This is a genomic window from Paenibacillus pabuli NBRC 13638 (assembly GCF_001514495.1).
GTDB lineage: Bacteria > Bacillota > Bacilli > Paenibacillales > Paenibacillaceae > Paenibacillus > Paenibacillus pabuli.
The window spans coordinates 1-57,671 of the sequence record NZ_BCNM01000015.1 but is presented as its reverse complement, the minus strand read 5'-3'; the positions used below and the strand labels follow the sequence as shown (position 1 = coordinate 57,671).

General features: G+C 46.1%; 53 protein-coding genes (1 of these 53 running past the window's edge). 17 read left to right on the top strand and 36 right to left on the bottom strand.

Going from position 1 to position 57,671, the window contains the following annotated elements; all coding sequences use genetic code 11:
• The 3 genes from PPA03S_RS20110 to PPA03S_RS20100 all read right to left on the bottom strand — a co-directional run.
• Nucleotides 1-378: the 5' end (the start) of a serine hydrolase domain-containing protein gene (locus tag PPA03S_RS20110; protein ID WP_062325600.1), read on the bottom strand. It extends 1,560 nt beyond the left edge of the window; only the first 378 of its 1,938 coding nucleotides appear in the window; the start codon lies at nt 376-378; its stop codon lies off the left edge, out of view.
• Between the two features lie 44 nt (nt 379-422).
• Entirely contained in the window at nt 423-1,409 is a 987-nt protein-coding gene (locus tag PPA03S_RS20105; RefSeq protein ID WP_245683678.1) for an alpha/beta fold hydrolase, read from the bottom strand.
• A gap of 263 nt (nt 1,410-1,672) precedes the next feature.
• On the bottom strand, nt 1,673-2,428 hold the full coding sequence (locus PPA03S_RS20100; protein ID WP_062325596.1) for an exodeoxyribonuclease III: 756 nt from the start codon (nt 2,426-2,428) through the stop codon (nt 1,673-1,675).
• A gap of 347 nt (nt 2,429-2,775) precedes the next feature.
• On the opposite strand from PPA03S_RS20100, the gene PPA03S_RS20095 reads away from it, so the two are divergent.
• Complete coding sequence (locus tag PPA03S_RS20095; protein ID WP_217998956.1) at nt 2,776-5,388, top strand: winged helix-turn-helix domain-containing protein; 2,613 nt, start codon at nt 2,776-2,778, stop codon at nt 5,386-5,388.
• A gap of 89 nt (nt 5,389-5,477) precedes the next feature.
• Here the strand turns inward: PPA03S_RS20095 and PPA03S_RS20090 are convergent, their stop codons facing one another.
• The 6 genes from PPA03S_RS20090 to argH form a co-directional block, all read right to left on the bottom strand.
• Nucleotides 5,478-6,035 carry a GNAT family N-acetyltransferase gene (locus PPA03S_RS20090; protein ID WP_062325592.1) on the bottom strand — a complete coding sequence of 186 codons (558 nt, stop codon included), beginning with the start codon at nt 6,033-6,035 and terminating at the stop codon, nt 5,478-5,480.
• A gap of 182 nt (nt 6,036-6,217) precedes the next feature.
• Nucleotides 6,218-7,078, bottom strand: a complete 861-nt coding sequence (locus tag PPA03S_RS20085; RefSeq protein ID WP_062325590.1) for a carbohydrate ABC transporter permease — start codon at nt 7,076-7,078, stop codon at nt 6,218-6,220.
• A 25-nt stretch (nt 7,079-7,103) separates the two neighbouring features.
• Nucleotides 7,104-8,048, bottom strand: coding sequence for a carbohydrate ABC transporter permease (locus PPA03S_RS20080; RefSeq protein ID WP_082704235.1), 945 nt, complete (start codon nt 8,046-8,048; stop codon nt 7,104-7,106).
• A gap of 27 nt (nt 8,049-8,075) precedes the next feature.
• A complete protein-coding gene (locus PPA03S_RS20075; protein ID WP_062325588.1) occupies nt 8,076-9,425 on the bottom strand; it encodes a sugar ABC transporter substrate-binding protein in 1,350 nt (449 codons plus the stop codon).
• Nucleotides 9,426-9,485: 60 nt separating this feature from the next.
• Nucleotides 9,486-10,430, bottom strand: coding sequence for an amidohydrolase family protein (locus PPA03S_RS20070; protein WP_062325586.1), 945 nt, complete (start codon nt 10,428-10,430; stop codon nt 9,486-9,488).
• 17 nt (nt 10,431-10,447) lie between these two features.
• Nucleotides 10,448-11,956: an argininosuccinate lyase gene (argH, locus tag PPA03S_RS20065; protein WP_062325584.1), complete on the bottom strand. Its 1,509-nt coding sequence runs from the start codon at nt 11,954-11,956 to the stop codon at nt 10,448-10,450.
• A gap of 231 nt (nt 11,957-12,187) precedes the next feature.
• Between argH and solA the strand changes: the two genes are divergently transcribed.
• On the top strand, nt 12,188-13,354 hold the full coding sequence (gene solA / locus PPA03S_RS20060; protein WP_062325582.1) for an N-methyl-L-tryptophan oxidase: 1,167 nt from the start codon (nt 12,188-12,190) through the stop codon (nt 13,352-13,354).
• A gap of 219 nt (nt 13,355-13,573) precedes the next feature.
• Here the strand turns inward: solA and PPA03S_RS20055 are convergent, their stop codons facing one another.
• The 7 genes from PPA03S_RS20055 to PPA03S_RS34280 all read right to left on the bottom strand — a co-directional run bounded on the left by PPA03S_RS20055 (nt 13,574) and on the right by PPA03S_RS34280 (nt 22,972).
• Complete coding sequence (locus PPA03S_RS20055) at nt 13,574-16,570, bottom strand: beta-galactosidase (RefSeq protein ID WP_062325580.1); 2,997 nt, start codon at nt 16,568-16,570, stop codon at nt 13,574-13,576.
• A gap of 119 nt (nt 16,571-16,689) precedes the next feature.
• A complete protein-coding gene (locus PPA03S_RS20050; protein WP_245683677.1) occupies nt 16,690-18,264 on the bottom strand; it encodes a glycoside hydrolase family 30 protein in 1,575 nt (524 codons plus the stop codon).
• Nucleotides 18,265-18,345: 81 nt separating this feature from the next.
• Nucleotides 18,346-19,191, bottom strand: coding sequence for a carbohydrate ABC transporter permease (locus PPA03S_RS20045; RefSeq protein WP_062325578.1), 846 nt, complete (start codon nt 19,189-19,191; stop codon nt 18,346-18,348).
• Nucleotides 19,184-20,071, bottom strand: a complete 888-nt coding sequence (locus tag PPA03S_RS20040; protein WP_062325576.1) for a carbohydrate ABC transporter permease — start codon at nt 20,069-20,071, stop codon at nt 19,184-19,186. The genes PPA03S_RS20045 and PPA03S_RS20040 overlap by 8 nt, the downstream gene beginning before the upstream one ends.
• Nucleotides 20,072-20,328: 257 nt before the next feature.
• Nucleotides 20,329-21,600, bottom strand: coding sequence for an ABC transporter substrate-binding protein (locus PPA03S_RS20035; RefSeq protein ID WP_062325574.1), 1,272 nt, complete (start codon nt 21,598-21,600; stop codon nt 20,329-20,331).
• Nucleotides 21,601-21,781: 181 nt separating this feature from the next.
• The gene (locus PPA03S_RS20030; protein ID WP_062325572.1) at nt 21,782-22,810 is read right to left on the bottom strand and encodes a LacI family DNA-binding transcriptional regulator; all 1,029 of its coding nucleotides are present in this window, start codon (nt 22,808-22,810) and stop codon (nt 21,782-21,784) included.
• Between the two features lie 36 nt (nt 22,811-22,846).
• Nucleotides 22,847-22,972: a hypothetical protein gene (locus PPA03S_RS34280; protein ID WP_281189073.1), complete on the bottom strand. Its 126-nt coding sequence runs from the start codon at nt 22,970-22,972 to the stop codon at nt 22,847-22,849.
• A gap of 96 nt (nt 22,973-23,068) precedes the next feature.
• Here PPA03S_RS34280 and PPA03S_RS20025 point away from each other — a divergent pair, with 96 nt between their 5' ends.
• Nucleotides 23,069-23,431, top strand: coding sequence for an iron-sulfur cluster biosynthesis family protein (locus PPA03S_RS20025; protein ID WP_062325570.1), 363 nt, complete (start codon nt 23,069-23,071; stop codon nt 23,429-23,431).
• A 168-nt stretch (nt 23,432-23,599) separates the two neighbouring features.
• On the opposite strand, the gene PPA03S_RS20020 is transcribed toward PPA03S_RS20025, so the two are convergent.
• A complete protein-coding gene (locus tag PPA03S_RS20020; RefSeq protein ID WP_217998955.1) occupies nt 23,600-25,630 on the bottom strand; it encodes a methyl-accepting chemotaxis protein in 2,031 nt (676 codons plus the stop codon).
• A gap of 328 nt (nt 25,631-25,958) precedes the next feature.
• Here PPA03S_RS20020 and PPA03S_RS20015 point away from each other — a divergent pair, with 328 nt between their 5' ends.
• Nucleotides 25,959-26,750 (top strand): hypothetical protein, encoded by a 792-nt coding sequence (locus PPA03S_RS20015; RefSeq protein WP_062325566.1) that lies wholly within the window; start codon nt 25,959-25,961, stop codon nt 26,748-26,750.
• Nucleotides 26,751-26,825: 75 nt separating this feature from the next.
• Nucleotides 26,826-27,890, top strand: a complete 1,065-nt coding sequence (locus PPA03S_RS34005) for a hypothetical protein (RefSeq protein ID WP_062325564.1) — start codon at nt 26,826-26,828, stop codon at nt 27,888-27,890.
• Between the two features lie 295 nt (nt 27,891-28,185).
• Here the strand turns inward: PPA03S_RS34005 and PPA03S_RS20005 are convergent, their stop codons facing one another.
• A complete protein-coding gene (locus tag PPA03S_RS20005; protein WP_062325562.1) occupies nt 28,186-29,349 on the bottom strand; it encodes an iron-containing alcohol dehydrogenase in 1,164 nt (387 codons plus the stop codon).
• Between the two features lie 201 nt (nt 29,350-29,550).
• Between PPA03S_RS20005 and PPA03S_RS20000 the strand changes: the two genes are divergently transcribed.
• The 3 genes from PPA03S_RS20000 (at nt 29,551) to PPA03S_RS19990 (ending at nt 32,851) form a co-directional block, all read left to right on the top strand.
• Nucleotides 29,551-30,507 (top strand): phosphotransferase, encoded by a 957-nt coding sequence (locus PPA03S_RS20000; protein WP_062325560.1) that lies wholly within the window; start codon nt 29,551-29,553, stop codon nt 30,505-30,507.
• 279 nt (nt 30,508-30,786) lie between these two features.
• Nucleotides 30,787-31,707: an alpha/beta hydrolase family protein gene (locus tag PPA03S_RS19995; RefSeq protein WP_062325559.1), complete on the top strand. Its 921-nt coding sequence runs from the start codon at nt 30,787-30,789 to the stop codon at nt 31,705-31,707.
• A 202-nt stretch (nt 31,708-31,909) separates the two neighbouring features.
• Nucleotides 31,910-32,851 (top strand): alpha/beta hydrolase family protein, encoded by a 942-nt coding sequence (locus PPA03S_RS19990; protein ID WP_062325557.1) that lies wholly within the window; start codon nt 31,910-31,912, stop codon nt 32,849-32,851.
• A gap of 307 nt (nt 32,852-33,158) precedes the next feature.
• Here PPA03S_RS19990 and PPA03S_RS19985 read toward each other — a convergent pair whose 3' ends face one another.
• The 6 genes from PPA03S_RS19985 to PPA03S_RS19960 all read right to left on the bottom strand — a co-directional run bounded on the left by PPA03S_RS19985 (nt 33,159) and on the right by PPA03S_RS19960 (nt 40,290).
• Nucleotides 33,159-33,773, bottom strand: coding sequence for a TetR/AcrR family transcriptional regulator (locus tag PPA03S_RS19985; protein ID WP_062325555.1), 615 nt, complete (start codon nt 33,771-33,773; stop codon nt 33,159-33,161).
• Between the two features lie 281 nt (nt 33,774-34,054).
• A complete protein-coding gene (locus tag PPA03S_RS19980) occupies nt 34,055-34,933 on the bottom strand; it encodes an amidohydrolase family protein (RefSeq protein WP_062325553.1) in 879 nt (292 codons plus the stop codon).
• A 1-nt stretch (nt 34,934) separates the two neighbouring features.
• Nucleotides 34,935-38,087, bottom strand: a complete 3,153-nt coding sequence (locus PPA03S_RS19975; protein ID WP_062325551.1) for a GNAT family N-acetyltransferase — start codon at nt 38,085-38,087, stop codon at nt 34,935-34,937.
• Between the two features lie 430 nt (nt 38,088-38,517).
• Complete coding sequence (locus PPA03S_RS19970) at nt 38,518-38,817, bottom strand: AbrB/MazE/SpoVT family DNA-binding domain-containing protein (protein ID WP_062325549.1); 300 nt, start codon at nt 38,815-38,817, stop codon at nt 38,518-38,520.
• A 43-nt stretch (nt 38,818-38,860) separates the two neighbouring features.
• The gene (gene rarD, locus PPA03S_RS19965) at nt 38,861-39,739 is read right to left on the bottom strand and encodes an EamA family transporter RarD (RefSeq protein ID WP_062325547.1); all 879 of its coding nucleotides are present in this window, start codon (nt 39,737-39,739) and stop codon (nt 38,861-38,863) included.
• A gap of 107 nt (nt 39,740-39,846) precedes the next feature.
• On the bottom strand, nt 39,847-40,290 hold the full coding sequence (locus tag PPA03S_RS19960) for a GNAT family N-acetyltransferase (RefSeq protein WP_062325545.1): 444 nt from the start codon (nt 40,288-40,290) through the stop codon (nt 39,847-39,849).
• A 440-nt stretch (nt 40,291-40,730) separates the two neighbouring features.
• On the opposite strand from PPA03S_RS19960, the gene PPA03S_RS19955 reads away from it, so the two are divergent.
• The 4 genes from PPA03S_RS19955 (at nt 40,731) to PPA03S_RS19940 (ending at nt 43,723) form a co-directional block, all read left to right on the top strand.
• Nucleotides 40,731-40,976 (top strand): hypothetical protein, encoded by a 246-nt coding sequence (locus PPA03S_RS19955; RefSeq protein ID WP_062325543.1) that lies wholly within the window; start codon nt 40,731-40,733, stop codon nt 40,974-40,976.
• Complete coding sequence (locus tag PPA03S_RS19950) at nt 40,966-41,976, top strand: aminoglycoside phosphotransferase family protein (protein WP_062325541.1); 1,011 nt, start codon at nt 40,966-40,968, stop codon at nt 41,974-41,976. The genes PPA03S_RS19955 and PPA03S_RS19950 overlap by 11 nt, the downstream gene beginning before the upstream one ends.
• A 660-nt stretch (nt 41,977-42,636) precedes the next feature.
• Complete coding sequence (locus PPA03S_RS19945; protein WP_062325539.1) at nt 42,637-42,972, top strand: hypothetical protein; 336 nt, start codon at nt 42,637-42,639, stop codon at nt 42,970-42,972.
• Between the two features lie 28 nt (nt 42,973-43,000).
• Nucleotides 43,001-43,723, top strand: coding sequence for a hypothetical protein (locus tag PPA03S_RS19940; RefSeq protein ID WP_062325537.1), 723 nt, complete (start codon nt 43,001-43,003; stop codon nt 43,721-43,723).
• Between the two features lie 483 nt (nt 43,724-44,206).
• Here the strand turns inward: PPA03S_RS19940 and PPA03S_RS19935 are convergent, their stop codons facing one another.
• Nucleotides 44,207-44,662: a DinB family protein gene (locus PPA03S_RS19935; RefSeq protein WP_062325534.1), complete on the bottom strand. Its 456-nt coding sequence runs from the start codon at nt 44,660-44,662 to the stop codon at nt 44,207-44,209.
• Between the two features lie 288 nt (nt 44,663-44,950).
• Between PPA03S_RS19935 and PPA03S_RS19930 the strand changes: the two genes are divergently transcribed.
• A complete protein-coding gene (locus tag PPA03S_RS19930) occupies nt 44,951-45,193 on the top strand; it encodes a (4Fe-4S)-binding protein (protein WP_062325532.1) in 243 nt (80 codons plus the stop codon).
• Nucleotides 45,194-45,195: 2 nt separating this feature from the next.
• Entirely contained in the window at nt 45,196-45,477 is a 282-nt protein-coding gene (locus tag PPA03S_RS19925) for a GNAT family N-acetyltransferase (protein ID WP_062325530.1), read from the top strand.
• Between the two features lie 123 nt (nt 45,478-45,600).
• On the opposite strand, the gene PPA03S_RS19920 is transcribed toward PPA03S_RS19925, so the two are convergent.
• The gene (locus PPA03S_RS19920; protein ID WP_062325528.1) at nt 45,601-46,050 is read right to left on the bottom strand and encodes a MerR family transcriptional regulator; all 450 of its coding nucleotides are present in this window, start codon (nt 46,048-46,050) and stop codon (nt 45,601-45,603) included.
• A 176-nt stretch (nt 46,051-46,226) separates the two neighbouring features.
• Here PPA03S_RS19920 and PPA03S_RS19915 point away from each other — a divergent pair, with 176 nt between their 5' ends.
• The gene (locus tag PPA03S_RS19915) at nt 46,227-47,078 is read left to right on the top strand and encodes an aldo/keto reductase (RefSeq protein WP_062325527.1); all 852 of its coding nucleotides are present in this window, start codon (nt 46,227-46,229) and stop codon (nt 47,076-47,078) included.
• A 266-nt stretch (nt 47,079-47,344) separates the two neighbouring features.
• Here the strand turns inward: PPA03S_RS19915 and PPA03S_RS19910 are convergent, their stop codons facing one another.
• The 3 genes from PPA03S_RS19910 to PPA03S_RS19900 all read right to left on the bottom strand — a co-directional run bounded on the left by PPA03S_RS19910 (nt 47,345) and on the right by PPA03S_RS19900 (nt 49,349).
• Nucleotides 47,345-47,551 carry a hypothetical protein gene (locus PPA03S_RS19910; protein WP_062325525.1) on the bottom strand — a complete coding sequence of 69 codons (207 nt, stop codon included), beginning with the start codon at nt 47,549-47,551 and terminating at the stop codon, nt 47,345-47,347.
• A 98-nt stretch (nt 47,552-47,649) separates the two neighbouring features.
• Entirely contained in the window at nt 47,650-48,270 is a 621-nt protein-coding gene (locus PPA03S_RS19905; protein WP_062325523.1) for a hypothetical protein, read from the bottom strand.
• Nucleotides 48,271-48,374: 104 nt separating this feature from the next.
• Nucleotides 48,375-49,349 (bottom strand): phosphotransferase enzyme family protein, encoded by a 975-nt coding sequence (locus PPA03S_RS19900; protein WP_062325521.1) that lies wholly within the window; start codon nt 49,347-49,349, stop codon nt 48,375-48,377.
• A gap of 419 nt (nt 49,350-49,768) precedes the next feature.
• On the opposite strand from PPA03S_RS19900, the gene PPA03S_RS19895 reads away from it, so the two are divergent.
• Entirely contained in the window at nt 49,769-51,007 is a 1,239-nt protein-coding gene (locus PPA03S_RS19895) for an RNA polymerase sigma factor (protein WP_062325519.1), read from the top strand.
• Nucleotides 51,008-51,323: 316 nt separating this feature from the next.
• Here PPA03S_RS19895 and PPA03S_RS19890 read toward each other — a convergent pair whose 3' ends face one another.
• Nucleotides 51,324-51,683 carry a winged helix-turn-helix transcriptional regulator gene (locus PPA03S_RS19890; protein WP_062325517.1) on the bottom strand — a complete coding sequence of 120 codons (360 nt, stop codon included), beginning with the start codon at nt 51,681-51,683 and terminating at the stop codon, nt 51,324-51,326.
• Between the two features lie 133 nt (nt 51,684-51,816).
• Here PPA03S_RS19890 and PPA03S_RS19885 point away from each other — a divergent pair, with 133 nt between their 5' ends.
• Nucleotides 51,817-52,449, top strand: a complete 633-nt coding sequence (locus PPA03S_RS19885) for an FMN-dependent NADH-azoreductase (protein WP_062325515.1) — start codon at nt 51,817-51,819, stop codon at nt 52,447-52,449.
• 202 nt (nt 52,450-52,651) lie between these two features.
• Here PPA03S_RS19885 and arsC read toward each other — a convergent pair whose 3' ends face one another.
• From arsC to PPA03S_RS19855, 6 genes are all read right to left on the bottom strand, one after another.
• Nucleotides 52,652-53,077 (bottom strand): arsenate reductase (thioredoxin), encoded by a 426-nt coding sequence (gene arsC / locus PPA03S_RS19880; protein WP_062325513.1) that lies wholly within the window; start codon nt 53,075-53,077, stop codon nt 52,652-52,654.
• A gap of 1 nt (nt 53,078) precedes the next feature.
• Nucleotides 53,079-54,515 carry an arsenic transporter gene (locus PPA03S_RS19875; protein WP_062325511.1) on the bottom strand — a complete coding sequence of 479 codons (1,437 nt, stop codon included), beginning with the start codon at nt 54,513-54,515 and terminating at the stop codon, nt 53,079-53,081.
• Nucleotides 54,512-54,841, bottom strand: coding sequence for an ArsR/SmtB family transcription factor (locus PPA03S_RS19870; protein ID WP_062325509.1), 330 nt, complete (start codon nt 54,839-54,841; stop codon nt 54,512-54,514). Before PPA03S_RS19870 ends, PPA03S_RS19875 begins: the two co-directional genes overlap by 4 nt.
• Nucleotides 54,842-55,043: 202 nt before the next feature.
• Nucleotides 55,044-56,456, bottom strand: coding sequence for an NAD(P)-binding domain-containing protein (locus PPA03S_RS19865; protein WP_062325507.1), 1,413 nt, complete (start codon nt 56,454-56,456; stop codon nt 55,044-55,046).
• Nucleotides 56,457-56,521: 65 nt separating this feature from the next.
• Complete coding sequence (locus tag PPA03S_RS19860) at nt 56,522-56,950, bottom strand: MarR family winged helix-turn-helix transcriptional regulator (RefSeq protein ID WP_062325777.1); 429 nt, start codon at nt 56,948-56,950, stop codon at nt 56,522-56,524.
• A gap of 195 nt (nt 56,951-57,145) precedes the next feature.
• Entirely contained in the window at nt 57,146-57,499 is a 354-nt protein-coding gene (locus PPA03S_RS19855; RefSeq protein WP_062325505.1) for a hypothetical protein, read from the bottom strand.
• Nucleotides 57,500-57,671: the final 172 nt, after the last annotated feature.

The following is a 57,671-nucleotide window of genomic DNA, read 5'->3' as shown; positions in this document are numbered from 1 at the left end:
CCCCTGTTCTACCAGCTGCATTGCAGCTGTGGCTGTGATGGTCTTCGTCAATGAGCCAATGCGAACCAATGTATCGCGCGGGTTCATCCGAATCTGCTGCTCCACATTGGCATAACCGTAACCTTGGCTGAAAATGATATCTTCCCCTTGCGTGATAACAACAGCGGCTCCCGGAATGTTCAATTTTCTGATTTGTTCTGAAACCAACGGGCTTACGACCTGTTCCAACTCAGCTGCAGATAAATTCGTCCGAACAGCAGACGCTGCGTCAACTCTGTCCGTCAAACATACAACGGATACTGACAGTACAATTAAAGACAACAGGCAACTTGCCAACAACAAGGACAAAAACCTGCCAAATACCCCAATCTTCTTCATCCATCTCCCTCGTCTTCCTATCCCTTTATATTGAATCTGTTTTCTCATTTGTCTTTGGATATTCTAACCATCTTCAGAATTTCAGCAGCTACAACATCCGGCTGACTGTTATGGATGTAGTGTTTAGCATGTGCCACAGTGAGCTGCGTTCCTTGGCTGGACCATGAAGCAAAATCCGCTTGATCTGCCTGCCATGCCCTACTGCCTTCGCTTGGTTTCTCTGAACCCGCCGTCAGAATGGTTAGCGGGAAGGAGAATTGCTTTTTATGCTCAAGAACATGGGCTGCATTCATCTTGGAATTGCGCATCTCTTCAATCACATTTTCATTGTAAGCATGCTTGAGCGTGGATATGGTGGCTGCCTTTCTCATCGATTCCGTGACGAGTTCCGGGTCAATGACCAAGGATTCCGTTATCCGATCCGAATGCAGCAATGTACGCAGAATTCCTGTTTTCACCAGAAAACGGGCTGCATCGAAATACCATTCCCTTGGCTCCATCTCCACGGAGCTGTAATATTCAGGACTTCCTCCATCGATCATGACCATGCCAGCCACCTCATCCGGATACATTTGTGCGAACCGCACTGTCTCCAGCGATCCGAGAGAATGACCTACCATGATATACGGTGGACGTTGACCGGATACTCGCAGCAATTGATGGATTTCCTCCGTCATGGTATCGATATCTCGCGTACGGTCTGTGTAGTCGCTATACCCGTAACCGAAACGATCATACACCACAATTTTCGCCTGGGACTTCAACTTGTCATACAAAGGGCTGAAATCAACATAAGGATTGGGTGTACCCCAACCTGATGCCAGCACCACTGTCGCTTTTCCTGTACCTGCTGCATAGAGATGCATGTTGCGCCCACTCACCTCATACATCTTGCCCGGTGCAGCATAAGACTTCATGTCCTGTGTTGACTGATACGCCTCGTATGCGGTACCTGCCAGCAGCAGAAGTCCCGTCGCCAGCATCAGACCACCCAGTCCTTTTAATCCTCTCCGTAACCCCTTCTTCATCATTCTCTACTCCTTACTCCCCGAGTCTTCTTCTATATGTATTCTTCAATCCTACCCAAGTACAGGTGAAGGCGGAACAATCCCGGGTCCAGTTCTTCCCCCAACCTAAGTCCAGTTCGGTCCCCCTACCCGCGGTATAAAGAACCCTTGAACCTCCCTGTACCTGAGGAAACGCAAAGACAAACGCCAAAAAACCGCAAATCTCCCCTAACGGAAACTTGCGGTTTTCATGATATTGATTTTCATATAGCCCATTCCTGCGCGAGCTACAGTTGTAAACTCAAACCCACCGGGCAATGATCACTGCCCATTACATGGCAATCAATATGCGCATTTGATACCTTCGGAGCCAGTTGATTGGATACAAGAAAATAATCGATCCGCCATCCAACATTACGTTCTCTTACCTTGGGCATGTACGACCACCAACTGTACACATCCGTGCGATCCGGGTACAAATGGCGGAAGCTATCCACATATCCGGCCGCCAGCAGATCGGTCATCTTGCCTCGCTCTTCCAGCGTGAATCCCGAGTTGCCCAGATTCGGCTTCGGATTCTTCAGGTCGATCTCCTGATGAGCTACATTCAGGTCACCACATACGATAACCGGTTTGGTTTGCTCCAATTGCAGCACGTACCCTCTGAACCGATCCTCCCATTCCAGACGGTAAGGAAGTCTGGTCAGATCCCGCTTCGCATTGGGTGTATATACATTCACCAGATAAAAATGATCAAACTCCAGCGTAATCATGCGACCTTCCGGCTCGCTGTCTTCCTCGATCCCGTACCAGACGGATAGCGGCTTGATCCGGGTAAAAACGGCTGTGCCGGAGTATCCTTTTTTGACAGCATAATTCCAGTATTGATACACGTCTTCTCCCAGATCCATCTCGATCTGCCCTGCCTGCAGCTTGGTCTCCTGCACACAGAAAATATCAGCCTGACTCTCGTAATAATAATCCATGAATCCCTTGGTAACACATGCCCGCAATCCATTCACATTCCAGGACACCAGCTTCATATCCTCATCTCCTCACATCTCCCCAATATAGCATGGGCGAATTCGGAAGGACAAGGCTGGAGGCCCGGAAATGATATGCAGTCCATTCTGAACAACGTGTTCCTCCTCATGGATGTGCTGTAATTTCCGATTATATATAAGGCATGTTAATGATGCTATGGACGATCTGCCGGGTCCGATATGGATAATACACTTCTTATTCCTTCAGGGATGAAAAGGAAAACCGGCACCTTTTGTCGAATTATGCGGGTGTACACTTCGAACGATAAAGAAAGGAAATATATATGTCATCACCTCAACCTAACGATGAGCAACATCGGGAAACTGCCGCGCATTCATCCGAAATCATGTCCACCGACACCCTGACACTTCATTCCAAGCTGAGTTTGCCTTACCGCCATGTGCCAGCACTTGAGCGTGAACGTCTGCACACTGTACTGGATAAAGGGCTCTTCCGAAAATTGACCTTGGTCATCTCCCCTGCCGGATATGGAAAAACGACGCTTGTCAGTCGCTGGTGCAGCCACATTACACAGCCGAATATGTGGATCTCCCTGGACACAGGAGATAACGGGTTAAGCCGTTTCTGGCAGTATATCACAGCAGGTATACAATCCGTCCTGCCTGAATTCAGTACGAAGATTAAACCGTTCTTGCACCTGCTTCACAGCGGGGACAGCGAGATGGCGATGGTGTATTTACTGAATGAACTCAGCCGATTGGCGAAACCTTTGATTATCGTACTGGACGATTTCCAGTTCATTCAGGAGGCCGAGCTTAGGCAATCCTTTGCTTATTTTCTGGAGTTCATGCCTTCCAGCCTGCATGTTATCCTGATCAGCCGTGAACAACCCGCTCTTCCACTGGCCAAGATGGAGCTTGAACAGGCAGTACTGCGGATTGAGGCTGACGATATGCGATTTACGGAGCAGGAAGGTGCTTTATTTTTCCGTGATCTGATGAAGCTGGATCTGCCGGAACAGACCTCACGTTCCTTCGTAAACCGCACAGAAGGCTGGATTGCCGCCATGAAGCTGGCCGCCCTAGCGATGGAGAAGCAGAGTGCACATCATGTACTCAAAGAGCTTGCAAACAATCATCGGCTGTTCGAATCCTATCTCCTGGAGGAAGTGTTCCATGAACTTGCTCCAGACATGCAGCAATTTCTGATGGATTGCAGCGTGCTTCCACGGCTGAATTCCTCCCTGTGCGGAGCAGTTAGCCAACATCAACAGCCCGGACTTATGCTGGAGGAAGCCCTGAAATCCGGCCTGTTTCTGATTCCGCTGCACGGTACAGGGGGCTGGTATCGTTTCCATTCATTGTTCTCGGCCTTCCTGCTTGCGCAGTTCATGAAAGTATCTCCGGGCAAAGCGAATGAGCGACGCCGGAGGGCAGCCGAGTGGTGCATGTCACAGCACATGCCGGAGGAAGCCATTGAATACTGGCTGAAAGCCGGAGAATATGACCAGGTCGCGGATCTGCTGGAAAAGATGGCGGATCGCACACTCAAACGTGAATGGTCCACCCTCGGCACCTGGCTGGCGGCCTTGCCCGAATATGTACTTCTCGCCAGACCTTCACTACATTTCTCCTACCTGCTCACACTGCTGTTTGGACGACAGACTGTGCTGTTTGAGTCGGAACTGAGAAAGATGGAGCGCAGGCTCAAGATGGATGGTGCACAATGGACAGAGGTGGAGCACAATTCGGTGACGGGCAATCTTGTGCTGATGCGTTCGCTCTACTCTACCTTCAATGAGCAAAATAATCTGGCTGCACTGAACAATCTCCAGCACTTCCAGGCACAGCTGCCTCATATGGGTAACTTCATTCTGGGCATGTTCGAGGGTCCTGCCCACCCTTCCATGCTTGGGGCATTCCGCGGACAGAGTGGTCAGCTTGCCAGAAGCATTGTCAAGCCTTTCCTTCTACACATCATTGAACTTGTCCGGAACCTGAATCAGCCCGTGCTGGCATGGCTCTATATTGGACTTGGGGAATTGCATTATCATTGGAACGAGGCAGTGGAAGCTGAGCGTTATCTTCAGCTCGGTATGGAAGCTGCTGCACAGTTCGGAGATGGAGAACATCGCGTGAGTATCAGCCTTCCGGGGTGGATCTATATGGCGAAAAGTCTTACACTCCAGCAGCGGAGCAATGAAGCTGTACAGTACCTGAGCTCCGCTCTGATCGAGCTGGAGGAACATCAAATGGAGGAAGCGCTGATCCATGTGCAAGGTGAACTCGCACGAATGTCACTGATGGGCGGTGAATCCCAGCCTGCTCTGGATTGGATTTCACGCTGGCGGCTGTCTGTCACTGATCCGATATCGATCTATCACCTGCATATCTATCTGCAATTGGCACGTTTCCTCATCATTTTGGGAAAAGCAGAGCAATCGCTGCCGTTAATTGAACGGCTTGAACAGCTGACTGCACAGGAGAAACGGCCCATTGAAGCTATTGAGGCAAGCCTGCTTCATGCACTGGCGCTGGCCGGAGCAGGACGTATGGACGCCGCTCTCCTGCATATGGGCGAAGCGCTCCACTTCGCAGAGGCCGAAGGATTCACCAGCCTGTTTGTTCAAGAAAGAACCGCAGCGGCCGGTTTGATCACTTCTTATCTGCAGATACAGTCAAGCCATGGATCAAGCATGAGGAACAAACCTTCGATAGCTTATGTGAAGCAGGTCCTGCGAGCATTCAACATGGGCACCCTAACCAGGGCAGCATCTCAATCTCATTTCCAAGAAGGCATCGGTCTCCTCACCCCCAAAGAGCGGCTGGTGTTGACCCAGATGACACGTGGATACGCCAACCGTGAAATTGCAGACCGAATGAACATCGGGATGGGGACCGTGAAAACCCATATTAACCGGATATACAGCAAACTCGGCGTCGCTACCCGGCTTGAAGCCATAGGCAAGGCACTGGAAGCCGGATTGAACGAAGAATGATATACCAAAAGGCCGGATCATTTATCCGGCTTCGTTCAGCCGTGGGAAACCACGGCTTTTTCCATAGCTATAATACTTAATCGTACAACTTATAACTCACTTCTTAATTTGGAGAATACCGCGAGGTCAATGTATCTGCCCTTCTCAAACTCATGCTGCCGCAGTAACCCTTCCTGTTGAAAACCAAGCTTGTGCAGCAATCGGATTGAAGCCTGGTTTTGGGGTTCCACTTTCGCTTCGATCTTGTTCAGTTGCAGGTCCATGAATCCAAAATTCAGAACAGCACGCGCCACTTCGGACATGACACCTTTGCCCCAAAAGGCAGGGTGCAGATCGTATCCGATCTCAGCCCGGTTATGTACTTCTTCCCTACTAAGAAACCCACAGGTGCCAATGACTTTTCTCGCTTCGCCATCTTCAATCATCCAGCGTAAACCGGTCTGCTCCCTGAAAATCTTCGCATACCAGCTCATCTCATCCATTGCATCTTTCACCGATTCAAAAGGGGTAAACGGCATAAATTCAACAACCGCTTCATTCGAATATAGCTCATAAAGATCATGTGCATCCTTCTCCTCTGCTGCTCGCAGAGTATAACGTTCGGTCTTTATTAGCGGGAATTGCTTAAAAGTAAATGGATTGCTCATGCTTTGTCTCCTTTGTCAGCTCCACAAATATCAGGATACAATCCACCCAACAACGCTGCTGCTCGCATACTAGATTGTACCCTGTGTATATTCTACTACGCTTAACAACATATAAGAAAGCCGGCATCCCTGAAGGAGTTACCGGCTTTGTTTTTTTATAAAACATGTCCGATGCTTTAATGCTATTTGAGACCTGTTGTAGCAATGCCACGAATGATCTGCTTCTGGAAGCACAGAAAGAGGACGATCAATGGCAGAACTGAAAGTGTTGCTCCAGTCATAATCTGCACCCAGTTGCTGCTGTCCTTGGCCTCGCTGGAGAAGAAAGCCATCCCGACCGGAATCGTAAACATCTCCTCACTCTGCGTAATAATGAGCGGCCAGATGAATGAATTCCAACTGCCCAGGAATGTCAGAATGCAGAGAGTGGCAAACGCTGGCCTTACCAGCGGAACAACGATCCGAAGGAAAATGCCCCATTCTCCCATACCATCAATTCGTGCCGCGTCCAGTAATTCCGAAGGAAGGGATTCCATGAATTGCTTCATTAGAAAAATGCCAAACCCGGATATTAAACCTGGAAACAGAATACCCCAGTACGTATCCATACCGTTGAAACTACTGGATACCAGATACCATGGAATAATCAGCATTTCAGTCGGCACCATTAATGTACTCAGAATGAGTACAAAGATTGCCTGTTTCCCCCAGAACGTAAATTTGGCCAGAATGTATCCCGTAATGGAATCAAATACGCAGACGCTCACGGTGGCAATGACGGATACATATAAGCTGTTCAACATCCAGCGGGGAAATGGGGTTCCCTGAAAAATGGCCGCATAATTATCCCATGTGACTCTGGAAGGGATGAGGCTCAGAGAGTAGATTTCATCCAGCGTCTTGAACGACGTCGAAATCATCCATAGAAATGGAAACACCATCAACCCAAGTCCGAGCGTAAGTAAACCATAACTGATCAGTGACCCGGAACGTTTCCAGCGGAGTGTCGTTCGGGTATCGGCCCATGCGGCAGATCTGCTCATGCTTGAAAAGCACCGTCCTTTCCTTTTACTCCTGTCGAAAACGACCGCCCAGCACTTTAAGCTGAACCAGTGTCAGCATGAATATGATCGCAAACAGAATGACGGTTGCCGCCGAGGCCAGACCCATATCAAAACTCTTGAAAGCCAAATTGTATATATGTAGCACGACGGATATGGTGGAGTCCAGCGGCCCGCCGCCAGTCATATTCAGTACCTGCGTAAAGGATTGCAGGAACCCAATGCTTGCCATGACGACGGAGAGGAGCATGACCGGGTTTAACAGAGGGATCGTAATATGCACAAAGCGCTGCCAGCCCGTGGCTCCGTCTATGGCTGCCGCCTCATAATACAATTTGGGGATGTTTTGCAGACCCGCCAGGAAAATGAGCATCTGAAATCCGATATTCTGCCATACCATCACCGCAATAATCCAGAAGATGGCCTGTGTGGGCGAATACAGGAAAGATTGCGGCCCAAGGCCCAACTCTATAAATAGAGCATTTACAATCCCGTTCTTCATCAGCAGCCACCGGAATATCCAGCTTACCGCCACTACACTGGTTACATACGGGATAAAGTAGGCCGTCCTGAACAATCCGCGCAGCTTCACCACTTGCTGGAGAAGAAGAGCCACGATTAATCCGGCAATCAACTGTGCAGGTACACCAACAACGACGTAGATTCCTGTGTTCACCAGCGACTTGAGAAATAGAGAGTCACTTAGCAACGTCGCATAATTATCAAAGCCCACAAAGGGTTTATCCGGTGACAGCATGCCCCATTCGCGAAAGCTTACGTTAAAGGAATACAAAATCGGCAAGATGCGGATGACTACAAAATAGATCAGCGGAATCAACAAACCGCCATAAATGAATAACCGCTGTTTATGTCTGTAATTGAGTCTTCCAATTCCCGATCCGAACCATAAACGCCGTTTCGGCCGCGAAGGGATCACCCCGGTAGTCCTCATAGCTGCGCAGCCTCCTTGAATGAGAGCTTATTTTTTCTTATCCTGTTTCGCCCAGTAGTCGTCATAGAGCTTCTGGGTTTTGGCCACCAGATCATTGAATGCCTGTTCTTCCGGCACATGATTAAGCAGCACCTCATCCACAGCGTTCACAAACAATGTACGCTCCTGCGTTTCATCAATGAAAAAGTGGGCGTTGGCATCGTTCAGTTGGGAGATAAAAGGGCCAAGCAGCGGGTCATTCACATACTTATCCTGAAGAGCTACTTCTTTCTGTGCGGGAAGTTCACCGACCTTCTCCACCCATTGTTCCTGAACGCCCTTGCTGATCAAAAACTGTAGGAATGTGGTCGCTGCTTCCAACTTCTCTCCGGTAACATTGGCTGGAATCGCATTGGCCCAGAATGAAGCCTGTGTGGATTTTCCTTTATAACCCGGCAGCGGTGCGACAGCAAAGTTCAAATCGGGGGCGTCTTTTTGGATAGATCCCAATCGATATGAACCATCCACGTTAATGGCGGCATGGCCCGTTTTGAACGCATTGGCATCATCGGTGTAAAAGCCGTTAATGCCCACCTTATGCACGGTTGCAAAATCAACCAGATACTTGAATGCTTCAAGCCCTGCGGGGGTATCATTCCACAGGATTTTCCGACGATCCTCGCTCGTATCTTTGCCTCCCGCTTGATATAACAATCCGTCTCGGAACCAGTGATGAAGCTGGGAACCCGGTTCCCACGCGAAACCCTCTGTCACCAACTGGCCGTTTTTGTCCGTTTCCGTTAATGCCTTGGCATCCGAGACAAGCTCTTCCCAAGTCGTAGGCGGTTTGTCGGGATCAAGTCCAGCCTTGGTGAACAGGTCCTTGTTATAGAATAACCCCAGCGTTCTCACGCCTGTAGGCAAAGCATAATAGCTTCCATTTAATTTGGCTGTATCCACAAAAGGGAAAAACGCCTCGGCGATGCCCGGAAAGCTGCTTTCAGGCAGCGGCTGTAAATAACCGGATTGCACATATTTGGGCAGCCAGCCGTAATACAGATTGATGACATCCGGTCCTTTTCCGGCGGGAACAAGAGTAGCAACCTTTTGATTGTATTGGTCGTACGGAAAATTGGTTTGTTTGACTTTGATGTTGGGATGTTCAGTCTCGAATTCCTGGATTAAAGTATTGATCAGTTCAACCTTGGCTGGAAATTCGTACTGCCAATACTCAATCGTGATGGGCTCCGTCTGGTCACCCGAAGTGGTAACACCTGCCGAACCAGACTCTTCGGATGGCTTGGTTGAGCAAGCTGTAATGCTCAATAAAAGTAAACCTGCAACCAATAATTGCAGGGTCTTGCTTGGTCTGAATGAAAAGTAACCGGATTCCGTCAAGTGAAGCCACTCTCCCCTCTTTTGCAACAAAAGTGTTATAACGTTCTCTATTGCCTTGACTTACGCGTTGATGGAACCGACGGCTTTGCCAACAGGCAGCTTCAGCAAACGTCTCGCGTTATTTCCGAAGATGAGTTCGATGTCCGCTTCAGGGAAGCGAAGTTCACGACATACCCGGACCTGATCCTGCAAATAACGATAGGGATAACCACGCGGAAATCCACTCGCATCCGTTCCAAAGATAATTCGCTCCGGACCCAGCAGCTCGTATGTTTTGCGGAATAGCGTCTCCAGGTTCAGCTCATAGGGCATCCAGCGTACCCACTGATTGGAACCCGATGTGTCAATGTAGACGTTAGGGCAGCTCCAGCTTAGATGCAGAAGCTCCTGGAAATACCCTGCGCCAAAATGAGGGATGATGAACGGAATATCCGGATAGGCCCGGGCCGTGTTAAAGATGGCAAGCGGATTGATGTTGGGATGATGAACGATGCCTCCGGCATGACCAAGCATGCCAAAATGAATCAGGACAGGCAGGCGCCGCTCTGCAAGAAACGTCCACACCGGATCAAGCGAAGGAGCGTCAAAGGGAATCTGGGTGAGAGGGCCAAACAACTTATATCCCCGCAATCCGAGCTCATCAACCGCCCGACGCAGCTCGGTGGATGCATCTTCATTTTCAATGGGATGATAGGCGAAACCGGTAAAGCGATCCGGGTATAAGGATATTTGTTCAGCCAGGTTGCCATTGTCCAGGGCCGTCAGGAAGTTAAGTCCGGCAATATTATATTTGTCCAATTCATCTACCCACCGTTCGATTAACGGCCGCGCTGCTTCCTCTCCCTGCTCCTCCACCGCCGGGAAATCCCAGGTTAGTCGCATTCGCTCACTGCGTTCCTTGCCATATCGCGTCACCAGTTCATGGTTTTTATATGAGGAAAACAAAAGTTTATAGGGCAGATGGGCATGGATATCAAAAACTCGAAAGTCGGGATTGGCGAACATTGATTTTGCTCCTTCCGTTAAGTTCTGTTAAGCCAGCCGTTTAGAATTAGATCCAGATTCGCATCTACGGAACGGAGTTTATTGGCGGTGTCGAGACTCCATTGTTCCTGTGCGTTAAGACGTAGTGCTTGGGCCTCCACTGCTCTTGCCACTTCCTCCGGATTGGGGCCACCACGCACATGTCGAATGTGTACAAAATGCTCGGGGCATATCGCTTCCTCTAATTGCTCAACGGTTAAAGCAAGCGGCTTGGCAGCAATTTCCTGCACCGCTGTATTCACAACATCCCAGTTCAATCCCGAAATGGAAGTACCGGATTCCGTCAGCTGTGCTACAATGCGGCTCACGATGGAATGAGCTTGCCGAAACGACAATCCTTCGGTGCGGACCAGCGTATCTGCAAGTTCGGTAACCATGGCAAAACTACGTTCTGCCCGCTCCCGCAGCAATGACACATTGACCTTAAGGGTATCCATCACTTCGGACAGCAAGCGATATACGGATTCAAGCGTATTCAGACTTCTCCATACATAGGGCTGCATATCATCTTCGGTATCTACAATGTCGCCAAAGGGGGTGTTATGCATCGTATTAAGAACAGCTGCTGCATCCCCTTTGGCACTTGAAAGGAGTGAACGGGCGTGTTCAATGGAAACCGGATTCCGTTTTTGCGGCATAATTGAACTAATCTGAACGTAAGGGGCAGCTACAATTAATGCACCATATTCCTGCGTGCACCATAACAGCAGATCCTGAACGAAACGCCCCAGATTGATAGCTGCAAGCTGGGTTACAGAGGCGGCTTCACCTGCATAATCCGCACCGCTGACGGCATCATAGGCATTCTCAATCATGCCATCAAAGCCAAGCAGTTCTGCGGTCCGGTCTCGGCAGACTGGAAAACCAGAAGTGGTGAGAGCAGCCGCACCAAGACTGCTGCGATTGCAGCCTGTATAGGCGGATTTCAACCGATTAAGATCCCGTTCAAGGGAATCGCCAACGGCACAGATGTAGTGGGCAAGTGTTGTCGGCTGGGCTTGTTGGGTGTGCGTGTGAGCAATCATGAGGGTATCGATATGACGTAATGCAAATTCTCTTAGACTTCGGTGCAGTGACAGCCCTGAGGAAATGGCTGTGTTCAACTTCTCCCTCAGTACGATACGATAAATGGCGATCCCCATATCGTTTCTGCTCCTGGCTAAATGCAGATTTCCAACGGATGGTCCCCCAAGCTTCTCTAGTTCAACTTCGACTTGGTAGAACAAATCTTCAACGTGGGAGGAATATTCGCTCGTTCGAAGCCCATCCACATCCAGACTCTGTATCGCCGAAGCGATGTGGAACGCCTCTTGCTCGGGAATGATCTGTTGTTCACGGAGCATAATCAGATGTGCTTTGTTTACGGCCATCATGGGGTTCAGCAGATGCTGTGTGGCCTGGTTATAGGCGGGTTCAAGTACAATTTCGGCATAGGTTTGACTGGGAAAACCAGACGCTTGTGTTGGATTCGTTGACGTTGACTTCACCTTCCTTGTTCTTCATTTGAAAATACAGAGAACTGAAATACCGACTAATCAGGTCGGAATGTTTAGTTCAAAACTCTACCACTCTTTTGGTATACATACAACTTTATCCTTAATCAAAATTTTCTATTGTCGTATCGGCTTTCTCTATAACCCGTTCTATTGACTGCCGTAGATTTGAAGACTAGATTATCCTGTATAAGATTGGTCTCTGAAAAATAAGCGGAAGGAGGGATGGTTATATCACATTCCTATGATGTCATTATCGTTGGAGCCGGATCGATGGGTATGAGTGCAGGTTATTATCTTTCGCGCAGTGGATTAAAAACATTGCTGATTGATGCCTTTGATCCTCCGCATACGGAGGGCAGCCATCACGGAGAACCCCGGCTTATCCGCCACGTGTATAGCGGGGGACCTGATTATATAGCGATGGCCCTTCTGGCGCAGGAACTGTGGGAAGAACTGGAGGATACTACCGGGGCCAAATTGCTTGTACCATCGGGCGTTTTGAATATAGTTGACCCGGACATCCATTCTTTTCACAATCGTTTAACCCACGCTGACGCTGCGGGAATTCGATATGAAACCTTGCGCGCAGCCGAGATGATGAAACGCTGGCCAGGCATTAAAGTCCCCGAACATTACGAGGGAATGTATGAGCCTGATGCCGGATATTTGTTCAGTGAACGGTGCGTGCTCACCTTCCGTCAGGCAGCCGAAGCATTAGGTGCTACCTTGTTGACGCATACACGTGTTGAACATATTGAGTGCAGCGCAGATTCTGTTGGAGTCATCACATCTGCTGGCGAGATGTATTATGCGAACCAGGTTATTCTCAGTGCCGGAGCATGGTTTCAGACGCTGAAACCGTTCGTGGATCTTCCCATTCGAGCTGTACGCAAAACCGTTGGATGGTTCGACGCACCGAATGCATTATTCGCCGAGGATCACTTTCCCGGTTTCACGCTGGCTGGAAAAGAAGGCGGATATTATGGATTTCCGATCATTGGCGGGTCGGGTCTGAAGATTGGACGTCACGATACGGGACAGGAGTGGGTACCAGGCGGTACACTGGCTCCATTTGGCTCTAATGAAACGGATGAGGGTGATCTGCGAAGATTGCTTGAACTTCGGATGCCACTGGCAGCCGGAAAGCTGAAGCGTGGTGCGGTATGCAAATACGAGTTCACACCGGATGAAGATTTTATTATCGACCGTCATCCTGCCCATGACCATGTATGGCTGGCAGGCGGATTCTCCGGTCATGGCTTCAAATTTGCAAGTGCAGTGGGCAAAATATTGTCTGACTTGGTGCAAACAGGGTATACGGATCAGGATCTCGGACGATTTGCCCTTCCCGATTTGGGAGCCATATATCGGGGTAAACTCCTTTCTTGAACCGTGCCGTGTGGTATAGCGAGCGCGCACCATGTTTCAAGAAAGGAGTACCATTAACCGAGTTTAGTCCAAATAAACACGCCGAACAGCCATTTCTAATTCACTTTGACCAGACCCCATTGCTGATTGGCTCCACCATTGTCTGCCCATTGAATGGTCGAGACACCAGCGGTTGTGGAGCTCTGGTTGATATGTTGTACTGTTACCATTAAAAATGATCTATTTGACCACAACCCATGGATACTGGGACAAGTTATCATACAAGAACCGTACCCGTTCTGGCGTTCGGCCTTCCTCATCAAATAACAGCAATTCATTCTCCTCCTGCAGCCAGGATACCGGAATTTTGTAATCCTCTTGCGGACCGATCTGCCAGTAACGTCCCAGATGGTGCCCGTTCAGATGAAGTGTTCCCTTGCTCATCCCGGTAAGGCGAAGCATCAGGTGCACTCGGAAGTGTTCGGGCACAGCTGACTTGGAGAAGCGCCAGCGGTACCAGACGGGTCGACCGTACGAGCCATTCCCCACAGAGATGGCATTCCAATTGCCACTATAGTCCGCGTCCTCCAGATAAGAATGGAGATGACCTGAATTGTTCGGTTTCGGTGGCTCATATAATCCCCATTGTTGTGGAAGCAAGACATCCGTACCTGCCATGCGCCAATCCCTCAGCTCATCTTCACTCCGGTAAAGAAGCAGTTCCAGCCGATTCAGCGGCGTTCTGCTGTAAGGCATATCCAGCGTATTGATCTCTCCTGGTCGCAAGTAAGGGGAAAGATCCAACGTGTTGAACGAAAACCAGTCCTGATATCCTTCCATTGGTACTTCCATGCCATTAATACGGAATCCTTGGCTCACAGCGCCAACGAGAATCGCACGGTCCATGCCATCCAGCGTAAAGACTCTGCTTAGAAGCGGGGCATCCTGAAAATGATTCACTTCATCAAGGTGAACGATCCCATGCTTCGAATGCCAATCCCGGCGTATGTCCTGAACGGAACCGCCAATATATACAGGCCCTGTCAGACCTTTGCTTTCACCCAAATATGGAGAAAAGTTCAGTCTGCCCATATGCTGTATCAGCACCTGAAGTGTATTCTTTCCTTTCGTCGCCTGCACCTGAACACCCGCTGCACCCACTTGACGAACCAGTGCCTGCTCCACCCGGTTAACATATATTCTCGCCGTATCCTGAAGATTCGGCAGAAGGAGGGTGGTCAATCCATCGACTGAACGGTCGAACTCGCACTCGTATAACAGATACCCGAAATCCTGTCCGTACTGAGAAAAGTGCTCGGGTTGCCCACCCGAAGAATGCTGATCCGCTGTCAATGTCACACGAGACAACTCAGGGGAATCAGGCAGCCTCGGTGGCATTGGCGGCGTTGTGAACGGAGCATGCTGAATTGCAGCAGATGACTCCTGAACATGTTCATCCTGCATGCCGCTCTTCGCGTCGTCTCCTTCTCCGTATACGAACTCACGTCCAGTCAACGTCCGTTCACCTTCAGTCCAACTGCCGAGAAGCACAATCGTCCGATTCGGATCAGAGATCATACCCGTGACCTGCCCGGAAAGGGAGACATCTACATCATCAAATCCGATTGCATAACGCAGCTGATCCTGCTCGCCCCCTCCATCGATTCTCCACGTACGATCCATCGTATCCTTGTCCAGAACCACGAACCGGATGGGGACACCACTCGCTTCCAGATGAATGATGCCAGGCTCACGGAAATGTACCAGATCGAAGCGATAGGCTCTGTTTAACAGATCATGTTCAACCAGTACTTGCATGCTGCTGCCCTGTACATTCAAGGCGTTTGTCTCGAGTTCCACAACTGAACGCTGTCCTGCCTCCGCAACGATGAACAGGGTCAATTCTCCGTTCACCACTTCATTGCCCGTAATCATCGTGCCGCCTGTCAGGTATACATTTTCAGCAATCTCCACCCGATCCAGTATCGGAATAATCTGCCCTGGGTCAAGGGCTACGGGAAGTGTCCGGCCTGCCTCCAGCGTGACATGGAACGTCTCACGCTCCTCCTTGTGACTCTCCAGGAACCATATCTTCTCGCTGCCTTTAGACCTGCCTCGCATAGAAACGCCTTGCGGATGACGTACCTTGATCTGCTCTGCCGGTACTTCCTCCGTCTCCATCAGCAATGCGCCAAACGCATGCACAAAATAGGATAACGTCTTGGCTGCAGCATACTTGGCCGTTACCCGCCCGTACTCATTCAGCGGCGCATCATAGTCGTAGGAGGTAATCATGAAAATATCGCTGCTGCCCACGGTTCTGCCACCATATCCGCCAAAGTTGGTTCCGCCGTAGAACATGTAATGACTGATTCCGGTATACCCGGTGCGAAGAATCTCCATCATGCGTTTCTCAAACAATGGTGCCGTCTTCTGAATGGCAGAAGGCCCACCCCAATTCTCAAACCATCCCGTCCAAAACTCCGTAACGATCCTGGGTGTATCCGGCTGTTTCTCCCGAAGCTTCGCATAATGCCCGTCAGCCCCTGACCAGAAGTTGGCCCCTTCAATCGTGCCCTCCGCGCCACCTACACAGGTGATCAGCGGAACGTCGATCCCGCGCTGAAGCAGGCTGTCCCGAAGATGGTTCATATGGGCACTTGCTGCTGCATCATCCATCAGATATCCGTATTCGTTCTCGACCTGTACGAGAATAACCGTGCCTCCGGCAGATAGCTGGCGCTCACGAATGATTGGAATGATCCGGTCAAAATACAGATCTACATAATGCAGATAGGCTTCATTATTTTGTCGGAACTTGATTCCCTGCTTCGTTTCCAGCCAATACGGAAATCCGCCAAAATCCCATTCGGCGCATATGAATGGTCCCGGTCTTGTAATTACATACATGCCCAACTCTGCACACAGGTCCAGAAAAGCTCCGCAATCATGGTCTCCTTCAAACGACCATTGTCCTTCCTCCGGCTCATGCACGTTCCAGGCAAAATAGGTATCAATGCAATTCATGCCAGCCAGCTTCGCCTTCATTAATACCTCCCGCCATTCCTCCCTCGGCATGCGGAAATAGTGAATGGTGGCACTGTTCAGAAATACTCGTTCTCCATTCATGATGAAGCTGCGCTGATCGTAAGTCAGTTCAGATCGAACACTAGGGTCAGTTCTGGTATTTGTATTCTTCTCCTGCTCCTGAAGCAAAAGGGATGGTTTCTCTGTCAAAGATAAGCCCTCCTTCTCTGTGTTTGGATTCATATGTCCTGTAATTCATTTACTTTATAAGTTCAACTGCATATTTACACTGGCACTCCGATGACAGAAAATGATATATTGCTTAACCCTCAGTTAACTTGCAACGTTACGCCTTCCAATACAACGGTGGTAATGGAATTGTCCGCAGTCAATACTTCCAGTCCATTGGCATACACCGGAACATCTTCAAGCTGCTCCATATTGCGATCCGGTGACGTCTGATATACCTGTGCTGTAGAAGTTCCGCTGTAGTCAAATGCTCCCAGTTCAAAGGCTGTGGTTCCGGCAGATAACTCATTGCGGATTACCAATACCAGTCTCTTCTGCTCTGCATCATAGGCAGCCAGTGTTCGCCCATCATCTGTTGGAATTATCGTTGCGCCTGGACGGATGAATTTGGTAAATTGAGCCATGCCATAATACTGTTTCGTCATCTCGTACTGTTCTTCTCCATTAAAACTGGCATGAATGAAGCCCCAGTTGTTGTTGGCGCCTTCATCTTCAACGGCCTGCCAATAGACCCAGGCGGATGGCTGCATGATTTTCAGATCGAACATGATACGCTCTGCCAGTTCCTGCACGGAAGTCATGTCTTCATGACTGTGCGGCTCGCTGCCACCCGTTCCGTACTCGGACATCCACAGCTTCTTGCCGTGCCGTTCAGCCAGTGTACGCAGTTCCTCCATTTTGCTTCCATTATAGGAATGGGTATTGATCTGGGCGATCACATCGAGCGTATCCTGATCATAGAGACTGAAATTGTGCACCGTCTCGTCAATGCTGTTATCGTCCGCAGCACTGATCACCGTTCCGTCCAGTCCTTTACTCTTCAGCGATGCAGCCACTTTCTTGATAATCTCGGCTTGTTTGTCGTTGGTAAAATGACTGCCTTCCTGCATGTTGCCTTTCTTCCACCAATCCGAGGAAGGTTCATTGAGGGGGTCAAGCGTGCGGAACGTAATACCCCACTCATCGCGATAATGCTTCACGACTTCGGTCAGATAATCGGCAAACGCATCATACTGATCCTCCCGCAGATTGTTGCTGCCATCCACAGCCCCCGTAACCGAACCGCTGATCGTCATCCAGTAAGGTGGTGAATTGGAGAATGCTTCAGCAATGTTGACCCCACGTTCCAGAGAACCTTGCAATACAGCACGTTGACCTGCATCTGCCTCCCAGTCCCATACGCCGGGTTCTGGCTGAAATCCGGGAATATCTCCTCCGGGCCGAAGAGCCTTCATGTCAGGATTCTCCTCACCACCAATATTGTACCGGACAATATTCAGACCTAACCCTTTCTGTGCATCAAACACCAAATCCATCACTTCACTGACTTTGGCTTGATCCTTCCAGCCCCCCAGATCGTTGGCCCACCATGCGAGAGATGTACCCCAGCCTTCAAAATGATCATAGGACTGCTCCAGCTTCAGACGTACCGGCTCACCTTGGAATGCAAGTGTTTTGGATGATTCATTGGCAAAATGATTGATGATAATTCCCCCTCCTGCGAGCAGCACGACCAGGGCCACACCCATCAGGATGTAGCTCCGACTGCGCTGACTGCGTTGCTTGTGATAATCATTCCTGTCATTCTGAATCAGATTCTTATGTTCATGCTTGGTATTGTTGTCATTGTTGAAGGGTCCCTTGGTGTCATTCATGGTTCGTGCAGCCCTTTATCCATGTGCAATGTAGACGGTTCTTGGTTTTCATGATCGACTTCAACACTGCGCACACCTCCGTTACTTGATTCCGCTGCTGCCACCACTGATATTCGCTTCATAGACATAACGCTGTCCGAACAGGTACACCAGCACCATCGGAATGGTCAGGAACAGGGAAGCAATCATAACCAGGTTCCATGGCGGCATCTGTCCGCCACCTACCGTAGTCAGAAGCTGAACACCGAGCGCCAGTGGCATTTTCTCCGGATCATTAATGTAAATGAGCGGCCCCATGAAGTTCCCCCAGTTATACGAAAATGAGAAAATGGCAATGGCGGCAAGTATCGGATACGTGAGCGGCATAATGATCTTCCAGTAGATTCCCGGATGTCCCATGCCGTCGATCATTGCAGCTTCATCAAGCGACTTCGGAATGCTCATGACGAACTGCCGTATGAGAAATACGTTGAATGCTCCGGCGAAAAAACTGGGCACGATCAGTGGATAGAATGTATTGATCCAATCCAGATGACGGAAGATGATGAACTGCGGCACCATGGTCACCTCCCCCGGAATCATCATCGTACTGAGCAGCACAATGAACAGGAACCGACTGCCTCTCGCTTTGATCCGAGCGAAGCCGTAAGATACGACCGAAGCTGACAATACCGATCCGATAATGGTAATCACGGTAATAATGACTGAGTTTTTCAGATAAGTACCCAGATTATTATTCGTGAAGATCGTGTAGAAGTTCGACCATTGGAATTCCATCGGTACGAAGGTAAAGGCAGATTTTACGGTTGTAGCGTCACTCGCCAGTGCGATGGAGATCATGTACAGGAAAGGGGAAGCAAGCAGTACCCCGACCAGAATCAGAAAAATGTAAGATATGATCTTCTCCACAGTGGATGGATTACTCATTGGCTTTTCCCTCCTCGTAATGCACCCATAGCGCCGACGAACGGAACACAACCAGGGTTAGCGCCATGATGATGATGAACAGCACCCAGGCAATAGCCGATGCATAGCCCATTTTGTAGAACTGGAATGCATTCTGGAACAGGTAAGGAACGACCATCTGACTGGCATTGTCCGGTCCACCTGCTGTAACGATGAATACCTGTGCGAACGTCTGGAGCGCCCCGATCATCCCGGTCACAAGATTGAAGAAGATGACGGGAGTCAACATCGGAAATGTAATGTGAAAGAAAGACTGCGAACTCTTCGCCCCATCAATGGCAGCGGCCTCGTACAGCTCCTGAGGAATACCTTTCATACCCGCCAGCAGCAGTACCACGCCGCCCCCGACACCCCATAGCGACATAAGGATCAGGGCAGGTTTAACCCAGTTGGGATCGAGCAACCAGGCAGGGCCTTGAATCCCAAAGATAGCAAGCCCTTGGTTGATTAATCCTTCCGTTGGCGCAAGCAGATGGATGAAGAGCAATGAGCTTGCCACCACTGGCACGACGGATGGCAGATAGAACAGGATGCGGAAGAAGGTGATCCCCTTGATCTTCTTGTTCAGGTAATAGGCAATCCATAGTGAGATGGACATCCCAAGTGGAATCGATATCAGCGCATAGAAGAAGGTATTGCCTACCGACTTCCAGAAGATCGGATCATCGGTCAGCAGATTTTTGTAATTGTCCACACCGATGAATTCAGGGGACTGGAACAGATCCCAATTGGTGAAGCTCATGTAGATGGAAAACAGGATCGGCCCCAGAGTAAGCCCAAGGAATCCGATCAGCCAAGGCGAGATGAAAATATAAAACCATTTCCCGTCCTTTTTCTTCACGTTAAGCCCTCCCATGACAAAGCGAGCAGACGGAACCCGGATTCATGCCGAATTCCGTCTGCTCCCTGTCGATGCTATTTGTGCATGTTCAAAAAGATCGGTTTTCAGTACCGAGAAGATGGGGTGAAGCTAGAAATGGAGTAGCGGAGCGTAGGATGACTACGTGAGCAACGGACATTTCGGCTGAATCCCATATTCGATGCTGATGATGCCACCAGGCATCCTTCGTAATCAAAAGCGGACTTTTTGAACAACCTCTATTTGTAGATTCTTTCCAGTCCACTCTGAATCTCGTTCACTGTATCATCCAATGAAGCTTTATTGTTAAAGTAGACACCCAGCTTGTCATTAATCAGCTTCATCATTTCATTCCATTGCGGATTGAAAGGCTCTGCGTAGATGGTGGACTCGCTGAAAGCGGCCATGTTGATTTTCTTGCCGCCATACTCTGCGTTCAGGAACTCATCGCTGGACAGGCCCGCCTTCGTTGCAGGGGCATCCTGACCGGCTTTAACCATCGGCATCTGTGCTTCTGGTGTAGTTAAAGCTTCAATCACCTTGAAGGCCTCTTCTTTATGCTTGGACGCGTTCGTAATCGTGAAGCCATTGAAGAACGCGTTGGTCTCACCCCATATCGGAGAAATGTCCCAATTGATGCCTTCCACCTTGGCAAGTGAACCGATATTCCAGAATCCTGTCGTTTCCATGGCAATCTTGCCTTGGGCAAACAATGGGTCAGCACCGATATTTCCCATGTCGGCAATCTCGGTTGGTGTTGGTCCTACGCCATGCGTGAAGGTCAGATCATTCATGAATTGCAGCGCTTTACGTACAGGTTCGGTATTAAAGGTAGGTTTGCCACTCTCATCGAACAGTGAACCACCGTTTTGATAGATCAACTGCATCCATTGCGGCCACCAGCTGCCTGGGTAGTACCCCCATTGGACCGTTTTTCCATTCTCCTTCACCGTCAGCTTTTGAGCAGCGGCGAGCAGATCTTCCTGGGTCCATTCCTTGGTCGGATATTCAACTCCAGCCTTATCGAACAGATCCTTGTTATAAAAGAGGACCATTGCACCTGCGCGGTCCGGCATACCAAACTGCTTGCCGTCAAACTTCATCAGGTTTGCAATATCATCGGAGTAGCGCTCGGACATGTTCACATTATTGGCCTTGATCATGTCATCCAGCGGAATAATCTGATTTTTGGAGGCGTACGCCTGATAGTTCTCGGCAATCATCATGATGTCCGGTGCAGTTCCCCCGGCGATCATTGTCTGAACCTTTTGATCATAGTCCCCAGCAACGACGTTCAATTTCACGTTAATATCGGGATAGGTTTGTTTCACAATGTCGAGCCGTTCCTGATAAATCTTTTTCTCGTCCTCGGAACCCCAGATCGTCATACTCAGATCAACTTTGCCGCCAGACCCGCCAGCGGAACTGCCCTTGTCCCCGCTGCTGCAGGCTGTCAGACCCATAATCATGACCACCATCAATAACGAAATGACCTTCAAGCTTCTTCTCATACGGTACGCCCCCTAAATATAATGAATGGAAGAACTTTACTGAAACCCATTTCATGAAATGGGTTTCATAAACCTTAAAATTAAAACCCGTTCCACTTTATGAAAGGGGTTTCATTCACGCACTCATTATATTTCACCTTTCTAGGGAATGTCAACGCTTTCTTTTCCAGAAAACGGACCGTTATCGCGACGCAAGTCCGGTACTTTGACGGATAATCAGCTCCGGTTGAAGGATCGTCTGCTTCCTTGGTGTGCCCTGATTAATCAGTTCATGCAGCACGTCCACAGCCAATTTGCCCAGCTGATACGTATTCTGGGAGACCGTCGTCAGTTCGGGTATTACCGCACTGGCAAGTGGTGTGTCATCAAAGCCGACGATGGAAATATCCTTCGGAATCGACAAGCCATGTTCAATAGTCGCCTTGATTGCGCCAATGGCCGTGTAATCATTGACGCAGATGACTCCCGTGGGCGGATTGTCCCGATCCAGCAGCTTTGCCATTTCACGTTTGCCGTCCTCAATGGAAAAACTACCGAGCATCTGGCGTTCTTTCGGAATTTCGAGTCCATGTTCTCGCAGCTTTTTCTGGACAGCCTTGACCTTGACCATCGTGGTGGACAACTCTTTCAAACCACCCACAAAGGCAATATCCCGATGCCCCAATTCAAGCAAATGTTCCGCTGCAAGAGCTGCCCCTGCGCCTTCATCCGTATACACCCGATGGAATCCGCCTTTGGCAATATTGCCATTGACCAGCACGATCGGCATACGCTTGCCCATATCGATCAATTCCTGAGCCATGTCATCCGGACAGACCTGCATGTTGATTCGTCCACCGAGAAAAATAATGCCGTCCACACGCTTCTCACGCAAAATGGACAAATATTCAGACTCCCGGCTGTAATCCCCTGCGGTGTTGCATAAAAAGAACGTATACCCCAATCCGCGTGCCTCATTCTCCGCACCCCAGAATACTTCCGGGAAGAAGGGATTCGTAATGTCTGGCAGGATGATGGCAATGGTGCCCGTCTCTTTCTTGATCAGACTGCGCGCCTGCGCGTTGGGCTGAAACTGGTGTTTTTCAATAATGGACATGATCCTCTCCCTCGTGCTTGCACGCACGGGTGCCGTATCATTCAGTACCCGGGAGACCGTGGATACGGATACGTTCGCTTCTTTGGCGATGTCATATATGGTGATCGGTGTCATAGCGGAACCTTCCTTTTTCTCTATTTTTCCTGCTTATCATACCAGATAAGGAATACCGATGAAATGGGTTTCACTCCGTGGATCTACCAAGGCGTCTCCTCCGATGGCATTCAGGTCCTTCAATCGTTCGTCTGGATGATCCATTAACGTTATATTTTTCATCACATTCACCTCCTGTTCCTTCTATTTCACATCATTGTTCCATATATTAGATTGTAAGCGAATTCATAAGGTGATTAGAGGAGTGTGAACGACGTTATGAACATTCAGGTCAGTCCGCTGGCAGAATCAAGACTTAACGCGATGCTGGGAGATCGGCCGGGCTATTTCAAGCTGTTTTATGACACCGATGGATGCGGATGTGATGGTACTGCTGTGCTTCTGATCGTTAACGAGCCGGACAGTGATGACATTCGGATTGAATCCGATTCGCTTCCTTTCCTTATCAACAAACAGCAGCAGATTTATTTTGAGCCTAGTCTTCGCCTGCAATCAGAGAACAGTTTCCCATCCTACCGACTGAGCAGTGATTCCATGATATATGGAAGCAATGTCAAGGCCCATGATCTTCGGGATACCGCAGACACTTCGCCGCAGCCGCTCAGTTGGTTCGTACGATAAAAGCCGGCCAATGTGTACTTACGAAAAACCTCCCACCCTTTAACTTAACGGGCTGGGAGGTTTGTTTGTTTTTGTATGGGCTGCTCCAGGTGTACGACTGGAAAGTTTTCCCTTGGACCATTCACAGCATACCGGAACGTGTCAAATGACTACATGATCTTATCTTATTTACTTTGTTTTGAACCGGGAGGATGCTTCAGCAAGCTGTTTGGTCAATCCATCGATGGTCTGTACCATCTCTGACAGATGCTCGGTCATACCTGACTGTTCCTCCATCGTCGCGGTCACTTCCTCCACGGATGCGGACACTTCTTCACCCGAAGCAGACAAGTTCTGCGCAGCTCCGATAACGTCATCTTTATCGCGTTCAATGGATTCAATCTCGGAGGCAATGGCCTGCACCTGATCCATCATCTCATTCATATTTTGGGTGACAAAATTGAACGTTTCCTTGGTCTGGCCAACACTGCTCTTATGCTGTTCAGCAATCGCCTCAATGGCTTGTACACTCCGGTTATTCTGCTCGACATGATCAATCGTCTGCATCACAATCCGGTTGATATCCTCCGATTGGGCTGTGGTCTGCTCCGCCAGTTTGCGGATCTCCGATGCAACGACGGCGAAGCCACGTCCATGCTCGCCCGCCCTTGCCGCTTCAATGGAGGCATTGAGAGCAAGCAGCTTCGTCTGATTCGCAATCTCAGTTATCGTACCCGTGATCTGGTGAATACCGGAGGAACTTTCAGCGAGCTGCACTGTAATCTTGGAAATATTGTTCACTTCGGCCTCGTTCTGTCCGTTTACCGCAATCAGCGCATCAATGACCTCATGGTTGCTCTTGAATGCATCCGTGATCTCATCAGCCTTGAGCTTTACCGACTGGGACATCTCATTAACGTTCGCAATTTTATTGCCCACGTTCATGAATTTATCTACGATCGATTCCGTATCATTGGCCTGAGACTCCATGGCTCGTGAAATCTCAAACGCTGTCGTCGTTGTTTCGGCGATGGAGGTCGAGGTCTGCTGGGTGGATTGATCCAGTTCGGTTGTACTTGTTTTCAATACGCCGATGGAATGGTTCATACTGGAGATCAGCTGTTGATTGCCCGCCGCCATCGTGTTAAAGCTGTCCACCAGTTGTTTGAATTCTCCGCTATATTTGCCCTCAGCCTGCACCGTCAGATCCCCGTCTGCAAGTTGTCTGAACAATGCAGTCAGTCTTGTAATGGGCTTGGTAACCAGTAGTGAGATCAGTATTCCTGCAATGACAGACACTGCAATCGCGCTGAAGAGGACAATATACATCTGTTTCGCCATTGCCCGTAACGGCTTCTGCACATCACTCAGTTTATCTTCCACAATGATGGTCCAATCTGATCTTGGAATTTTGGAATAAAAGACGACTTTGTCCTTTGTGCTCACATCTCCTTGTTGCAACTGCCCGTTAGACGGTAGATCAATCAGTGACTGATATTCACCAGACTCAATCTTCTCCCCCGCCATCTTCTCATCCGCCGAATTGAACATCACCGTACCTACACGGTCCAGGATAATGACTTTCCCTTCTTCATTAATCTCGATGTTCTGCAGTTGGTTAACAAAGAACGAGGTTGAAGCGGTAGATACGAGTACGCCCTCCACTTGCTTGTTCTCATCGTAGATCGGCATCGCAAAAGCTGTACCCAGCGTACCCAGTGATTTGGAGATAACCCCTTCACTAATTACATTCTGGCCTTGAACAGCCTGTTGAAAATATGCGCGATCTGCACGTTCACCCCCGAGGGCTTCAGGATCGTTCGCTGCAACGACGATGCCTTTCCGGTCCAGCAATATGATATTGCTGTTACCTTCCATCCCCGCCAGGCTGTCTGCCAATACCCCATTGGCTTTATCCACGAGTTCACTATTTTCCGAGAAAAAGACATCATCATTTTGTCCTTCGCTATTTCGAATCTCCAGCAAATCCAGGAATGTGCGATGTGTTGTAATCAGAAATGTGGACTGTTCTTCCAACGTTAGTGAGGTGAACAAGCCCGCACCAATCCGGTCAGAGGTTGCTTTAATCTCATCCTTGCTTTTGTCGAGGGTAATGACTGCTGCTACACTGTAAGATACTACCGCAGTTACCGCCAATACGAGGGTTACCAGTAAACTGATCATTAGCGGCAATTTGACTCTGAACGACATGTTGATCATGCGTTCTCTCGCCTTCGCGAATACCAAATGAATCCACCTTCCATTTCATCCTTGATTATGTCCAATATTGTATGGGTTAACTTTATATCGGTAGATATCAATCAATTATTCAGCAGGAACAACGTTTGCACTGAAAATGTTTTTTTAAAACTCATATTCATCTATTTAAAATAAAACTATATGTAACTAGTATTATATTTTTATCATTTACTTAATTTGTAAAAAAGATATATGATATTCTATGTTAATACTTATTTTCCCATTATTGAGAGTTTTGAATAGCTGGCCAGCTTTCAAATATATTTATAATTGAGAGGGAGATATAAAAATGAAAAAAGTGGTTTCAGCCTTATTAGTTACAGCATCTTTATTTGTTGGTAGTGTCGCTTCTTTCGCTTATTCGGAAGATTCTGTGAGTATGATTCCTACCAGAATGCAGGCGGGAACAATATTAGAGTATGACGGATCTAATCAGATGGTTATCCTTGAAAAGGGCGAACCAGTGAACATTCCTTCGATCTATCAAGGTCAAACAACAAAGAATAGCACACACAAAGTAGATCTTGAAAAATTAAAAACTGAAGAAGAGTTCATTGAAAAAATTAAAGAAGAAGCGAAAAATTTACCTGTATATAAAGTTGAGAATCCACTTCCAGAGCCAGGGTTGAGGGTTATATATGATGGCGAAGGTTACATAAAGGAGTTTGTTTTCCCTCAAGGAAACGACTTCGCATTAGCTGCTTACAAAGCACTACCAAGGGGAACTAGAAAAGCAGCTGGTACCTATACGTATGGAGATAACAATAATAAAATCACAATTACAACGAGCACTGTTCTTGGTGAGGGACGATTTACTAATTTTACCGATACAACTGGTGAAAACAGTAACACTCTGAAAAAGGGTGATGCAGCAACCAGAGGAGATATAGATAATCCTAAATATGAGCAGGTTTTGGATGCACGAAATTTGGATAATAATGTTTTTGCAAATGTTACTAAGAGAGATAATGGAGCACTTCCAGACGCGACATTAGATATTTGGAAAACTGGTGTAGAACTTTTCGATTTAAAATGGTCTTCTTCCCTTTCATTTAAAGGAAGATACTTCTATACATTCTAATTTATAAGATATTTTATAAAGGGGCGATATTTTCGCCTCTTTATCGTATCTTCTTGATGAAAAGGATGATGAATCATGAAAAAAAAATCTTCAATCACAAAATTCATATCAGTCATAATTACTCTACTTCTCTTCGTTGCGGGATGTAGTTCAGAAAAACAACCAGTTGAAGAAGTGAACCCCACCGAAGTGCAAACCATTGGTACACAGACCCATGAATATCTTTCAATTACAAACACGGAGTATGTTAATGGAACAGATACCAACGATGGAATGATCATGAGAGTATACACGTATGACATACAAAATAAGGCTCTAACTAAAATGGCTGATTTGCCCTATAACTCTCAATACCCCTTAACAGTGGCTTCCTTAGCAGAAGACACCATCTACTATTCAGGAGCTGGAAAAGATAAGGGGGACGAGTTGTTTTCATATGATATAAAAACACAGAATATCCAGCAATTAAGCTCCGATTTATTTGCAATCAATTCGATTATTCCGGATACCGTTGATCATACATTGGTTATGGCTGCTGTTAAGAAGGGAGAACGGCCCGTCAAAGTCATTTTCTTTGATAAAGAAACTCAAGAAATGACCATATTGAATGACGATGATTCGGACACAACAACATGGGATATTTCTTATGATCCAGAAACGAGCAAATCCTATGCCATCCAATATTCTGAAGAAGAGCAATATAATCATATGGAAGAGTCCAATAAGACGCAAACGCCGATGGTTCCTCCAAACCATACAATCATTGAGATAGATCCGATCTCCAAACAGACTCGTAAGGTTATTGAACTACATGAGGAGCAGATTTTAACCTTATCAACAAGGGGAGACGAAATTCTCATTGCCACGGCAAAGCATATTAACAAATATCCAATTAAATATAGTATTGTTAACATCAAAACAGGACAAAGAAAGGAAATTGATCTTCCTATTAAGGCTAGCAGTGAATTATTTCTGTCCAAAGATGGGAATGGTTTTTATTTCTTAGGAGAAAAAGGAAACGGAAATAATGAACGAGGAATTTATTATTATGATTTAAAAACGCAAGAAGTCGAAGGCATATTTCTTCAAAAAGAGGGATTCATCAATAATTTTATGCTTCTGTCCAATCCCATAAATTAATATTGATTCTCCTTTAGTACTACTTAACAAGCCAGTACTCCAGACTCAAAACGTCACCTCCCCGTTTGTGACGTTTTTCAGTTTGGGTCGAGCCCACGTTCTTCTGCTAGGCAGAATGCTGTTTATGCTCGGTCCAAGTTTGCTTTCACTTTGTAGGTGAACTTATTCAACAAGGACGTTACTGTATTTCTCAGGAACGTCCTTGTTTTTGTTTTTTGTAAGAAATTGATACCGATGTCAGGTCTTCTGGCATTGCTCTTTCGGCTTAACTAGAGTCTCATCTGTGCCCTTTGTATTACAGCGAAGCTTGATAAATTTGCACCACATCTTCACGCTGCAATTTTTTGAAAAAACCGAACGGACCAAAACGCATGGCTTTATCGGCCATCGCATCAATCTGGCTGTCGTCGATGTCATAGTCAGCCAGACGGCTAGGGGCACCAATCGAAGTCCAGAATTTGCGCAGCGCTTCAATACCTTCTTCAGCAACTTGTTTGTCTGACTTTCCTGTAGGATTAACATCAAATACGTTAACGGCCAGACGTTTGAACCGATCTACATCCACATCCAGGTTGTGCTTCATCCAGTGCGGGAACAGAATGGCAAGGCCTCCCCCATGAGGAATGTCGTACACGGCCGACACTGCATGTTCAATATTATGAGTAGCCCAATCCCCCGAAAGACCCATATTCAGCACATCGTTAAGCGCCATTGTTCCGCAATAGAGAATGGTTTCGCGCAGTTCATAGTTTTCCGGATCTTTGATCAGACGAGGCGCAGTCTCAATCACCGTTCGGAGAATCGTCTCACAGAATCCAAGCTGAACTGGTGTATTGGTATCCAAATGGAAGTAATGTTCAAACACATGAGACATCATATCCACCATGCCATATACGGTCTGATCCAGAGGTACGGTATATGTATTCACCGGATCAAGAATGGAAAACGCCGGAAAGGAATACTCGCTGAACCAGGCCCATTTCTCCTGCGTATCCTGATTGGTAATAACCGAACCGTTGTTCATCTCGGAACCCGTCGCTGCCATGGTCAGAACCGTTCCCAACGGAAGTCCGCCTTGCGGGGTTGCTTCGCGCACGACAATATCCCACATGTCTCCATCGTATTTGGCCCCTACTGCGATCGCTTTACCACAATCAAGCACACTACCACCACCAACAGCAAGAACCAAATCAATGTTATTGGTTCTGCACAGCTCTACGCCCTTATGAACTGTGGAAAGACGCGGGTTCGGTTCTACACCAGCCAATTCCGTTACCTCTGCTCCGATTTCCTCCAACTGGCCGATTACTTGATCGTACAGCCCGCTCCGTTTGATGCTACCACCACCGTATACAAGCAAAACACGTTTTCCGTATTTTGGGACTTCTGTTTTTAGTGCTTCAATTTGCCCTTTGCCAAAAATCAGCCGGGTCGGATTGTAAAATTGAAAAGATCTCATAACGTTATGTTCCTCCAAAGAAGTCTGAAATTTTGTGCATCCATCATTATAGTTCTCTTTATTCGTAAAAACAAATGGAACGTTCATTTCCCTAACAAATGGGTCCTACGATATTTTTCCATTCTCTTCGACAATCTATGCATCTTATCTATGATACTATTAACATTATTACTGAACTGACGAGCAGGAAGGAGCTATCAGATGAGTATGGAATCTATCACAGTACAAGCCTTAATAAAACAAACCATTAATCAGTATGTATCCTCGGATGCTCACATCCTAAACATTGAAAGTAACCCTATCCAATTGGGACTTCAGGCCGTGGAATTGCTTCGACATCATATTGAATTCCAAGTAAATGGAGTGAGAAAGGACATTTCTCTCATTACGAAGAAGGCCACGTTCATTGAACGCTCTGCCTTGTCCAGATTATTTTCACAAGGCGCCAATGTGCCCTTTAGTCTATCAAATGAACCTCATACTGAAGATCGCAGCTTAATCTGCATTCAGGATGTGGACTACCAAACCGATTATAGCCATCTGGATATGGATCTGCTTCAGAATAAAGAACTACGAGCGCTGGCTTACATACATGGAACGAATATGCGGTTAAAAAAAGAAATACCCTGGATACCCACTGTGGATCGGACTCATATCATCGACATGATGGAAAACCGTTGGAGACCTTCGTGGAACGCCGCCATAGAAAGCCCTGCATTCATTGAGGAATTTGGGTTACCGATCATATCGGAAATTGAAGCTGTAGCCAGTAGCATTGTAGATGATCTTGAAATTTTAATCAGGGATGAACATATGCATACGGTGATTCATAATGATCTGAATCCCGGAAACGTACTGGTACATAACAATGAGGATGTCTATTTTATCGATTGGGAGGAAGCCAGGTACGGCTCCCTATTCTTCGATGTTCCTCTGCGCTGTAACCATATGAGACAAGTAGACATCTATCGGGAGGCCCTAAGTTCTCACGGATATGATATTCCACAAGATCAATTCGAAAAGTATTTCTCCCTGGCAGCCCGATACCTCGGCATCCGCTATATGAGTTGGAACCTTGGGGTATGGGAACAACACTCCTATGCAAATGAAGACTTAAAAAAGTATATGAAGATGGTAACTCAACCTTTGTTCTCCTGATCCCCTCCTTATTTCAAGTGAAGTGTATCATCACACTCCAAGCCATAGCTATGAAAAGCTGATGATCAGGTAATGTGTGGTTTATCTCCCTTAGATAAACCTCCATTACCTCTTTTGGCATGCCGCTTTTTCAACTTAAGCGAAAGTTTATTGAAAAAAATATTGCAAATGGAACAACGTTCCGTATATAATCGGAACGAGGTTCCGTTTGCACTTATCTTTAGGATAGCAAGGCACCGCTAGTCACAAATTGATGCAAAAAAGGAGATTGCTATTATTATGGAAATTATGGTTAATGCGCCTACTCCAGTCGTTTCGGTGAAACCGGTAGTGCTATCAGCCCCGGGCCGTGATGAGGATTTGCAAGTACGAGTGTCTGCGCCCGCGATTGGGCGCGAATTGCCTATTATTCTTTTCTCCCACGGCTATGGCTGGTCGTTGGACGGCTACGGCCCGTTGGTCGACTTCTGGGCTTCTCAAGGCTTCGTGGTCATTCAACCCACCCATCTCGACTCAAGGACGCTCAATCTTCCTCCTGAAGATCCTCGTACACCATTGATCTGGCGTTTCCGGGTCGAGGACATGAAGCGCATCCTTGACCAGCTTGATCTCATAGAAGCTTCCGTTCCCGGCCTCAGTGGGCGCCTCGATCGCAGCCGCATTGCTGCAGCAGGACACTCCTTCGGCGGCCAGACGGTGGGCACGCTGCTCGGCGCCCGAGTCCTTGATGCCCACGGCGAACCGGGAGAGGACATGTCCGACTCTCGAATCAAGGCGGGCGTACTGCTTGCCACGACTGGCAAGGGTGGAGCTGATCTTAGTCCGTTCGCAGCCGAGCATTTCCCCTTCATGAACCCGAGCTTCGCAGACATGAGCACGCCGACCCTCGTGATTGCGGGGGACCATGACCAGTCCCCACTGTCCACTCGGGGACCCGACTGGTTCACCGACCCGTACTTCCTAAGCCCAGGCAGCAAAAGCCTGCTCACCCTCTTCGGCGCAGAGCACTCGCTTGGCGGAATCCCCGGGTACAACGTCACGGAAACAACGGACGAGAGCCCCGAACGAGTCGCCCTGATCCAACGGCTCTCGTTGGCTTACCTTCACAACGCACTCGACCTCGATACTTCCAGCTGGCCGGCAGCTCTCGCAGCTCTGGAAGAGAGCGAAAGTCCGCTTGGACGCATCGAGTCCAAATAAGGGAACTGGTAATCGCATCGATCTGGTCATTATAAAAAGCTTAAATTCACATCAGTTAACAATATATTGGCGAACAGTTGTAGATCAGAATGAATAGTTCAGGCCAGGCTCATACTCGTTTCGGAATGCTTACCAGTATGGCTCGCAGTACGGGATAGCAGTATTGAACACAAATAATTGTATAAAAGGAGATACCCTGCGTATGGAAATCAACATTAGCTCGCCTGCTCCAATCCTTTCGTTCAGTCCGGTAATACTTTCAGTTCCCGGCCGTGCTGTAGACCTGCAAATGCGGGTCACCGCACCGGCGACCGGAAGTGAACTTCCGATCATCCTTCTCTCGCATGGGCACGGTCCTTCCAATCATCTCTCCTCACTGAACGGATATGCTCCACTCGCGAGCTTCTGGGCAGCACATGGATTCGTCGTAATCCAGCCGACCCATCTGAGTTCGAGAACGCTGAACCTCGGATCGGATCATCCCGAGGCGCCGCTATATTGGCGATCCCGGGCTCAGGATATGATACATATCCTTGATCAGCTAGACACAATCGAGTCCGCTGTTCCGCAGCTTCTCGGACGCCTCGACCGAAGTAGAGTCGCCGCAGCTGGCCACTCCATGGGCGGACATACCATAAGCCTGCTGCTAGGAGCGCGACTTACCGATCCTCATGACGGAAAAGAAGTGAACTTAGCCGATCCCCGGATCAAGGCGGGCGTACTACTTGCGGCGCCCGGCAGAGGTGGCGATGCACTCAGTGAATTCACGATGGAGAACTATTCCTTCTTCTCTACTACCGATTTTTCTGAAATGAAAACACCTGCGCTCGTTGTTGCTGGGGATAATGACAACTCCCGTCATCTGACGGTTATGGGCCCAGATTGGCACACCGATCCATATTTCCTTTCCCCCGGCCCCAAGTCCCTGCTCACTCTGTTCGGCGCAGAGCACGGACTCGGTGGGGTGTCCGGCTACGATGTCGCCGAGACAACCGATGAGAATCTTGAGCGAGTAGCTGCGGTTCAGAAACTCACCTGGGCTTATCTCCGTACTGAACTCTATCCAGAAGATTCCGCATGGGATTCCGCATGTATGGCTTGGGCAGGGAACGACAACCCGCTTGGACGTATCGAAACCAAATAAGGTGACTGAATTGTTTGATTGATGGATCGTATCAACTTGGGAGAGGCGATATCATCATGACCAAAATATTCCTCCGAAAAAAAGAAAAAGGAGCCTTCTTGGCTCCCCTGTTCAATCGTATATATTTTGTTATGGCAGCAGGAATTTGACCCGTTCCTGCTGCCATTTATTTATTCTGTGCAATCCTTACTAGAACCACAAGCCTGGAAAGTAAGCTTGATTCATCGGCAAGATTCACAAGCTTTATTTTTACTTGGCAGATGGCTGGGTAGCATTGAAACCTTAAATATCAGCAGCAGTCATTCGCTTAAAGAGTCGCACGATAGCGCAGTCCATCTACGAGCAGAGCAACCATCTGCCGAGCCTGCAGTGCATTGCCCTTATGTCCCGCCGCAGAGAGACTCGCTACTGCTCGTAACAATTCATCCGGTTCAACATCAGCACGCACCTCACCTGCAGCAGTAGCAGTATCCAGCAAGGTTCGCAGCGCAGGATTCAGCCGCTTGTCAAAGTAAGCAGGCAAGGTCTCATATGCCGGGTTGCCCGAATGCAGAGCCGCCGCGAGTCCACGCTTGGCCGCTATGAAGTCCACATATCGCTGCATCCATCGTGCCAAGGCCTCACCGGGTTCATACTGGGCAGACAGCTCCGCCGCCGCATCTGCACAGGCATCGACCTCCTGCCGGAATACAGCCTCGATTAGATCCGAGCGCTGTGGAAAATGACGATAAAAGGTGCCAATACCTACACCTGCCTTCTCCGCAATCTCCCGCACTGGAGCGTCCACTCCCGAGGTTGCGAACACCGTCATTGCGGATTGGAGTAGAGCATTAATATTGCGTTGTGCGTCAGCGCGCAGGGGTCGATCTGTTTGGTCGCGAGGTTCCAAGCCATCACTGGGGTTTTCCGTTTTGTCATTCATCCATTCGTTCCCCCCATCATTTCAATCCTCAATTGACATTCACGAAATTCATCCATTACCAATTACCCGAATTATACTATTAACCCGTATATGACTCAACCTTTTGTTCCGATTACAAACCTTTGTGAAAAGGATTGGTTTCATCCATATATTCATAAAAAAGCTCCTGCCACCAGAAGTGGTAGGAGCTTACATGATATAGATTCAGCATGATCATCGAATGCTTTCATGACCATGACGTACCTGGCATACTTTTTCTACAGATCGTAATGAACTGCTGCTTAACCCAGATCTGCAATTCGCTGTTTAATGCGCGGAAATAAACCAAAAGCATTCTCGTAGAATACTTTCTCATGATGCTGCTCCGGCACAAGTCGGCGGACGAATTCTGCATACAGATCGATTGGTGCAAGCGGCCAGTCCGTTCCGAACAACATTTTCTCATAATGATCTGAATAGACCAGCGCCCGGCGGAAATGATCCATGAACAAAGGCTCGTTCATAAACCGTTCAAAATGGGGCCGATCCCCGACCACAAGACCGGACAAATCCGCGTACACGTTAGGATTCTTCGCCACCACCTCAGCTGCATCCATCACCCAGGGATCGCCCAAATGACAGATCATAAAATTCACGCCGCGCTGTTGAAAGGCTAATTCGTCCACGGTCAGCGGATGTGCATACTTAAGCAATCCATTCATGGAGTATGTATCCCCCGTATGAATGACTACCGGCACGTTATACTTGGCTGCCAGTTCATAGACCGGTGTGTAGATTTTGTCATACACGTAGTGATGATAGTACCCCGCATATAGTTTGATTCCAGCAACCTCAGGCGCTTGCAGGCGAGCTTCAATCCGGTCCAGCTCGTCCTGAGCGTTTTCACCACCAAGATGGTTTGGATTAATACCGACGCATTCCATGAGGAATGGCGGAACCGTTTCTTCCAAATCAAGTCCCATCGGGTTGGGAGAACTGGAATCCGGGAATGCTCCCTTCGTCTGCTCTGTAACCCCCATGCCGATGCCAAGAATAACATCGTTCTTATCAAACTCCGACTTGAGGCCAGCGGCAGAGTAATCCACTTTCGATAAATCTATGGCCGTTCGATGAAAGCTGTCGATGTCCGACAGATGAATGTGAATATCAATGATCGGCATGTTAAGCCTCCTTTTCGCCTTCAGAAGTTGCAAAGTTTAGCTGCAAAAGGCCATGTACATCCTCTGGATTCAGAGGCATTTGTCCCAAAATCAGATAGGTCGGCTCTGTCCAGACCGTTTCCCCGTTCAGCAGTGGCAGATTGTGATACACATTGTGACCAAGCACCACATTATTCACAAACCCCGCAGCATTCTGATTAGGGTAACGATTCACGGCATGCAGCATGTCTTTACGGGAAACTGCACCCATTCGCAAGAAACCCTTGGACTGAAGATATCCGTCTACCTTTCCGAGAGGGTACCGCCCTTGCTCGGGGTGTTCCAGCCAACCATCAGCAAAGACAGGCGAGGGTTTGAAGAAATGCTCCTCTGCTAGAGAATAATCCAGTGCCAATCCGCTTTCGTTCGTAACCGAATGCAGCTCACAGAGAACAGGAACGCCGGGCAGCATGAGGTAATTCTGCTGTACCGTGATTCCCCGATTCGCTTCATGCTTCTCGATGCGGGTTGTGATCTGAATTCCTTTCCAGACGTTACCGAATTCATCCTTCCGCTCCGTCCAAGCCGCGCTTCTTTGTTCCAACTGACGGCTGAAACCGTTCATACCAGGAATACCTACACCAAGTCCGCCGTACCATGGGTTCCACCAGGAACGTGGGGCAGGTTCCGGATACGTACTGTCCAGCCATTCTTCACCCTGGTACTTCAAGGAATGCACGACACTTCCGAAGCCGGGGGCAGCTGCCATCGACAGAACTCCGTTGTTCACCGTGTACACGGGACCTGCTGGACCTTCTTCAACCACGCATTCAACGGCTGTTCCTGTCTGCGGATACCAGAGGGCGGTCCGTTCCTGAACACGATCCTCGCCTCGATAAACGGCCCGAACCTTCCAGCCAAATTCACGCTCTTCTGTCGTATTCTTTCCCTCAGGGAAGAATTCCAATTTAGCGGAGCGCAAGTCCTGCTCTCGATTTAATTCCATATCAGCAGCTAAATACTCTGGTGTGCCACCATTCTGCACGTACAGTTCCAGGTTTCCAGCTAGCGGAACCATTTTCCGTTCAATCAGTTCTGCTGTCAGCACATCCTGGGCGAACGGATTGCCACCGCCCAATGCCAGCTCAAGATGGTTGTCCAGCTTCGGTAGAACCAGGCTCCGCCGTTTCTGGGCGAAAGATCGGAAATCCTGCCATTTGGCAAAGGTTTTTAGAGCAAATACGGTCGCCTTCGTTTGCACAACGGCTCCTGCAGGAATCCGGCCAAGCTCATGCTGCAACCCCAGCGTGTGTTCAGGACGAAGCAGCTTCAAGGAAGGGTCCCAATAGATACCGCAAGCACCGAACTCTTCCTTGCAGAACAGCCAGTTCTCCGTAATCTGGGCGCTGTCCCAATGGCTCGGATCGCCAGAGTACGCGTCACCCATATCTACATAACGGCCTTGGTACGGGAGAATAAGCCGGTTGCCGAAGAAACCAAAGTTCGCCATCAAGAACATATTCTCTTCCAGCTCTGTGCTGCGCCTATTCCCAATTTCATGGTGGAATTCCGCAATTCCGTTGGCAGACAGTTTGACCACGGACTTGATCTCTATACCAGGGAAGTCTTCCGATTCATACAGTGCTTCGAGAACCTGATTTTCTCCTTCCGGATAGATGTTCACTTCCTTGGCTTGTTTCTTGGAAAACTCTTCTGCAAATGGCTTACCCAGCTTCGGATAGGTCCACCAGAACGTGTGAACCGAGCCAGGGTATTCAATCCACATGTTGTTCTCTTGCTTGCTCATATGGAGAGAGAAAGCACCGTTCACGGCCACCCACTGGTCCCCGTTTTCCCCACCGTATCGTCCTTGTGTTCCCTTCATTAGAACAGACAGCTTGGTTGTAAAAGATACCGCTTGTCTATCCGTCGGAACAGCCGTTACCTCTACTTCTCGCGAATAGAGACCATACGAACGCAAGGTGAAGGCTACCGGTACAGATGCTTTGCCTTTTGCAGGAACCGTGAAGCGCACCGAACGTTCTGCCCACTCCAGGAATTCTTCTTCTGGCAAGTCAAAAGAGAACACTGCTTCGGAATCAAAATTATTCTCCACGTTCAGGTATAACTCAGCAGGAATACCTGTATAGAGCTCTTTTGCGGGCAACGCCGTGTTGATCTTGGCCGGGAATTTCGGGGCAACGCCCATACGAAACTCGGCTTTTCTGCCACCGATCAGCCATGTGCTCGTGACAACGGGATGGGTCTTGTTCTGACTTTGCTCCTCATGAACCGGATCAAGGTGGAACTCGCCCTCCACAATTACCGTTTCTCCTGGAGCTACCACTCGTGCAGCGTCCAGCCCAAAACGAATATTTTTGTTGTCTTGGCCCTTAATCTCGAACTTCAGCTCGGATGCTGAGCGGTTCGTGATCCGGTAGCGAACCTTGTATGCGGAACCAAATACGAGATCATGATCGTCGATCTCAGTAGAGATTTCGTAATCTGGTGTTTCGAGAGCCGTCAGCCCGCGACCGGACTTCTCGAATTCGGCTCGCAGGGAGACATCTCCCTTGCTCCAGGTATAGTCAAAGAAGTCGAAACCACGCTCCCGTCGGCCATCCGGCTCGATGACGAGTTCGCGAGTGCTGTCTGCGTACCAATCCAGCTCCTCAAAATAAGGAGCAAGTGCTTCCGTTTGCAAGATGGTCGGGATGAAGTTCATCAGATGCACATTATCATCCTTTTTCTCCCAGAAGAACCCGCATTTCTTGTACATCGGCACAGCCTTGGTGTTACCTGCCCATGTGAACAGATCCAGGCGAGGCCATCCCGCTTCCACGGTCTTGCGAACAGCGTTCAGGATCAGATTGCGTCCGACCTTGTAGCCGTGATAATCGGGGCGCACATTCAACAGCGGAACATACAGGGCATTCTCGTCATAACGGTAGTGGGCAAAACTGCAGAAGCCAACAACCTCTTTCTCATGAACGGCGAGAAATACATGAAGATTGGACGAAGTCTCCATCTCCCGGCGAACGGTATCCTCCGTTCTCTGGTTGGTGCCACCTCCCCAACTTTCATTGCTGCGGTTCCACATATCAGCAACTGCAGCAGCATAGGAGGGATCGTATTCGATAATGCGGATTTGTTCCATGATCGAAGTTACTGTCATATTGGGATCTCCTTGTCTTTATCTATAGGATGGTCTTCGTGATCATTCGATATGGCCTTTGCCCGATCGCCGCAGAGATAATACAGGCCATGTTTGAAGAAGCTGGCGATAGTCTTATCATACTATAAATGGAAACATTTTCAGAGGATTAAAAATCTTTCTTTCCAACTTATAAGTGCCTTTCGGCTCTTTTTCGAAGCGTCAAGAATGGACGAATCTATTTAGACATGAAAGAAAAAATCCACGTCTCTGAGTTAGACGTGGATTTAGGTATACGAACAGCTAATAATCTTCAATTATGCCAAAATAGAATGGACATTGCGTAGAACTGATTTCATAGGGATTGGCTCATTAAGCGACATACAACAGCAAAACCCGTTACTTCATTAAATTCATGTTATTACGTGGTCGGTCGCCTCGCTGGGAATGATCAAAGCAGCTCGTTCCCTTCTGTGCCAAAGTCTATTTCTTCATGTCTTGTATCCTGTTTCACTTTAGAGAGCAAAGTCTTTAGATGGTTACGCAGTTCCTCATTGGACTCTTCAGGCTTGGTTTTTGGACGCAACAACAATTCATTGTCTGCTGTCATCCAAATCTCAATTTCCGCACCTACCTCCAGATCAAGACGTTTAAGCAACTGGTTAGGAATGCGAATTGCACTGCTATTTCCCCATTTGCTAAGTGTGGCTGTAATCATGGCAATTCCACACCTTTCGTTTGATTGATGCATGTTCCGAGGTCCCCCAGATCATCCCTACCGGGGTCCTATGCCATCAGCTTGCCTTCGCAAGTTTCGTGCCGCGAATCGATGCTGTAGCGTATACGACCAGCGCTGTCCAGATGAGCGCAAAGCCAACGAGCAGAACCGGCGAGACCGATTCCTTGAATACGAATATGCTCAGTAACAACATGATCGTCGGCCCGATGTATTGAACGAAGCCGAGCGTAGATAGCGACATCCGAGCGGCAGCACGCGCAAAAAAGAGCAGCGGCAGCGCCGTGACTACGCCGGAAAGAAGCAGTTCGATGAACGTCGGTGCAGGCAGCGTCCATGCCGTCGTTTTCCCCACAACGGCCAAATAGATCCAGTAGCCGAGCGCGACAGGAAGGACGACAGCCGTCTCCGAAAATAAACCTATTGAAGCGTCCTGCTTGATCTTCTTCTTCGCCAGACCGTACAAGCCAAATGACGCGGCCAGCGAGATCGCGACCCATGGAAACCGCCCATAGTCAATCGCGATGATGAGTACCGCGATGCCAGCGATGGCAATCGCGATCCATTGACCGCGGTTAGGCTTCTCACGAAGGAAGAAGACCGCTAACAACACGTTCAGCAATGGGTTCAAATAATAGCCAAGGCTTGTCTCGACGACATGTCCGTTGTTGACCGCCCAGATGAAGATGAGCCAATTGGCAGCGATTAGCAGTCCGCTCGCAGCGAGCGACAGCAAGAGCGAACGGCTTGTCGCAATCTTCTTTATATCACCCCAGCGTCGCTGGGCGGCGACGAGAATACCCATAAAAACAAATGACCAGACAACCCGATGCGACAGAATCTCACCTGCCGGCACTTCGCCAAACAATTTCCAATAAAGCGGGAGAACCCCCCACATGATATACGCAATAATAGCGTTGACCAACCCACTATTCATAACCTAATTTCCCCTCTTCTTGCTCTGATGTCTGACTCGGATTATACGTCTTGATCCCCTCTCAAGTAAAGGAAATAATTGATTAGTTTGATATAATTAATTACTTATTAGTCAAGGTTAATAATCTTATCAAAACAGTATGAATCTTTTTCATAGCCATTATGCTCATAAAAAGCATGGGCGTCGATTCGCTTGAATCCGCTGCATAAAATAATACTAGATATGCCGAGTTCTTTAGCATATTTTTCAGTGTATCTTAATAATTTTGTACCGACCCCACGATGCTGAAATTCCTTTTTTACGGCAAGAGCTTGTATATGTAAATAACCAATCGTAACCCCTACGGATAATGCCTGAACTATAGTTACAAAACCAACCACATCATTTTCAAATAATGCAACAAAAGTTTTGTAGTTCCCGTCCTCATTCATTTTTTCTATAGTAACTCGAAAATTTTCATCATTAACATTGCGAATCTCAAGCACATCGTTCCATAAAAAAACAACTTCAGTATAATCATTTGCTACAATTTCTCGTATCTTAATTTCCATGCGTAACCTCCCTTAATAGAAATGTACTTTAAAGGTTTCGATAATTGATGAAGAATTCCTTCCCGTTAGCTTAAGGATTAACTACGGCACAGTTAGCCGTATCCAGGATTGATTATTTTACCAAAAAGGGTTATTTTATAGACAGCTTAGTGATAAGCAAGTTCCTGACATGAAGGGAGATGTTTTTAATGGCTACTACTTATATGGTGGTTTCGTCTTAAAACTGAATAGTTGGCATATGCGAAAATAGCGGGGAAACGCCCGTATTATTTGGTATGCCATCCAAAGTAACCTTTCATGAATATTGCTGTTTGCAGATACGATGAAGGTCGTATCTTTTTTGCGTCCTGATGCCGCGCGACAGCAGCTTCTTTAGAGGCTGCTTGTCCGTGGCATTTTTGCGTCCAAAAAAACGACATTAGAGGAGCTAACAAAAAAATATGATGGATTTGAAAACCTATGGCTATACAGAAATAGATGCAATTCAAGACGGATTATTACCCGGCAGGGTAGCTGACGGTTCGTTGTCTCGTGAACGTTGGGAGCATTATGTAGCCCAGCAGCATGAGAACAAATATGTTCAGGATAGAACGAGTTACCTCATCGACAAGAGGGCGAGAAACAAAACGATCGTCATACAAAGCAAGCAAACGAAGAATAACGGAGGTTGGAAAAATGAATATTAATCCCCAAACGCTGATTTATGCCCTAAACCGAAAGTTCAGGAAGGATATTATCTCGGCCGATAGCCAAACCATGCCTTTACACGGTGGTACAGTAGGAAATGTGCACCTCGTAACCGGGATCGCCGAAACCGCAGTTGGTGACAAAATGCCGTACCGCATCGTACTGAAAATCCAGAAGAAATGGGAACGTTTCAACGATCCGGATTCTTGGCGCCGGGAATATGATCTCTATGCATCTGACTTGGGAGCGACGTTCTCAGATGCCTTACGCTGGCCAACATGTTATCACGCCAAGATGAATACCGAAGAAGATGAATTCCAGCTATGGCTGGAATATATTGATGGTGTAACAGGCTTAGACTTGACCGGTGATATGTATGAACAGGCTGCGTTGGAGTTAGGACGCTTTCAAGGTAAGCTGTATGCTGAACAGCCCGCTGTACTGCAGAGCCTGACAAACCTGAGCCATGCGGATCTCATGAAGAATACGTATCTGCATTACCGGTCATGGCCACTCGTCTACGATTATATACGGTCGGAGGACTGCGAATTCCCGCAGCACGTACGGCAAATGCTCATCGACATCGATGTGCACGCAGACGAAATACTCGCCCGCATCGAAAAATTGCCCCTCGTGCTATGCCACCGGGACTTTTGGGTGACCAATTTGATCTACGCCGACGGGAAAATCGCGCTCATCGACTGGGATACATCCGGATGGGGCTACTTGGGCGAGGATATCGCAAGCCTGATTGCGGATGAAGCGGATATCGATCATATGGTCGAATATTACCAGCGATGTGTTCCCGCGTATTACAAAGGCTTTTCGGAGTATGCAACTGTATCCCCCGTCGCCGACCATTGCGTCTACGAGATGATCCTTCTCATATTCGGATACAGGCTTGTGGAGGGGTATCTCCACACAGAGGACGATAATGAGAAGACCAAGCTTGTCTACACGCTCCAAAAAATCTATGAAATGAAGAACAGCCCTGCTTAAAGTTGACTCTAAAAGGAAAACTCCGAAAACCCCTTGAATGCAGGGGGTCTTCGGGGTTTCTTGTATAGTCCCAATCTTTTCGGGTATCACCAGGGCGCTTGCCCGCCGTATCGTAAAAGACGTATGTCCCTCCATTCGGTGAATTGACCTGCTTTAACGGAGTCACATCAGAAAGCTCCGAATGAAAACTTGCTGTTAGACACAAGGCGGAAAACCGTATCTTATTTTCAAATATTATGGATGCACTAACCTGCCCGTTAGTTGAACAAAAGCAGCCGATCAAAATGATCAGCTACTTTCTGTTTTATTGGGCTAACGTTACGTTTGTTATATGTAGAACGACGAGTGCCAAAAAGAGAAACACATGTGTCTCATTAAATAACAACTTATCTTTTCTGGTATCCAAATTACTACTGTAGTGTTTGACTCGACATTCAAAATGAGACCCACTCTTGAAAGGTAAAATATAACATAATAATCCATTTTATGATATAATATCATCAGGTTTGGTAATATTTTTTTCATTATTGTAGCTTTTATCACTTACCTAACCTTTATTCAGTGTGAGAAAAAAAGGAGAGGATGCCGTGCCCGATACTTAAGAAACTAAATACTTACGTCTAATCTCAACAAGAATTTTTTCCATGGAGGGACTATTACATGTTATCTCTAAAAAAACATGAACTCAAAGGTCACGATGTCTTTGAATTCATGCAAGGAGAGCTTGATGAACATTGGCTCGAAAGCTCTATTTATATAACAGAAGAAGTATTTGCACAAACAGAGCTGATTGATGTATTCACTGATACACTGGTGAACTTTAATTATTATGGTCCCACAGAAGTCAATGAAGCCGAATGGGAAAATATTAAACAAATTGTCCTCACATCTAAATCATCAAAAGAAAAAGCATCAAAACAGCTCTTAGCGGAAATCGATGAATGGGCAAATGAATGCTTCAAGAAATACTCTTGTTTCACGATATGTGGCATGTGATTTATTAATAAGGAGGGTTTACTTAATAATGAACAAAAAAATTATAAGTATCTTTATTTCTTTCGTTTTGTTATTTTCTATTAGTTCAAATGTTTTTGCAGAAAATAGTATTTCTCTCCCCACTGATCCTTACGCACCCAGAGTAGTATTTGAACAAAATGATAATGTAACTCCATTTGCACCCAATGGTATACCCATTACTGTGTCCCCCTCCTATAGTAGCTTGGGAGTGTTCGTTGGTAATATTGGAGTAGATCCGTTGGATAGTGTAACAGTAAGTGGTACAGCAACTGACTATGGTAATTTGGCAGCTAAGTCAGGGAGTGTTCCTCCTGTAATAGGTAAAACATTTGTATGGAATGTTCCAATGACTAAGACAACAATGATATACGACGTTAAAATAAGAGTTGTTGATGGTAGTGGTACGAGAAACTTAACAGGAAACGCCCGATTGGAGTATTCGGAACAACAACTGGCTTCTCTTAATTGGCATAAAGGTTCTTTTGTGGATCGTAGAAAATCTCTAGAGTATCACTTTAAAGAACACAAATCGGAGGTAGGTACTACTAACTTATATAGCTATCTATTGGCTGCTGGCACAACTAGAGATGATGTTCTAAATAACCCGGATAATTATAATGAAACGGAAAGTATTGGTGCTACCAAAGCACACAAGTACAAACACAAAACTAATGGTAAATTTATAATTTTATCAGATTCTGGAAAAGGGATTTTGAGTTTTGGTAGATAAGAACGATCTATGATGGACTTAGGAGATTCATAAGCTAACAACAAGAAGAATAATCTATAATTATTTTTATTGCTATTATTTGAAATGTAAAATCCGCAATAAATACGCTTAAGGTCGTGGATACAACCTTAAGCGTATTTTTAACAACATCAAATGGTTAAATATAATCGTTCTCCATTTATAGACCTTTTAAAAGATTTAATATAAAATATTACCAATAGAGAGTTTTAATATACCTCCCATCTCCAAACCTATTCTTCTATGGCCAATCTCACCTCTGATTTCTTTGTTGTCCCCTTCCAACTGTTGTCATATTTCCAGCCCAATAATTACTTTGAAAACCTCTCTCATACCTTTTTCCTCCTTAACGTGTGTATTGAAAAGTGTTGTAAAAACAAATTTTATATGAGTCAAATTATTTAATAACCTGCCCGTTAGTTCAATGCCCATCCTATTCCAAGTAGTAGTGTTTATTAGGCCCCGTTAGAGCCTTGCGAACGTGATGTAATCGACTTGGACAGGCTCTGCCGATTCGATCCGAAGTGCCCGGTTGATCTGTCCCCGGTGATATTGCCCATGTAAGAGAACCTGTAGCAGGATGTCCCGGACGGACGTACGGAACGGAACTCCGCTCTGATTCGCATAGTCTATCATCACGTCCAACTCGGATTCCTCGAGCCCTTCGATATAGACACGATATTGCTCGGCATTTTCTTCGAACATCGTCCGGAGCTCCGTCAGGTCTTCCGCTTCTTCCCATAACGAATATTGCGCGCTGCCCTTGCCCTGCAATCGGGACAGCCAGACTCGTTCTGCGACCGCAACATGTCGAACCAGTTTCAGAAGGTCCTTATTCTTCGTCCGACTCTCTTCGAGCGCGTCCAGGATACGTCCGTCTGCCCAGTACAGGTGTTCCATCATACACTTGATCGTCTTCATTTCGATTTCCCCCTCTTCGTCTCATCGTAAATCGATAAGGAGTTGTTTTGCATAAGCATCCCAGTCTGCTCCATCTGTGTCAATCCCCCTTTACTTCATTATCGTTCGGAATTAGTTCATCACGTTGACTTACCAACGATTCCTCTTTATAATTCGGACATCTAGAGCCAAGAAAATCCCCTGTCGTTTGTCGAATCTAAAGAAAAACAATGTTGAGAATTTCTGCAGCTTTCGAAGAATGGATCTTGGTCTTTATACAAACTCAAAAGTGAAAGATGTGAAGAAGTTATGAGTAAAGAGAAAGTATACTACGGTAAAGATATCGAGGTAATGTTTAATTCAGAGGTATGCATTCATTCCGGCATTTGCGTAAAAGGCCTCCCTGGAGTTTTTGATTTAAGCAAGCGTCCTTGGGTTAATCCCGATGCGGACACTACGGAAGCAATTACCCGACATATTGACACATGTCCAAGCGGAGCACTGTCGTATAAACGTCTGGACGGTGAATATTCAACAGAGAAAGAGGGATAAACATGCATATTGCAGAACATGATACCGACAACAAAAGATTTCTTATTCAAGATGACGGCGGCATTGCTGCGGTGATGACCTATGTAATCTCAAGCCCAGAGCTCTACATCATTGATCACACCTTTGTGGAAAATGCTTACCGGGGTCAAGGGCTTGGCGATAAGCTTATCGAAGCCATGGTGCAATACGCGCGGGAAAACGGTATTAAGATTTTACCTTTATGCCCGTTTGCCAAGGGACGATTCGAACGGATCTCCGAATACGCGGATGTCCTCCATAAATAATCCCTATTAATATGACAATAACATAAAAACAGGTCAACATTTTCTGATTTGATACATGAAGAACTCCCACTCTCTATTGAGGTGGGAGTTCTATTCATATTAAACAACTAATCTATTCATCCGTTAGGTCTTATGAACAGAGGACGCGTAAAATACGTCACTATGCATATGTTTGATTTTATCCCAGTTACCGGGATTGGTTGTATCTGGAGAACGGTGTTCCATGATTGCTTGATATAAAGCAGTCTTTTGTTCCAAATGAGCAATGTGCTGTTTGGCTTCTTCGAGCTTATCAAGTGCCGCTTCTTTATGCTCCATCATAAGTTTGTAGCGTTGCGGAATGGTCGAATCCCCTTCAAGACAGAAATCCACGTACATTTTAATGACTTCAATCGGCATCCCGGATTGCTTGAGGCATTTGATGCCATGCAGCCAGTTAATCGATTCTTCGTCGAACATCCGAATATTGTTTTGATTGCGCTGTACACTTGGCACCAGTCCTTTATCCGTATAGAAGCGTACAGCATGCTCGGTAAGTCCCGTGATCAGCGCCGCTTCTTTGACCGTATGCATATGAAACCCTCCTTGAAAAATAAATGTTGGATGACGGCTTGCCTTCGTGTAACACGAAGGTGATAGGCTTATTGTAATGCAAATCTAGCGTATGCGGAAGCGCCGCTCTGAGGTGCCTGATTTTCCGAGTTTCGAGGCCATTTGCATCTTACATTTAAACACTGGGAGGAATTACAATGCAAACCGTAACATTAAACAATGGAGTGAAAATGCCGATCATTGGCTTTGGTGTCTACCAAGTTCCAGATGCTGAAGAATGCGAGAACGCCGTATATGAAGCACTGATGGCTGGTTACCGCCTGATCGACACCGCTTCAGGTTATCTGAACGAGGAAGCGGTCGGTCGTGCGATTAAGCGCAGTGGCGTACCACGTGAGGAACTGTTCATCACGACCAAACTCTGGGTTCAGGATGCCAACTACGAGAGTGCCAAGCTGTCTTTTGCTAAATCCTTGAAAAAGTTACAGCTGGACTATCTCGATCTATACCTTATACACCAGCCGTTCGGCGATTACTACGGTGCTTGGCGTGCAATGGAAGAATTATACCGCGAGGGTAAGATCAAGGCGATTGGTGTCAGCAACTTCCTGCCTGACCGTCTGATGGACCTCATCATGCATAATGAAATCGTTCCAGCTGTTAACCAGATTGAAACGCATCCGTTCTACCAGCAGACAGAGGGCGCCGCTTTTATGAAAGAGCAGGGAGTGCAGCATCAGTCGTGGGCCCCGTTCGCTGAGGGACTTAATAACATGTTCAGCAACGAAGTGCTAGTCTCCATCGCAGAAAAACACAACAAATCCGTCGCACAGGTCGTGTTGCGTTGGCTTGTTCAGCGTCAAATCGTTGTCATTCCAAAATCGACGAAAAAAGAACGGATCCTCGAAAACTTTGACATTTTCGATTTTGAGCTGAGTACGACGGATATCGAACAAATCTCAGCTCTCGATACGCGGGAAAGTCTCTTCTTATCCTACCACGATCCCGAAGTCGCCAAGAGAATGGGCAACTGGAAATTCGATCTGTAACCATGATCGAACCTTAAACTCATCACACGTTTATCCCTATCTATAGAAGGGACAGGTCGACGGTATTATCCCCTCATGGTAGACAGTGAAAAAAGAGGCTACTTGGCGTGGGAACTGTATTTCGTTTTACAACATGGAACGTTTCCAAAACAAACTGGGCGACCTCTCCCCGATTGAATTCCGGGAGAGAGTCACCGTTTAATAAAATCTCTTTTTTTATTGTCTACTTGACGGGGCTATGGCCACATTTCATTCTTCACTTTTTTCTATTTCTTTTTCTTTTTTCTAAAGAAATCGAACTTGATCACATAATCAAAAAGCGACGTAATTACAACAGCGCCAAGTGGAATCAATGAATATACCCATCGCGGATTATTTGGAGCTTCACCAGGGGGAGCATCAGTTAAAAAAACATAAAGGACAACACAATAAATTACTGCCACTACAATACCTGTTATGTTTCTATTTTTCATAGCTGTTTTCCACCTCTTTAATACTCCATAATATCGATTGTAAGAATTTTCGCTTTCCCCTCTTCGTCCCAACGATTATTTGAACTTATTGTCCCCCGTTAACGTAAATCTGCAAGGACTTGTTTCGCATAAGCATCCCAGTCTGCTTCATCTGTGTTAATCTCTAAAGTTGGAATCAATGATTGTTTCGCAGCCATTCGAAGTTTTTCTTGATTATCTAAAAACGTTTCACATACACGGGTATTAGTAGACTTTCCCATCACATATGACTTCCAAGCTTCACCGCGACTTTCAATAAACCTAGGCTCAACAGCACCCTGGGACAAGGTTAAGAGTACACAATGTGCATTCATCCTGGATAGACGTTTCTCAAGCAGCTCGATCTCAGGAGAGGCTTTAAATGCGGCTCTATGATTTACATGAAACCTCTCTAAAAGAAAGAAAATACCTTTTGATGGTTTGGAATGACCGAGAGAGTTAATCCAATCATATTGTTGTTCAAGATAATCAACATGTCGACTTAGAAGTGAAATATGTTCATCCTTATCCATGGATCTTAAAACACCTTGGTATGAATGCAATACTTGTGAATAGTGTTCACTTATTGCAATTATAGTTTTTTCACTATTCTGTGTTTGAATATGTAATCTCTTTATAGCAGAAAATAATGATGTTTTCCCTACAGTAGACATCCCTTCGATAATTACACCCCGAATCATCTTCCTGCTCCCTCCTAAGCTTCTTGGTATTCTGCCCTTTAGTATGCTTAGCCTCCGCTCAAATAATAGATTTATTCGACGTAAGAATTACACTAACCTGCCCGTTAGCTGAACAAAAAATTTTCTCCTTTAAGATATTTCCTAAAATAGTTTTGAATAACTGATGGAAAATTTTCTGCCAAGGATTGTTGTTCATTTGGATTTAGAGAATGGAATGCGAAAGTTCTAATTATTGACCAAATAAAAAATGCTTCTAATAACTCGAAATAATTCTCTTGTAGTTGATTTACTTTACTATACGATGAAATAAATACTTTCCTATTCTCAGATGAAAGATGCATAAATGTTTCAGCCATATCAAATAAATAAAAGCCATGGCCACAATTCGAAAAATCTATAGGTCGGGGAGTATCCTCATAAAAAACATAGTTACTCTCATGAAGGTCAGAATGAATAATTCCCCAATTACTCGGCAAACGTTTATGATTTTGTATCACATTTGCTATTTTATGTGCTGACTCTTCCACATGAACAAACGCTTCGCTTGAGATAAGCTCTAAATTTACTAGCTGTCTCAATTGTTTAAGTGATGAATATAAATGATCGGAATTGTATATTGGTCTATTAAAGCCTTCAGGTGCAATCCACTGCATAGAATGTCTATGTAGAGCCGCCATTAAGAGAGCCAAATTTTCAGTTTCATTACTTGTTCGCTCTCTTTTAAGCACTCTTCCATTAACCCATTGATGAATAGTCACCATGGATTTATTTTTGCTATGATCAGTTGATATTTCTGTTACCAGATCACCTTGAAGATTTCTGACAGGTGCAGGTACGACGAGATTTGTATCTCTAACCAAAGCTTCAAGCCAAATAAGTTCTGATGCGATATCTCCCTTTGATTTAATTGAACTCGTCGCGATATGGATTTTAATAAGAAATTTTTGATTATCATCGTTAGTTTGTACTCGGAATGTAACATTATCGCTCTTTCCGAGATACACAAGTTTTTCGCAAATGATTGGGTATTGACGTAACGCTTCTCTCGCCACCTTCGCATAACCTTCTTCAGAAAGCATAGTATCCACTCCAGTTAATGTGATTTTCACTTCACAATTTTACCAAGTAAACTTTATTTTAAGGTGATAAAAGTTGATTATAACTAAACTTTATTGCCCGGTAGTCGAATAAAGCCGCCGATCCTGTTGATCGGCGGCCTCCTTTGGTTTTATAGAACTATTGTTTCCCGTTGGTTCAATTGGTTGTTGTTTGTTCTGAACTTGCTTTTCCAGAAAGCCAATACGTTTTTTAAGCTCTGAATCTCTTTCTCCATTGGTGATCCTCACTTAATACCACATAGCTGAATTGCCTTTACGCTTTGCTTTTTCGGGGTTTAAAAAAAGTGGAGTGGCGTCGTGTAAAATTATTTTAAAATGATGTGGCTTTTTACCTCCCTTCGGTGTCTAATGAATTGTAAGTTCAGGAGGAGGTACTACTGGTGTCACGAGCTCAAGACAAAAAGAAAATCCCTGTTCCTCCGGAGGAGCAGGAGCACATCCAACATTTCGAAGCCATTTATAATCAATATCGAGATAGAATTCGAAATTATATTGCAGTAAAGACAAATTCGGCAACTGCCGATGACTTAACGCAACAAGCTTTTTTAAAAGCAATGGAAAACTTTCACTTGTTTAAGTGTAACTCCAGTATATTTACTTGGCTATTCAAAATCGCGCAAAATATTGTGAAAAACGAGTATCGTACGAGATCACGAAATAAAGAAATGGTGCACGAAGTAATCGATTTTCAGTCCCAATCGATATCCCTCGATATTGCTAGAGATGTCGATATCCGTCTTGATATTAGTGCTGCATTAGCCCGATTGAATGAATTAGATCAGCAAATCATATCATTGCGTTTTTTCGTCGATTGCACTTTATTGGAAATATCCAAAATCATCGGGATGCCTGAAAGCGCAGTCAAGAACAGACTCTATCGTGCCTTAAACAAACTAAAAAAAGAATTAAAAGAATGGGGTGACATTACAATCATGTCTATTAAAGAATTGATATCAATTGTGGATAAAAGCGAGGCTCCCTCCAAGAATGATGGTATGAACAAGGTATACCATGACTTATTTGAAGAGTTGAAAAGCAATGTAGATCGAATTATTACAACCTATCGTCATCGACCTTCTCAGAAAATCGCTATTGAGATCTATCCGGATCTGCCCACTTTTCATCAAGCAATAAACGAGCCGGATGCGCCCAATTGGTTTATGGGAACCTATGAAGACAATAAAATTAAAATCGTATCCCCACTCAACCCAGGCCCTGAACATACGTATCAATCGGTACTACGGCACACTTTAAGCTTGTTTACGATGTGGTTAGTGAAGGATATTAATCCGTTGGCACCGAAATGGCTTACACACGGTCTCGGCGGGCATGAAGCCAAACAAATGTCACAAGAATATATCCAGTATAGCACCTCCGAATCGATTCAAAATAACGCTGTCCCTAGCTTTCAAGCATTAACTAATGATACCTGGGATTTCGAGAAGATAGGGGGATATGGATTCTCGCACTTGATCGTAGAATATCTCATCCATTCATACAGTTTAGATGCGCTCAACAAATTCATACGCGATGCCACTGATTTTCAAGGCGCATTTCAAGTATCGGAAGCTGAGCTGCACGGGATGTGGGTGCAATATTTAAAATCTAGGCTATGTTAAATTTTGATACTAGTATTTGACCATAACAAAACCACCTTCGAAAAGGTGGTTTTGTTATGGTCTCCCATAGCTCAACAGTACACTATAAATTGTTCTATCTAGTACAGCCTTATAGCCCAAATCATTAAACTATCCTGCCCGTTAGCTTAGTGACTAATCGTTAATCGAACTATGTTTTTGTCCATTTCGGCAACAGTACAAGTTCTATCCTTCCCTTCCCTTTCCTTGACTCGAGACAAGATCTTGTACCAATAAAACAAAAAGCCGCTACATTAGCAACTTTAACGTCTATTAAAGAATAATGACAAAATGAACGCTATTCCGATTCTGTATCTTCATTTCCACCTTTTTTGAGCTGTTTTCTCTCCACATGGGCCTTTCCCCATTGATGTAAAGTTTCCAAAATCGGAGAAAGGCTCATGCCGTATTCCGTGATGGAGTACTCCACTTTCGGAGGGACTTGAGGATAAACAACTCGCTTCACGATCTCTTCCTCCTCCAACTCGCGCAGATGGAGCGTAAGCATCCTTTGCGTGATATCAGGCAGCAATCTTTTTAATTCATTGAACCTCAAAGGTTCACCTTGAAACAAATGATAAAGAATCATCGGCTTCCATTTGCCGACAATTGAATCCAGCGCCACAACGAATTGACATTGGACAGGGTTCTTTTGCATGTGTTCTCCTCCGTCACAGTACCTTTTTTCATACTATACCACATGATTGTGCGTACTTCACAAATAGTATATATGCGATATGATTAATCCAGAAAGTGTATTTAATTCAATTACAGAAAGGAAGTTTTAAATCATGTCAACCGTATTATACATCACCGCACATCCTCTTGATGCTCAGTCATCTTGTAGCCTCACAGTTGGGAACGAATTTATTGAAGCATACCGTGAGGCAAACCCATCAGATAAAGTTGTTCATTTAGATCTATACCAAGAGAACATTCCGGATATCGATGCTGATGTCTTACGCGGTTGGGAAAAGATTCGATCAGGTTCTTCTTTCGATCAATTGACCGATGCTGAGAAATCAAAAGTAGCTCGTCATGAAGCGATTATTGACCAATTCGTGGCTGCCGATAAGTATGTGTACGTCTCACCTATGTGGAATTTCTCGATCCCACCAGTTCTGAAAGCATACACGGATTCGACTTCAATTCCAGGTAAGACTTTCAAATATACGAAGAATGGCCCTGTGGGTCTGTTGTCCGGCAAAAAAGCATTACACATTCAAGCTTCCGGATCCATTTATTCGGAAGGTCCGCTTGCTCCGATTGAAATGGGATACAGCTATCTAAAAAAGATATTACACTTCTATGGAATTCAATCTATTGAGGCAATTTTTGTGGAGGGAACGGCATCATTAGAGCAAGCACCAATTATTAAGGAAAAGGCAATCACACAAGCAAAGGAAGTTGCCAAACGTTTCTAATCGTTCACCCAGTTTTAGAAGTACTCAACGTTAATTCAACAAAAGCAGCCGAGCTGCTGGGTACGCGCATTCTGTTGCTTCTTTCCGCAGATCCACACGACTTCAATGCCTTGTTAAGAACCATTGTCTCTACGTTGCAGCTCCGCCCATAAAGATTTTATCAGCAACGAGTGCATAGTACTCCTTTTTGGCATGATTCATATTACTTACCATCTTTCAAGAATTGCTCGATTCGAGCTTTAATTGAATCACGGACCTCAGCGAATGTAGCTGTGATTTCTTCCTCTGTACCTGTTGCTTTGGCTGGATCATCGAAGCCCCAGTGCCATCTTTCGGCTTTATCATTACGTACAACTGGACAATTATCGTTGGCATGACCACAAAGCGTGATGATGTAGTCTGCTTGTTTTAAAATCTCAGGATCAATCACATCTGATGTATGATTGGAAATATCGATTCCAGCTTCTTTCATCGTTTGAACAGCACGAGGATTTAAGCCATGCGCCTCTAACCCTGCACTTCTCACCTCGTATTTATCACTACCAAGTGCCTTCAAATATCCATCGGCGATTTGGCTTCTGCAAGAGTTTCCTGTACACAAAAAGTAAACAAGAGGTTTGTTGTTCATGTTATTGATCTCCTTTTTTCTTGGTTTGGCTTACTTGAAATTTCGCTTCACCCATTTTTGAATGAATTAAAGTTTTTATGATCATAGCGATAACAACCAATATAACTGTAATTACGGCAATCATTAACCAAACGTTTATGTTTGTTGAATGGATCAAATATAGCCATAGATACAACCCTGTTAACGTAATAAAGAGCGTTGGGATCGTGAGCACAATCCCAATTTTGAAATAACTTCCCCAAGTGATTTTTACATCCTTACGGGACAGTACGTGTAACCACAAAAGTGTTGCGAGTGAGCCAATCGGTGTAATTTTAGGACCCAAGTCACTGCCGATAATATTGGCATAAATCAGTGATTCCCGAATCACACCTTGCGTATTGGTTCCATCAATGGCTAGCGCATCAATCATCACTGTCGGCATATTGTTCATAACCGAAGACAATATAGCGGCTAGAAAGCCCATGCCAAGTGTGGAAATGTAGAGTCCCTTATCAGCGATGGCTTGAATAACCCTACCTAGTTCATCCGTCAATCCCACGTTTCGTAGTCCGTATACTACAACGTACATACCAATTGAGAAAATCACTACTGCCCAGGGTGCTCCTTTGATGAGTTTCCACGTTTGAATAGCCTGACTACGTCGTGCAGCCAAAATAAACAAGATTGCAATAACGCCAGCGATAACGGAAACCGGAACTTGAATGAACTCGCTCATCAGATAGGCAACCAGTAGCACAGCTAAGATCACCCAAGATATTTTAAACAGTTTCTTATCCTTGATCGCTTCAACTGGCTTTTTGAGCTGACTGACTTCGTAGTTCCCTGGAATACTTTTTCTAAAGAACAAGAATAAGACCAGAAGACTCGCTAATATTGAAAAGAAATTGGGAACAATCATGCGACTGGCGTACTCCACAAAGCCAATACTGAAGTAATCGGCAGAAACGATATTGACGAGGTTGCTAACTACGAGCGGGAGTGAAGTTGTATCTGCAATAAAACCACTTGCAATTATAAAAGGTAAAATCATCTTTTGATCAAATTTGAGAGCTCGGACCATCGCGAGTACGATAGGTGTTAATATCAGTGCGGCGCCGTCATTAGCAAAGAACGCTGATACCCCTGCACCAAGTAGCACAACATAAACGAACATCAGCTTGCCATTACCTCTTGCGAGCCTTGCCATGTGGAGTGCAGCCCATTCAAAAAAGCCGATTTCATCTAAAATAAGCGAAATCAAAATAATGGCTACGAAAGCAAGCGTGGCGTTCCATACAATTCCTGTAACCGTACCCACATCAGATATACTTACGACCCCAAATAGGAGAGCTAAAATAGCTCCAGCAGATGCTGACCACCCAATATTAAGTCCCTTAGGCTGCCAAATCACCAAAGTCAGTGTAAGCAAAAAGATTAAAATTGCGATGATGGTCATGCTTCCTCCTGAGGACCGCAGCAATTATTCAATCGTGCTATTTTGTCTTTCATGGAAGGCAGGTACGGATACACACATTGAACATATGCTTTCGCGTCCGGATTAAGGGAGTAGTACACCCACTGCCCTTTTTTCTTTTCATTAAGAAAACCAGCTGCCTTCAGTTTTCGAAGATGCTGACTGGCATTTGGTTGAGACATTCCAATAATGTCTGTGATATCACATACGCAAAGTTCCTGTTCCTGAAGAAGCGCAATAATGGTCAACCTTGTTTTATCAGCTAATAGCTTATATGCCTCAGCCATCTCCTGAATGTTTTGTTCCATATGTACCCTCCTGTGATATTCTCGTTAGTTTCATTTAGCGGCATAAGCATATAATAAATCACTTATATAATCAAGTACGAATATATTAGGTTTAGTACACCAAATAACGCCGCAATCATCAATCATGTTTTTCATTTCTCTACCTCCTTCTATAAAAAAGCTACTGCATCACGTTCCGGATGCAGTAGCTTCGAATTCTTGTTTATCCGCAGCAAGAATTTGATCCTGTCTTTTCTGTTTTTGGGGGAGCGCAGTCATTCGAAGATGCCTCCTCCACTTGAACCGGGTCACAGCAGCTGTCCGCGCCACTAGCGCCAAGACTGCAAACACCCGTCTCCGGCAGTTCCAGCTCTACTTTTTGTGCTGACTCCATATCTCCCACCAAAGCCGCTACAATGGATCTGACTTGCTCATATCCCGTTGCCATTAGGAAGGTTGGCGCTCTCCCATAACTTTTGGCACCCACAATATAAAAGTCCTTTTCAGGTTGGCGTAATTCCTTTTCGCCATGAGGTCTAACAGTACCGCAGCTGTGTATATTGGGATCAATTAATGGTGCGAGCTCATAGACACAGTCTAAGCTTGGGTCCGTTAATACCCGTACTTCCCGCACCATCGATAAGTCAGGACGAGAACCCGTATTACCTACAATTTCATCGATGTGATCCATAACTACTTTTTCATTTCGAATAGTTCCGGAAACTTGTATCTTTTCACCTTGTTTTTGAAGTTCTTCAATATGGAATGCGGTCAGGACCTTTATGGCACCGGATTCAACCACTTTTTGAATTCGAGTACCCAGTTCCCCCCGTGCCTGAAGCCCATCTAATTCTCGTCCGCCATAAACATCCTCAATATTTGCCTTGCGAATAGCCCAAACGATCTCCGTTCCCGACTCCTCTTTTTGAAGCTCGGCAAGTTCAAGCAACGTGTTGATGGCAGAATGTCCGCTTCCTACTACAAGCACCTTCTTGCCGCTATAACGATTTTTCTCTTTTCCTAATATAGCAGGGATACCGTATGAAATGTGACCACTAAGCGCTTTTTCCTCTTCTGAAAATATACCGTCTGAACGAAGCGGGTTGGGATTGGACCATGTCCCAGAGGCATCGATAACAGCCCGCGCTTCATAAATAAACGAAAATCCGTTTTGTTCAACATGGATCACAAATGGCAGTTTCTCACGCCCGCTTGTTTTCACTTTGCTTAATCCTTTACGACTGATCCCAGTAACTTTCGTATTCAAATGCACATACGGACTTACTTCAGCCAGCTCTGCCAAAGGTTTTAAATAACGTTCAACAATCTCCTTGCCTGTTGGGATGATTCCGTTTTGAGGAGCAACCCAATTCGCCTTTAGCAGCAACTCTTTAGCGGCTTTATCAATGTTATATTCCCAAGGTGAGAACAGTCGTACATGTTCCCATTTTCTAATGTTTGCTCCTACTTCATCTCCAGCTTCAAACAACAGAAACGGCTCACCTTTTGAAATGAGTTGTGCTGCTGCCGCAAGACCAACCGGTCCAGCTCCAATGATTGCAACAGGTAAGTTGCTCTTCTCTTGTACTGGTGCTTCGCAGCAGTTCACTTGGTTCACAGGAATATTTTTAATCATTTTAGTTTCCTCCTTATAATTACTTGCATTTTGCAAGTATTGTGTTAAGTAAATGGGATAAATGATTATCCCAGAGGTGTACAGCATACGCTGGATTTTGCCATACTTTCGTTTAGCAGTTTGACAGCGTTGATCACCATATCCCGTTCAAACTCAGACATATGCGAAAAGACTTCTTTTAAATAATCATTCATCTGCTCATCAATAACCGCGGCGACAAACTTCCCTTGTGTAGTCAAGGATAATATGTAAATCCTTCGATCTTCTGGTAAGGGCGTTTTTTGAACCAAACCTAACTTTACGAGACTTTGAACCTGGCGGCTAAACGTTGTAATGTCAATGGAGAGTGCATCAGCCACCTGCTGAATGGATGGATTGTGCTTACGATCAATTTCATAAATAATATGACTTTGAACAAGTGAAATATCCAACTCTCCTGCGGTGCAGCAGTTTTTATCCAATAATCCAAAACGCCGTGTCATGATCTGAAACATCTCTCTTAAGTTGTTTTCCAATTACCTCACCTCTTGTTATAGTTATACTCTTATTATTTGCAAAATGCAAATGATTTTTTTGTTTTTTCTCACTCCCTTTCTATTTCAATTCACATTGTGATGTAAAAACATGTAAAACACGTAGGGGTGATCATCCGGCAAAGGGAGCCGCGGTTGCGACTCCTTTCTTCATAGTTACATCATTGGGAATTGAACCATCATTATAACGATAAGAGCAGAAATAAAGCTTAGTATTGCAATCAAAATATTAAGACAACTGAATGAGATTTTTTCCAGAAAAATTCTTTCTTTTCTTTGAATGAAACACGAGTAAATTAGCACAGTGATCACAATGGGCAAATATTGATGAAGATTCGGTCCACCCTTACTCGGCAATATTTCAATAATGTATCCACCTATAGTTTCATCAATGATCATAAATGCATATATAACTCCGATTATCGCTGAAATAAAAAACTGAGCTGCTACCTGAACCAGATTTTTCTTCAAAAAGAAAGGGCCCATTTTTCGGTATAGGTCATTGACCATTATGTATTTGTTGCCTCCTCATTTTTTCTCGTTTCCCGTTAGGTCAATACACGATCCCTCGTACAACTAAACACTCCTTTGAAGCTTGACATTAAATTCTGTCGATGACGAAGTAACATACTCCATATAATTCACAGAGCCGTTAAAGTTCAAATAAGCCTCATAACGCATA

What these genes read in the sequence shown, in the direction of transcription:
- PPA03S_RS20105 (WP_245683678.1), bottom strand. Translation starts at nt 1,409, where the DNA reads ATGATGAAGAAGGGGTTACGGAGAGGATTAAAAGGACTGGGTGGTCTG.
- PPA03S_RS20100 (WP_062325596.1), bottom strand. Translation starts at nt 2,428, where the DNA reads ATGAAGCTGGTGTCCTGGAATGTGAATGGATTGCGGGCATGTGTTACC.
- PPA03S_RS20095 (WP_217998956.1), top strand. Translation starts at nt 2,776, where the DNA reads ATGTCCACCGACACCCTGACACTTCATTCCAAGCTGAGTTTGCCTTAC.
- PPA03S_RS20090 (WP_062325592.1), bottom strand. Translation starts at nt 6,035, where the DNA reads ATGAGCAATCCATTTACTTTTAAGCAATTCCCGCTAATAAAGACCGAA.
- PPA03S_RS20085 (WP_062325590.1), bottom strand. Translation starts at nt 7,078, where the DNA reads ATGAGCAGATCTGCCGCATGGGCCGATACCCGAACGACACTCCGCTGG.
- PPA03S_RS20080 (WP_082704235.1), bottom strand. Translation starts at nt 8,048, where the DNA reads ATGAGGACTACCGGGGTGATCCCTTCGCGGCCGAAACGGCGTTTATGG.
- PPA03S_RS20070 (WP_062325586.1), bottom strand. Translation starts at nt 10,430, where the DNA reads ATGTTCGCCAATCCCGACTTTCGAGTTTTTGATATCCATGCCCATCTG.
- solA (WP_062325582.1), top strand. Translation starts at nt 12,188, where the DNA reads ATGGTTATATCACATTCCTATGATGTCATTATCGTTGGAGCCGGATCG.
- PPA03S_RS20050 (WP_245683677.1), bottom strand. Translation starts at nt 18,264, where the DNA reads ATGAATGACACCAAGGGACCCTTCAACAATGACAACAATACCAAGCAT.
- PPA03S_RS20045 (WP_062325578.1), bottom strand. Translation starts at nt 19,191, where the DNA reads ATGAGTAATCCATCCACTGTGGAGAAGATCATATCTTACATTTTTCTG.
- PPA03S_RS20035 (WP_062325574.1), bottom strand. Translation starts at nt 21,600, where the DNA reads ATGAGAAGAAGCTTGAAGGTCATTTCGTTATTGATGGTGGTCATGATT.
- PPA03S_RS20030 (WP_062325572.1), bottom strand. Translation starts at nt 22,810, where the DNA reads ATGACACCGATCACCATATATGACATCGCCAAAGAAGCGAACGTATCC.
- PPA03S_RS34280 (WP_281189073.1), bottom strand. Translation starts at nt 22,972, where the DNA reads ATGAAAAATATAACGTTAATGGATCATCCAGACGAACGATTGAAGGAC.
- PPA03S_RS20025 (WP_062325570.1), top strand. Translation starts at nt 23,069, where the DNA reads ATGAACATTCAGGTCAGTCCGCTGGCAGAATCAAGACTTAACGCGATG.
- PPA03S_RS20020 (WP_217998955.1), bottom strand. Translation starts at nt 25,630, where the DNA reads ATGATCAACATGTCGTTCAGAGTCAAATTGCCGCTAATGATCAGTTTA.
- PPA03S_RS20015 (WP_062325566.1), top strand. Translation starts at nt 25,959, where the DNA reads ATGAAAAAAGTGGTTTCAGCCTTATTAGTTACAGCATCTTTATTTGTT.
- PPA03S_RS34005 (WP_062325564.1), top strand. Translation starts at nt 26,826, where the DNA reads ATGAAAAAAAAATCTTCAATCACAAAATTCATATCAGTCATAATTACT.
- PPA03S_RS20005 (WP_062325562.1), bottom strand. Translation starts at nt 29,349, where the DNA reads ATGAGATCTTTTCAATTTTACAATCCGACCCGGCTGATTTTTGGCAAA.
- PPA03S_RS20000 (WP_062325560.1), top strand. Translation starts at nt 29,551, where the DNA reads ATGAGTATGGAATCTATCACAGTACAAGCCTTAATAAAACAAACCATT.
- PPA03S_RS19995 (WP_062325559.1), top strand. Translation starts at nt 30,787, where the DNA reads ATGGAAATTATGGTTAATGCGCCTACTCCAGTCGTTTCGGTGAAACCG.
- PPA03S_RS19990 (WP_062325557.1), top strand. Translation starts at nt 31,910, where the DNA reads ATGGAAATCAACATTAGCTCGCCTGCTCCAATCCTTTCGTTCAGTCCG.
- PPA03S_RS19985 (WP_062325555.1), bottom strand. Translation starts at nt 33,773, where the DNA reads ATGAATGACAAAACGGAAAACCCCAGTGATGGCTTGGAACCTCGCGAC.
- PPA03S_RS19980 (WP_062325553.1), bottom strand. Translation starts at nt 34,933, where the DNA reads ATGCCGATCATTGATATTCACATTCATCTGTCGGACATCGACAGCTTT.
- PPA03S_RS19975 (WP_062325551.1), bottom strand. Translation starts at nt 38,087, where the DNA reads ATGACAGTAACTTCGATCATGGAACAAATCCGCATTATCGAATACGAT.
- PPA03S_RS19970 (WP_062325549.1), bottom strand. Translation starts at nt 38,817, where the DNA reads ATGCATCAATCAAACGAAAGGTGTGGAATTGCCATGATTACAGCCACA.
- rarD (WP_062325547.1), bottom strand. Translation starts at nt 39,739, where the DNA reads ATGAATAGTGGGTTGGTCAACGCTATTATTGCGTATATCATGTGGGGG.
- PPA03S_RS19960 (WP_062325545.1), bottom strand. Translation starts at nt 40,290, where the DNA reads ATGGAAATTAAGATACGAGAAATTGTAGCAAATGATTATACTGAAGTT.
- PPA03S_RS19955 (WP_062325543.1), top strand. Translation starts at nt 40,731, where the DNA reads ATGATGGATTTGAAAACCTATGGCTATACAGAAATAGATGCAATTCAA.
- PPA03S_RS19950 (WP_062325541.1), top strand. Translation starts at nt 40,966, where the DNA reads ATGAATATTAATCCCCAAACGCTGATTTATGCCCTAAACCGAAAGTTC.
- PPA03S_RS19945 (WP_062325539.1), top strand. Translation starts at nt 42,637, where the DNA reads ATGTTATCTCTAAAAAAACATGAACTCAAAGGTCACGATGTCTTTGAA.
- PPA03S_RS19940 (WP_062325537.1), top strand. Translation starts at nt 43,001, where the DNA reads ATGAACAAAAAAATTATAAGTATCTTTATTTCTTTCGTTTTGTTATTT.
- PPA03S_RS19935 (WP_062325534.1), bottom strand. Translation starts at nt 44,662, where the DNA reads ATGAAGACGATCAAGTGTATGATGGAACACCTGTACTGGGCAGACGGA.
- PPA03S_RS19930 (WP_062325532.1), top strand. Translation starts at nt 44,951, where the DNA reads ATGAGTAAAGAGAAAGTATACTACGGTAAAGATATCGAGGTAATGTTT.
- PPA03S_RS19925 (WP_062325530.1), top strand. Translation starts at nt 45,196, where the DNA reads ATGCATATTGCAGAACATGATACCGACAACAAAAGATTTCTTATTCAA.
- PPA03S_RS19920 (WP_062325528.1), bottom strand. Translation starts at nt 46,050, where the DNA reads ATGCATACGGTCAAAGAAGCGGCGCTGATCACGGGACTTACCGAGCAT.
- PPA03S_RS19915 (WP_062325527.1), top strand. Translation starts at nt 46,227, where the DNA reads ATGCAAACCGTAACATTAAACAATGGAGTGAAAATGCCGATCATTGGC.
- PPA03S_RS19910 (WP_062325525.1), bottom strand. Translation starts at nt 47,551, where the DNA reads ATGAAAAATAGAAACATAACAGGTATTGTAGTGGCAGTAATTTATTGT.
- PPA03S_RS19905 (WP_062325523.1), bottom strand. Translation starts at nt 48,270, where the DNA reads ATGATTCGGGGTGTAATTATCGAAGGGATGTCTACTGTAGGGAAAACA.
- PPA03S_RS19900 (WP_062325521.1), bottom strand. Translation starts at nt 49,349, where the DNA reads ATGCTTTCTGAAGAAGGTTATGCGAAGGTGGCGAGAGAAGCGTTACGT.
- PPA03S_RS19890 (WP_062325517.1), bottom strand. Translation starts at nt 51,683, where the DNA reads ATGCAAAAGAACCCTGTCCAATGTCAATTCGTTGTGGCGCTGGATTCA.
- PPA03S_RS19885 (WP_062325515.1), top strand. Translation starts at nt 51,817, where the DNA reads ATGTCAACCGTATTATACATCACCGCACATCCTCTTGATGCTCAGTCA.
- arsC (WP_062325513.1), bottom strand. Translation starts at nt 53,077, where the DNA reads ATGAACAACAAACCTCTTGTTTACTTTTTGTGTACAGGAAACTCTTGC.
- PPA03S_RS19875 (WP_062325511.1), bottom strand. Translation starts at nt 54,515, where the DNA reads ATGACCATCATCGCAATTTTAATCTTTTTGCTTACACTGACTTTGGTG.
- PPA03S_RS19870 (WP_062325509.1), bottom strand. Translation starts at nt 54,841, where the DNA reads ATGGAACAAAACATTCAGGAGATGGCTGAGGCATATAAGCTATTAGCT.
- PPA03S_RS19865 (WP_062325507.1), bottom strand. Translation starts at nt 56,456, where the DNA reads ATGATTAAAAATATTCCTGTGAACCAAGTGAACTGCTGCGAAGCACCA.
- PPA03S_RS19860 (WP_062325777.1), bottom strand. Translation starts at nt 56,950, where the DNA reads ATGTTTCAGATCATGACACGGCGTTTTGGATTATTGGATAAAAACTGC.
- PPA03S_RS19855 (WP_062325505.1), bottom strand. Translation starts at nt 57,499, where the DNA reads ATGGTCAATGACCTATACCGAAAAATGGGCCCTTTCTTTTTGAAGAAA.